We start from the raw sequence: 57,671 nt of genomic DNA, 5'->3' as shown, positions 1-57,671 counted from the left end.
CGGTACTTCGAGCTGGTACGTCAGGGGCTGAAGGGGGCTGCGGCCGCCCGCCAAGTGGGCGTATCCACCAGCTGCGGATCCCAGTGGTTCAGCGAAGCCGGAAGCATGATCATCCCCGATACCCCCGTCTCGCCACGCTTCCTCACCCAGGACGACCGCATCGCCATCGCCGACGGCCTGCGCGCAGGGAAGGCGCCCGCCTCGATTGCCGCCGCGATCGGGAAGAGCACCTCCACCGTCTACCGGGAGATCGGCCGGGGAAAGAAGGACGACGGAAGCTACGACCCGTGGTGGGCGCAGAATCAGGCACTGCTGCGCAGACAGCGTCCGAAAACCGAGAAGATCCGCGACCATGCTCCGTTGCGCATCGTGATCCGCGAGAAGCTCAACGAAAAGTGGTCGCCGCAGCAGATCTCCCGCTACCTGCGGCGGCAGTACCCCGACGAGCCGCAGATGCACGCTTGCGCCGAGACGCGCCCCGCGACCTGCCCCGGGCGCAGTCCGACCCGCGACAGAAGCAGAAGGATCAGCCGGTCCCGGGCGGAGCGGCGCTTCAGGAACATCGCGGCGATCTCCTCGTCGCCGGCCCGGTCGACAGCGGCCTCGGGCTCCTGGGGCCGGTGGCGGGCCCGCATCCGGTACCGCAGTCCGCTGTGCTCTCCGCGAGCCTGCTCGGGCAGGTCGCAGTTGTCGCCGATCTCGTAGATCTGCTCCAACACCCATACAGGCGCCCCCTTGTTCACCACGGCGTATACGAGGAACATCCGCACTGCCGTGAGCACATTGTCGATGCGGCCCTCGCCTCGGATCGGCTTCACGCCCGGTCCTGTCACGACGACGCTTGGTCTGCCGCCGTTCCGTGGGGTCCACTTCAGCCAGAGCATGAACAGGCCCATGTCCCGGGCTGCGGTCCTCCAGTCCCGACCGGTGCTCGCGCACCACGGCAGGAACAGTGCCACGGCCTCGGCGTATGCCTTTGTCGTCGTCTCCGCCCGGCCCCGGGCCAGCCTCAGCTGGCCGACGCCGCCGACCACGGACAGCGCCGAGTCGCGCGTCCGCTGTCCACTTCCCAGGCGGCCGCTCGGGCTCAGATGTGCGGGCGCTGCCGCCTTCGGGGCCCGAGCGGATCGTGGCCCGCGCCAGGGCGAGAACGTCGGGATCGCACCGCCGTCCCGGCCCACAACCTCGTGAAATCGCTCCCTCGGTCCTGGAACAGCCGGGCCGGGCAGCGCACCGTGGTGCGCGGTGTGCTGCCCGGCCCGGCGCCCGAGGGCGGGCGCGGGTCGCGCTATGAGGTGACCGAGCGGAAGTTCCAACGGCCCGAGCCGACTTCGTACACCGTCTCGGTCCCGCCGTCGCGCACCAGCCGTGCTCCGGCCGGTGCCTCGGCGCGTCCGTCGAACAGGGGGACATGTACCTCCGCCGTGCTGCCCGCGGGCACGTCCACGGTGAGACGGAACAGCCCGGCGTCGCGCGTCCAGTCGGTCCGTGCGACGCCGTACGGCGTGCGGTAGGAGCCCGAAGCCGAGGTCATGTCTCCCTCGACGGCCGGGTCCATGAGGAGCTTGACGTAGCCTACGGACTCGGGCCTCTGCCCGATACCGGCGACCCGAGTGGTGAACCAGGAGTCGATGGCGCCGAGCATGAAGTGGTTCTGCGACTGACCGGGTCCGCCGTCCCAGGACTCGCCCAGCGTGGTGTTCCCGGCGCGCACTTGGTAGCCGTAGCTGGGGCTGGTCGTCCGGGTGGCGATCTCGTGGACGATGTCGTCGCGATCCGCGGTGGACAGGACGCGGAAGGCGGCCGGCAGGGAGATCTCGCCCAGCAGCAGGTGGTAGCCGGCATCCTTGACGGCGGTGGTGAAGTGGCTGAGCAGACGGTCCTTCTCCCCCGCCGGGTACGCCCCCATGTCGAGGGCCAGGGCCTCGGCGCCCTGACCACCGCCGCCAAAGGTGCCGGTGGCGGAGTCGTAGTACTTCGTGGCAAGTGCCGTCGCGCTGGCGTCGGCCTTCGCCCGGTACCCGTCGGCCGCCGCCCGGTCGCCCAGGACGGTGGCGATTCGGGCGAGGGCGTCGACGACCCTCCAATAGCCGTAGGTTCCGGCGACCGCTCGCGGGAACGTGCGGTCCGGTGTGAACCAGTCACCGAGCCCGTAGTCGAGGATGCCGCCGGACACCTGCCGCTCGAGGAAGTCGGCGTACTGCCGCATGCGCGGGTAGTAGGTGCGCAGCGTGTCCGTGTCCCCGTAGGTCGTGTAGAGCTGCCAGGGGACGAGGACGAACGCGCCGCCCCAGTTGGCGTCGTTGCGGTAGGCGCCGGGCAGGCTGGTGTACTCCGGCACGGTGCTGGGGATCAGCCCGTCCTGCGTCTGCGCGTCCGCCATGTCACCGACGATTTTGCGGAGGTAGGACTGCATGTCGTAGTTGGCGGCGAGCGCGGGGAAGACGAGCTGGTCCTGCTCCAGCCATCCCAGCTTCTCCCGGCTGGGGCAGTCGGTGAGGACGCTCATCATGTTCCCCTGGATGGCGTGCCGGATCAGCGAGTGGATGTCGTTGAGGAGCGGGTCGGAGCTGCTGAAGTCGCCGGCCGAGGTGTTGTCGGTGCGCATCGCCTTGCCGCGTACGGTGACCCTCGCGTCCTCGGGCAGGCCCTTGAGTTCCAGGTAGCGGAAGCCGTGGTAGCCGAAGCGTGGGTGCCAGGTCTCGCTGCGGGCGCCGCGGGTGGTGTAGCTGTCCCAGAGGGGGGCTCCCACGTTGCTGATGGACTGGAAGGCGTGACCGTCCTTCAGGCTTTCGGCCGGGTAGACACGGATTTCGGTTCCGGCCGCGGCGCTGACGGTGATATCGGGCCAGCCGGCGATGTTGCGGCCCAGGTCGAAGACCCGGCTGTGCTCGGCGCCGTCGACCTCCTTTCCGGTGAGGGTCTCGACGACCTTGATGGGTTCGGTCTCGCGTGCGCTGAGCCGGGCGGGGTTCTGCGCGGTGCCGGGGCCCGGTACCGCGACCGCCCTCCCCCACCGGTGCCGGTCGCCGCTCGGCTCGTCCCAGTGGGGGATCTCCCGGCGTGCGTCGTAGTCCTCGCCGCCGTACCAGTTCGAGGAGGTGGTGGGTCCCAGCGTGGCACGCCAGTCGTCGCCGCTCGTGACGGTGCGGACGCTGCCGTCGGCCAGGGTCACCTCCAGCCGGGCGATCAGCTTGGGGTCGCTCAGGTTGCCGTACAGCTTGCGGTAGCGGTCGGCGGTGCTGACGACGTTGGACATGCCGTTGCCCAGGGCGACACCGATGGTGTTGGCGCCGGTCCGCAGGCGGTCCGTGACGTCGTAGGCGGCGTACTGGACGCGCTGCGCGTAGTTGGTGTTGGCGGGCTCCAGGACGGCGTCACCCACCGGTTCGCCGTTGAGGGTGGCGTCGTAGATGCCGAGGCCGGCCAGGTACAGCCGGGCGCTGCGCACCTTCGCGCGCAGGGTGAAGTCGTCGGTGAGCAAGGGCAGTCCGTCCGGCAGGTAGGGCTGGGGCGGCTGCTGGCCGTCGACCTGGGCGAGCGTGGTGAAGGGGCCGCTCGCGCTGTCGGCGCTCGACAAGGCGTAGTCCGCCGGGAAGTTCGGGACGCGGCCCTCCGCGGTGAGGACGTCGGCGCGCGGGTAGAGCGCCACCTCGTCGAAGATCTTCGCCGTCTTCAGGTCGAGGGTGAGGACCACCGGCGCGGCGGCGACATCCGCACTGGTGTGCGCGGCGCTCGCATACCCGGCGGCGGTCTGCAGGGCGCTGTTGGGCAGGCCGTCGACTGCCAGGGCCGGTTCCCAGGTCTTGCGCAGGGTGTTGGTCTCCGAGGCCATGACCGCGGCGCCCCGGGCGAGGCCGGTGGTGGAGGTGGCGGAGTCGCGGATGTCGATCTCGCCGAGCTGGACTCGCCAGGTGCGGGCGGGAAAGGCCTCCGCCAGGGGCAGACCGAGCTTGGTGACGTCCAGGCGTACGTAACGGGCGTTGGTGCGGGGGACCTTGACGACGACGGGTTCGACGGTGCGCTCGCTCAGTCGCCAGTCCGGATGCGTGATCCAGTGGGCGTCCCAGTCCGACTGACGGGTCAGGCCGGTCTCGAAGACGGCGGTGCCGCTCCATCCCGAGTCGCTCTGCCCGTGCGACGACCAGAGCATGACCCGCCAGTACACGCGGCTGCGGGATGCGAGTTCCTTGCCCGCGTACGTCGTCTCCGGCACCGTGGAGAGGACCTTGCCCGAGTCCCACAGGTCGGGCCGTCCGCGGCGCAGGAGGTCCGGTGAGGTGGCCGCCTGGACGCGGTAGGCGGACTGGAGGGTGTTCGCGGCGCGGGCGGTGGTCTCCCAGCTGAGGTCGGGCGTGGTGTCGTCGATGCCCAGCGCCCGGCTCAGGTGCTGGGTGCGCAGCCGGGTCGGGGTGATGGTGCCCGCGGTGGCGTCGGCGGTGACGGCGCCGGCCAGGACCGTAACGAACGCGGTCAGTCCCGCGAGGAGTACGGGCACGGGCCGTCGCCGTCTGCTGCGGGGACGGGGTCTGAGCATGGGCACTCCCTGGGGTGCGTGCGGTCGGGAAGGATTCGGGGGCTGGTCAGACGCGCGCAAGGTCGGCGGTGACGCGCCGCCGGAATCGCAGGGTCACCGGTCCGAGCAGGCCGGACGGCAGGGGCTTGTTCCGTTCGTTGGAGAGCGTGTTGGCCACTCGGACGGAGAGGGAGTTGCGGCCGGGCTTCACCCGGCCGGTGAGGTCGACAACCCATGGCGCCCACAGCAGGGACGGGAGCTCCGTGCCATTGACGGTGACGGCCGCCACGTCACGGACGTCGCCGAGGTCGAGCAGCACCTGCCGACCGTCGAGCAGGGCGTGCTCGACATCGATGTCGATGGTGTAGATGCCGCTGCCGGAGAAGAGACGGTCGTGGTCGGTCCAGCTGCCCAGGGGTGCCGTGATCGGTGTGGCCCCGGCGCGGTCCAGGGTGAGAGTCCAGTCGCCGGCCACACCGACCGGCTCGAGCGGGTCGGCGGTGCAGGCCGCGCCGCGGTAGGTGTGAGTGCCGTCGGTTCCGGTGAGCTGGTGGCTGCCGGGGGCCGAGGCCTCCACCGTCACGCGCAGGGCGGGACCGTGCCGCTCGACCGCGACGACGGGCAACGCCGAGGACGTCAGGTGCGGGACGGCTCGGGCGTCGTGGCGCACCACGACGATCAGCGTCTGATACGGCTCCAAACTCAGGGGCAGCTGAACGCCGCGCCTGGTAGCCCGGTGCAGCGGTGCGGTGCCCGTCCTGCCCGTCGCGGGGTCCCATAGCTCGGGAACTCCGGTCGCGGGGAGCGTGGCGACGGTCTCGAGGGGAGCGCCGCCTTCGTTGTTGATGAGGAAGGCGGTGTCCGTGCCCCGGTGGACGCGCAGCACGCGCACCGCGTCCTGCGGGGTCTCCAGCACGGCGGCGGCGACCCCGGCCTCGTGCGTCGCGGCGCGCAGTCCGGTGGTGTCAGCGATGCGCATCGCACGCCCTCGGCCCACGGACCGGCTGCCGGGCACAGGCTCGCCGAACAGGTCGGTCAAGGCGCGCGTGAGGGACCGGTCCATGCCGTCCGCCTCGTCGGCGGCGAGAGACCCGACGGCCACGACGATTCCGCCCGCCCGCGCGAACTGCGCCAGCGTGTGCACGCAAGCCACGTCCAGGGTCGGCGTCGCGGGCAGCACCACCATGTCGTAGCGGGCCGCGCCCACGGCCAGCCGGCCGTCACGGACCTCGGCGCGGCACAGCAGGTCCGGGTCACCACAGAGCGCGCCCTCGTGGACGAGGTCGAAGTCGACCTGGGCCCGCTCCAGCGCGTAGGCGACGTCGGCGAGCGCGTCGTCGACCTCGCCCTGCCGGTCGGTGCCTGTCCACTGCTCGGCCGCGCGCTGCGGCTGCAGGATCGCGGTACGGGCCCCGGGCGTCCCGCGGCCGGCCTCCATCACCCGGCCGATCCATTCGGCGAGCGGTCGCATCGCCCACCACCAGGGGGCGCGTGGGCCGAAGGGCGGCGGAAAGTAGACGAGTGTCTCGTCGGTCCACAGCGCGTGCAGGACCGTCAGGTTAATGCCCCGCGTGGCCTGGGCCCCGACGGTCGCGTGGACGAAGCCGGGCGTTACCTGCCAGCCCATGTTGCCGAACATCTCCAGCAGGGCCCGCTCCCGGCCCATCTGGTGGGCAAGCGACGCCGGGTTGCGGGGGATCATGGTGGGCTCGCCGGCCACGTACTCGGCCGTGATGATGTCCCCACCGGGAACATGAGCCCACTGGTTGACCTTGTGCAGGTCTCCGGTGGACGGGATGCGCTTGGCGGGGGCCGTCTCGTCGTAGAGGGGGTTGGTGATCAGGGCGACGTCGCGCTGCTCGTACCAGCGGGCCTGCTTCTGGAAGCAGCGTGCGAAGCGGTTGGACACGGCCCGCCAGTAGCGGCCCCGGGCGATCCTGCCGTCGCGGCCCAGGTCGTCGAAGGCGGCGGCGTAGGCGATGCCGGGGGCGACGTCCACCGCGCGCAGCGCCTTGTCGAGGGTGGGCGACCACGGAAGGCGCCGGAAGTGGGCTTCGGCCGAGGCGAAGAACGGCTCGTCGTCCCAGAAGCCGGGCACTACCGTGCCGAAGTAGCGGCCGAAGCGCCGGTGGTACTCGCCCGGCACGATGTCGAGGAACAGCTCCACGGGCTCGTCGTCGAGCAGATCGACGTAACTGCGGCTGTAGCCCTGGGTGTCGTCGATGAGGGGGACTCCCCCGAACAGGTCGATCTGCCAACGGCCCGCCGGGACCTGCCAGGTGTGATCGCCGCTCAGCCGCCCGGTCAGGTCGACCACGTCGGCGGCGTCGGAAGTGCCGGCCGGCCGGGCAGCGGCGGCGACGGCCGTGGCCTCGTCGCCGAGGCGTGCTCGCTCGGGGAAGTCCCCCACGTCGGCAGGGTCGTCGAAGGCCGCGGTGTGGAGGGTGGTGCCGTCGGCCGCGGCGACGGTGACGCTGTCCCACAGGGAACGCTGGTCGGCCACGGCCCGTACGCCCGCCCCGCCGGCCGCGTACCGGTCGTCGTCGACGCTGCCCTTGGCGTTGGCGTCCAAGGTGACGGACAGCGTGGTGCCGCGGACGGTGACGGCCACGGTGTGGAACTTGGTCTTGTTGAAACCATCGGTCCGGGTGCTGCGCAGCAGTTCGACGGGGTCCGCGCCGCGTGCCAGCCGCAGGACGGTGACGACTCCGGTCTGGTCGAAGGTCACGGCGTAGCCGTCGAGGCCGTCGGGCGAGGCCCGGACGACGAGGCCGGCCGCGGTGTGGTCGGCCTTGGCGCTGCCGGTGACGGTGTAGTCCGTCCACCGTTCGCCGCCGCGCAGGACGGCGACGCCGTCGAGCACCGCCGCGTCGGCGACCAGGTGCCCGGCCTCCACGCCCACTCCGGTGGTGTGGCGCAGGTCGACGGTGGCGGGTCCCCGCACGACGGTGGTCGAGCGCCACAACGCCTTGAGCCGCAGGTCGGGCCGTGGTTGGTACGTACGCGAGCCGACCGTTCCGCCCTTGACGACGTACTCCCCCGCTCTGCCGCTGGGGAAGTGGTCGTCGTTGAACAGCCACACGCGCATGCCGGTCTGTTCCGCGGTGTACAGCACGTGGCCGACGATGTCGAACCACTCCTCGGTGAAGAACACCGGCTGCATCTGGGCGTTGTCGAACGGGAAGAGCACCACTTCGTACATGCCCTTGGACCGCAGATCCGCCATCTGGCGGTCCACCAGGTCGACGGTGACGGGCCCGTTCCAGTACCAGTAGACGGTCGGTCTGCTGTCCTTGCGGGGGTCGGTGAAGTCCCGTGCGAGAAAGCCGGGCTCGCCGCTCATGACAGACCCGGCGGCGCGGGCGGGATCGGGCAGTCCGACTGCGAGCACGGTGCCCGCGGCACCGGCCGCGGCCACGAAGCGGCGTCTGGACAGGTCGTTGTGAGACATGGATGAACTCCTGCGGGGAAGGCGGGCGCCGGGAGGCGTGCCGAACGGAAGCGGGTGTACGGGACCGCGCGATGCGGGCCGGGTCAGCCGGCGACCAGTCGCGCCACCTCGGACGCGCTCAGGGCCCGGTTGTGCAGACGGAAGTCGCGGACGGCGCCGTGCAGGTACGGGTGGGTGGCATTCTGGGAGCGCCCCAGATAGTTGCGGGTGCTCGCGCCGAGCAGGAGGGGGCTCGCCATCATGGCGGAGTTGCGGCCGGCCTGGACGCCGTCGACGTACAGGACGCCGGTGCCGCCGGCGAGGGTGAGGGCCACGTGGGTCCACCGGCCCACGGGCAGCGGGGCGCCGGCGTCGATGAAGTCCTCGGCCTGCATTCCGGCGATCTTCAGGGCGGCCCTGGCCCGCCCGGCGCCGGTGGTGGCCACCAGGAACAGATAGGTCTCCTTGTGGAATCCCAGGTCGAAGACGCGGGCGGAGGCGGCCAGGGTGTCGACGCGTACCCACACGCCGAGGGTCAGCTCGTCCAGCCCGCTCGGCAGGCCGGCGGGAAGCGCGACGTGGCCACCGTGTCCGTCCAGGGACACCGAGCGCACACCGTCACTGTCGTCCCAGGTCGCGCCGACGAGCGTCGCGTCGGCGAAGGTGCCGGTACGGTCGGCCGCCGAGGTGCCGATCCCCTCGTCGAAGGGATAGCGGACGATGTCCCGTTCGCGCGCGGGACGCGGCCGCACGGCCCAGTAGACGTTGTACCGCTGGTGCTGCACTTCGTGGAACGGCCTCAGTGATACGCGCCGGTCGTCGGCGAGTGCGGTGAACGCCGTGGCGCTGCCGGGCGCGGGGCGCAGGGTGTCCGGACGGACCGAGGGGAGGGTGGCGAGCGCGGTGTCGCCGTACTCCCCCGCGAGGACCAGCGGGCCGTACGACAGCGACTTCACCTGCGGGTTGTCGGGCGCGGCCTGCCAGACGGGCTCGCGGGGCAGCACGAGCTCCACCGTGTCCCCGGAGCGCCAGCGCCGTTCCACCGTGGCATATGTTCCCGGCTCCGGCCGGACCGGGACGTGCTGGCCGTTGACCTTCAGCAGGGCCGGTCTGCCGGAGTCCGCCACCCAGCCGGGGACACGGATCCTCAGAGTGAAGCGTGCCTCTCCCCCGGTGACGGTGAGGCGGGTGCGGTCGGCCGTGGGGTATTCCGTCTTCTGACGGATCGCCACTCCCAGCTCCCGCCAGTGCACTTCGGAAGCGATGAACAGGTTGACGTAGAGCGCAGGATCGCGCGTGCCACGGGTGCAGAAGTAGATGCTGTCGGCGAACTTGGTGTGCGTCTCCAGTCCCGAACCGTGGTCGCAGGAGAAGTTGTCGTAGTCCCCGCTGTAACTGCCGGGCGCGGCACCGAGGCCGCCCTTGGGCTGTCGCTCCGAGCCCGCCCACAACCCGGTGTAATACGTCACGAACCCGTGCTCGGAGTCGGGATCCTGTTCGCCGAGCATCTGGTTGTAGAGCGTCCACTCGTAGTGGTCCATGCGGTCGGCGCGGGAGGGCTGATGGAGGAACAACTGCCGCCCGAGCTTGAGCATGTTGTAGCTGTTGCAGTTCTCGCAGGTCACCTCGGAAAGCCGGCTGACGATCTCACCCGGCGGCCCGAACAGTTCCTGGTTGGAGTTGCCCCCGATGGCATACGAGTGATCCTGTACGACCGTCGTCCAGAAGTGGTCGGCGATGTCCAGGTAGCGGCGCTCTCCCGTGGCCTCGTAGCTTGGCACCGCTCCCACGATCTTGGCGATTTCGGTGTTGGCATGGTGCCCCGCGAGTTCGTCCCGGCCGGCAGCCAGCGGGGCGTACACCGACTCGTGGTCGAAGCGTCGGGCGGTCCGAAGGTGCGCCGCGTCGCCGGTCACCAGATGGAGGCGGGCGAGCACGTCGTTCATGCCGCCGAATTCCACGTTCAGCACCGTCTGCATCCGCTCGTAGGAGAGCGGTGAGGTGCGGGCGTTGACCCAGGCCGCCATCTCCAGCAGTACGGCCAGCGCCTGCTCGTTGCCGCTGAGTTCGTACTGGTCGAGCAGGCCCGCCATGATCTTGTGGAGGGTGTAGTACGGCGCCCACGGCTTGCCGCCGGCTTCGAGCTGGTCGAAGACGGACTCGGGAAAGGCCGACAGATAGCCGCGGTGATAGCCGGCGGCCGGGGCGGACTGCTGGCACTGGGCCAACACAGACACGATGGACCGGGCCTTGGCCGCGTAGGCTTCGTCGCCGGTATGGGCGTGTGCCTGGGCCAGCGCGCTAAGCAGATGCCCGGTGGTGTGGCCGCGCAGCTGGATCCCTGGGGCCTCCCATCCTCCACAGGGTTCGGCCGAGGAGGGCAGTCCCACGTTCAGGCGGAAGGTGTGCAGCAGCCTGTCGGCGTCGACGAAGAGCAGATACGCGCAGGTGCGCCGCATGTTGGCGAGGAACGGGCTCTCCAGCAGCCGGACATCGGCCGGCGGGAAGGCGGTGAGAGCGGGTCGCGGTCCCGCCGTGGCGGCGCCGGCAGGCTGAGGGGGCAGGGCGACGGCGGCGGCCACGACGGATGTGGCGAGGAGGATCTGGCGGCGGGACGGGCGGGGCATGTCGCGTGGTGCGGACAAGGCGCCGTGCTCCTTCCGGACAGGGGAGAGTGCCTCCGCGCACCGCTGCGATCGCAGGCGCGACGGCGGAGGGTTGCGGGCTCAACTGACGCCAGAGGTCTGGCACTTCACCGACTTGAATCGTTTTACTTCGTCCGCCGGAGACGGTAAGTGTGCACATCACAACCGTCAAGGGTTCGCGCAAGGGCGGCCGTTGCCGGAATAATTGCCTGCAAAAGCGCTTTTCTCCGGGGACGGCCTCAGTACGTTTAGGCCACGGCCACACGGGTGGAGCCCGCGGCGCGTCCCGGAACCCGACCCGCCGAACAGCATCCCGAGGAAGAATTTTGAATCGTTCAAAGGAGTGGGCGCACTACACCATGTGCACTATTGCAAGTGGCGGAGAATGCACTCCCGTGCCTCGAAAACGATGTCCGACCCGGGATGTGCCGTCTCGGTGCGCATCACCCGTTGCTGTCGGGAACATCGGACACACCGCCCGGCCAAGATGATCCGAACAGAAACGGCGGGCATGACGTGCGTCTGCACGGCGAGCGTGTCTCATGGTGCCGCCCTGGAGGTCGGCGATGGCGCCGCGCAGGTCTTCCTGCCAGTACGTCCGAGCCTCGGCGCGCCGGGCCCGAGCCCGGACCCAACCGTGAGCCCGGCCGCTGAGGGTGGAACCGTGGCTGACGCGGTGAAGGTAGTGGTCGACGGCGCGCCGCCAGATGCCGTTGCCGAGCGGCCCGAACGGCCGCGTGCACCCCCGTCGCGTTGACGCCACCCAAGCGCAGCTGACGCACAGATCGCACACGGTTTTGACCGGTTTCAGCCATGGGAGGGCAATATTTTGCATTGGCGGCTAATGTCAGACAGCCGGGCCGGATCCCCGCGCGCTGCGCTCGTCGCCGGACGGAGTTCCACCCGTGACGACGCGCCGCGCGGCGAGAGCCCAGCACCGCTCAACACGCGGGTACAGGGGAGGGGCAGAGGAGGCGGTAACGGCCTTGGCGCCGTTGCCGTTGCTGGGGGTACGCGTTACCGCGCACCCCCAGGAAGGCGAGTTTGTGACCGTTGCTGGAGGACTGCCACCGCCGACCATGACGAGCAGTACAAAGCGGGTTTCCCCCTGGGCCGTACCGATGGGCCACTTCCTGGCATGACGCGCATGGGCCGACCTGCTCCAGCGCGTAGTTCAGGCGCGCCGCGGCACATCACCCCGCGCGGCCGCTCCGGCTGCCGACGTCAGGCCGTCGGCAGCCGGTGGGTTTCTCGTCCGAGGCCTGGACCGGGTTGTGCACGACGCCGTACTCGCGACCGAAGTGAGGTTCCCGACTTGTATTGGCTGTAGCGGTGCGCGGTCGGGTTGGCCGCTCGTAGCGTGCCGTAGGACGCTGGGTTGGATGGCTCGTGAGGTTCCTGCCGCCCCGTGGGGCTGGCCCGCTCGGGGTGTGCCGCCGGCCCGGTGTCCGGCCACGGTCTGACTCAACAGAGGCGTGTCCCGACCAGCGGTTCCGGAAGTCGGCGTGTCGGCCGTGGACGTCCCCTCTTCCGGCCGTGAGGAACGAACTACCGTGATACTGCTCGGTGTTGACCCGCACAAGTCCACTCACACTGCTACCGCCGTTGACCCTGTCTCGAATCAGCAGGCGGGTTCGCTGAGGATCGAAGCGAGCCTGGCGGAGTACCGGCGGCTCCTGATCTGGGCCCGCAGCTGGCCGCAGCGCACGTGGGTGGTGGAGAACGCCAACGGGCTCGGCCGCCACCTGGCTCAGTGGCTCGTCGCCCGCGGGGAGAGCGTCGCCGACGTTCCGCCCTCGGCGACCAGCCGCATCCGCCGGCTCACACGCGGCGGTGGCCGCAAGAACGACCGGATCGACGCCGCCGCCGCGGCTACGGCCTACGTGCACGGGGACGGCCGCGAAGTGGAGGCAGAAGGCCACACCACGGCCCTGGCCCTGCTCGACGAGCGACGTGTCAACCTCGCCCAGGCCCGGGTCCGCACCGTCAACCAGCTGCACGCAGTGCTGCGTGATCTGCTGCCCGGCGGCGCTCCGCCTCAGCTGTCAGCGGACCAGGCCGCCGCACTGCTGCGCGCGGTTCGCCCTGCAGGCGACGTCGAGCAGGTCCGCAAGCACCTTGCCCGCGACCTCGTCGCGGAGATCCGCGCACTGGACAAACGATTGGCCGCGAATGCCGCACGCATGGAGGAACTCGTCGGCTCCTCGGGCAGCACGCTGACGAACACACCCGGCGTCGGGCCGGTGCTGGCGGCGCGGCTCGTCGGCCGTGTCGGACGCGCCAGCCGGTTCCCCACCGCCGCGGCGTTCGCGAATTACACCGGCGCCGCCCCGATCGAGATCGCCAGCGCGGACAAGGCATGCCACCGACTCTCACGCTCCGGTGACCGTCAGCTCAACTCCGTCCTCCACACCATCGCCGTCGTCCAGATCCGAATGCCGAACTCCCCTGGGCATGCCTACTACCAGCGGAAACTCTCGGAAGGAAAGACGCCCAGGGAAGCCAAACGCTGTCTGAAGCGCCGTCTCGCCGACCACGTGTGGCGCGTCGTGATCGCCGACGAGCGCAGGTCCAAACACCAACCATCTCCGGCGACTTGACAAGACACAGAGGCACCCCGAGATGCGGAGTGTGCTGACAGAGGGTCAGATGGGACTCATGAGAGGAACATCGACCATGGCCGCCCCCAGAAAGTACTCGCTGGAGTTGCGTGAGCGTGCGGTGCGGATGTACCGCACCCCCGATCCGAAGCCCCAGATCAAGAAGCTCGCGGTCGATCTCGGAGTGCATCCGGAGGCCCTGCGCGGCTGGATCCGTCAGGCCGAGGCGGATGCCGGCGAGCGGGATGACCGGCTGACCACCGACGAGCGAGCGGAGCTCGCCGCGCTGCGCAAAGAGAACGTGCAGCTCAAGCGGGCGAACGAGGTCCTGCGGACGGCTTCGGCGTTTTTCGCGGCGCAGCTCGACCCGACCCGGCCCAGGTGACGGCGCTCGTTGACGAGCACCCGCACCTGGGGGTCGAGTGCGTACTCCGGGAACTTTCCATCGCCTCCTCGACGTACTACCGCTGGCGTCGTGCCGAGCGCGAGCCGTGCGAACGCCGGCGCCGGGACATAGAGCTCACCGAGCAGATCAAGGAGATCCACGCCGACTCGGGCGGGATCTTCGGCTCGCCGCGCGTGCACTCCGTGCTCAGGCGCGAAGGCGTCCACGTGGGCCGCAAACGGGTCGAGCGCCTGATGCGCGAGGCCGACATCGCGGGCATCAGCCCACGCCGAAGCGGCTTCACGCGCCGCGATCCCAAGGCCACACTCGCCCCGGACCTGGTCGAGCGGGACTTCACCGCACTCGCGCCGAACCGGCTGTGGGTCACCGACCTCACCGTGATCACCACCGGTGAGGGGCCCTTGTGGCTCTCTGCGATCCGGGACGCGTTCTCCCGACGGGTGGTCGCCTGGGAGACCTCCGCCCGCGCGGACGCCGACCTGGTCCTGACCACCCTCGAGTACGCCCTCGCGAGCCGGGAAGTCGAACCGGGCAAGCTGATCCACCATGCGGATCACGGCTGTCAATACACGTCCGTGAAGCTCACAACTCGACTGCTGCAAGCGGGAATTGAAGCATCCATGGGCTCGGTCGGGGACAGTTACGACTGTCAGTCTCTTGGCACCGGATCCCGCAAGGATCGGGGAGCCCCGGCCGTGACGGTCTGACTCTTGCTACGACCGACCCCACGGGTGTCCTGGCGTTGATCTGTCGACCGTCCGGCCGGGCACGCAGCAAGCGCTGCCGCCCACCGCCTCGTCCACGACATGCCTCACATATAGCGAATGCACCCAGCCCGACGGCTGCCCGCACCCCGGACACGCCGCCAGCGTGTCATCCCTGGTCCGGGCCGTGATCCGCAGCAGGTCCCCGCTGGCCTCGACGCGCTCGACCTGCACCGCGGCCAGCTGCGGCAGCAGGTCCCTCACCACAACACACACAGTCAGCGTGCCACCGCCAACCGGCCGACACCACAAGCAAGTTAAAACGGGCTCCACCTACGAAAATCTTGTAAGAGCCAAGAAAAAGACACTCCCAGCCGCTGCCCTACCGCACACATGCCAAGCCCGGTGAGGACGAACTCGGTCGGCCCGGCGGTGTTCGCTAGCGGCCGGGGACGGGTGGCAGCCCGGGCAGGTCCTCCGCCAGCAGGGTCTGGAGTTCCGCCATGCCCGGGGCGTCCATCGCGGCCAGCCGCCGGGCCTGCCGGGTGGCCATCCGTTCGACGGTCTGCCGGGCCAGCCGCGCGTTGCCGAAGGACCGGTCGCGGGGCTGGGCCTTGAAGAACGTCAGCAGCGCCTGCGACACATCGGGGGCGCACGTGAAACCGGAGGCGGCGGCGTGCTGTCCGACGATGGTGACGAGCTCCTCCGAACTGTAGTCGGGGAACTCGACGTGTCGTGAGAAGCGGGAGGCGAGGCCCGGGTTGGAGGCCAGGAACCGGTTCATCTCGTCGGTGTAGCCGGCGACGATCACCACGACGTCCTCCCGGTGGTCCTCCATCAGCTTCAGCAGCGTGTCCACCGCCTCCCGCCCGAAGTCCGAGGGCGATCCGGGCGGGGTGAGGGTGTACGCCTCGTCGACGAACAGCACGCCGCCCAGCGCCTTTTCGAACACCTCCTGGGTGATCTGGGCGGTGTGCCCGACGTAGCGTCCGACGAGGTCGGCGCGGGCGACCTCGACGAGTTGTCCGCGCGGCAGCACGCCCAGTGAGCGCAGCAGTTTCCCGTACAGCCGGGCCACTGTCGTCTTGCCGGTGCCGGGTGGTCCGACGAAGACCAGGTGCTGGTTGATACGGGAGGCGGGCAGGCCGGCGGCCGCACGGCGCTGGGACGCCGACAACAGGTTGATCATATCGGTGACCTCGTGCTTGACGCTCTGGAGGCCGACCATCGCGTTGAGTTCCTCCAGCGGCGAGGCGGCCCGCAGGCCCGACGAGGCGGCCTTGACGGCGGCAGCCGCGGCCTCGCCGACGTCCTCCGGCAGCAGCAGCGTCAGATCATGCTCCCCGGCCTCCGGGAGAGTGGCCAGCCGGGACGCCTGCCGGTCCACCATCTCCTCGAACACCTGCCGGGCCACTCGGCCGTTGCCGAAGCTGACGCCCCGGTGCATGTCCGCGAAGTGCGCGGCGAGCGTGTCCTTGGTGTCGGGGGCGAGTTCGTAGCGGTGCCGCTCGCACATGCTCTCCACGATGGTGACCAGTTCGTCGGCGGTGTAGTTGACGAACTCGACCGTGCGGGCGAAGCGGGACGCCAGACCTGGGTTGACGGCGAGGAAGGACTCCATCTCCTTGGAGTAGCCGGCCACGATCACCACCACGTCGTCGCGGTGGTCCTCCATGAGCTTGACCAGGGTGTCGACGGCTTCGCGGCCGAAGTCGGCCCCGGAGTTCTTGCTGTCGGAGGCGAGTGTGTAGGCCTCGTCGACGAACAGCACGCCGCCGAGCGCCCGGTTGAAGGTCTCGGTGGTCTTGATCGCCGTACCGCCGACGACCTGGGCGACCAGGTCGGCCCGGGACACCTCGATGAGGTGGCCGGAGCGAAGGCTGCCGAGCTCGGCCAGAATGGAGCCGTAGAGGCGGGCGACCGTGGTCTTGCCGGTGCCGGGCGCGCCCGCGAAGATCAGGTGCCGGCTCATCGGCGGGGCCGGCATGCCGAGGCTGGCCCGGCGCTGGGCCAGCCGGGTCAGGTTGACCAGTCCCTTGACCTGGTGCTTGACCGCGTCCAGTCCGACCAGGGCCTCCAGCTCCCCGACAGGGCCCTGCGGCTCGGCGTGTTCGGGCCGGTCCGTCGCCGGGGACGCCGGATCACCCGGGTCCGTCGGGGCGGGCGGCGGCGCTCCGGCCCAGGCGTCCCTGGACCCGTTCGCCACGCTGGACAGCCGCTCCACCGTGAGCGCGCCGTCCCGGGCGGTGTGCCGCAGTCCGGCGCCCCGGTTGTCGCTGACCGTGCAGTCGAGGACGGAGACCTGCTCGGCGGTGTCGACGCGGATGCCGTCGGCCCGTCCGCTGGAGACCTCGCAGCCGCTCAGCGCGGCCCGTGCCCCGGCGGCGAGCAGCACGCCGTGCGAGCCGGAGGCGGTGATCCGGTTGCGGAGGGCGGATGCCTCACCGCCCTCCTCGACCCGGATGCCCTCCGCCGTGCTGCCGTCGACGACGGTGTCCCGGATGTCCACCAGGCCGCCCGCCGCGACGAGGACGCCGGGGCCGGCGGCGTCGGCCAGGGTGCTGTTGCCGATGTGCGGGCGGCCGTCGTCGGCGACCCGCAGGGCCGCGCCGCCCGCCTTCTGGATCTCGCAGTGCTCCAGCCGTCCGCGCCCGCCCTGGAGGACCTCCACGCCGTGTCCGCCGGCCGACGTCACCCGGGCCCGGCGCAGCAGCGGGTTGGCGCCGGAGCGTATGGAGATGCCCGTACCGGTGGCCGCCGTCACCTCCAGCCGGTCGAACTCGGCCGCCGACTCGCCGGTCAGCAGGACGGCGGTCGTCGCCGAGCAGTCCCGTACGGCGGTCCGGGTCAGCATCGGTGCCGCGCTCTCGGTGGCCAGCACGGCGGGTCCCGAGCAGTGCTCGAACTCACAGTCCTCGTACGTGCCCCGGGCCCGTCCGGTGACGGCCAGGCCGCTGCCCCTGGTCCGTCGGACCCGGCAGCGGCGCACTACGGGCTCGGCTCCGGAGGAGATCAGAATGCCGTGCTCGGCGGTGGCCAGGATGTCGAGTTCGGTCAGTTCCGGGCGGGACGCGCTGGTGACCAGGACGCCGACGGCCAGGTCGTGCAGGTGGGTGCGGAGCACCCGGGTGCCGCTGTTCTGCTCCAGCGCGATACCGGGCTTGTCGGTGGCGGAGATGTCGCAGTCCTCGACCGAGCCGCGGGTCTGTCCGTTGGCCAGGACGCCGTTGCCGCGGGAGTCGCGCATCGTGCAGCCCCGCACGGCGGTCCGGGCCCGTTCGCTGATCACGATCGCCGAACTGCCGAGGTTTTCGAGCACGCTGTCCGCGACGACGCTTTCCTCCGGCGAGGTGTCGACGACGCCCGCGCCCGCCGGGTTGGTGATCCGGCAGCCGCGCATGGCCAGTGAGCCCGCGTTGCGGCTGAGTACCGCGGTCCAGCCGGTGCCCGCGATGTCGCAGCCTTCGAGGGCGGCCTGCCCCTGGAAGGCGTCCACGACCGGTACGTCGTCGTCCTCGGGGCCGCCCAGCACCAGGTCGGTGAGCATCACGGCGTCGGCCACCAGGGTCACGGCGGAGCCGGTGCGGGGCGCGATCTCCACGCTGCCGCGGGCGCCCTCGGCGACGAGGGTCACCCGCCTGGAGATCCGCAGGTTCTCCTCGTAGCGTCCCGGCAGGATGCTGATCACCGCGCCCGTACGGGCTTTAGCCAGAGCTTCACCTATCGTCCGGAAGCTGTCCGGCCCATCGGGCCTTTCGGGACCCACCGTGAGCAGCTGGCGTGCCACGCTTCGAATCTCCTCTTCGTCAGCGACGTCATGCCGAGAGTAGTAGACAGCAGAAGGCGGCGGTAAACAGCAGGAGGCGGCGGCGCAGCTCCTCTCCGGTCCGTTCTGTCGACGCGAACTCCCGTGCGGACAAGGCGGGATGGCCCTCTACGATGCGCATCATGAGGCAACTCCGGTCTCTCAGGCCTCTCCGGTCCACCTGGCTTCTCCAACCTCCCCATTCCAAACCCTTCTTCCGCTCCGTCCGTTCCGTGCGCCCTGTTCTCCGTGCCGGTTCCGCCGGACTCGCCCGGCGGTCCAGGGTGCTGGGCGCCCTGGCGGTGGCGGTGGTCTGCGCCGCGTCGGTCCCGGCGCCCGCCGTGGCCGCCTCTTCCCCCTTGTCTCCGTCTCCCTCGTCGTCGACGGGCGGCGACCGTACGAGCCTGCCGCCGATCCCGTTCGTCCTGGGGGACGACGCCCCGTGCACGGCCGGGTCGGACCGCACCGCGCGGTACGCGACCTGGGCCCAGCAGAGCCTGTCGCTGCCCCACGCGTGGCAGCTGTCCCGGGGCGAGGGCGTCACCGTCGCGGTGGTGGACACCGGGGTGGCCACCGACGCTCCGGCGCTGTCCGGCCGGGTCACGGCCGTCGGAGACGCCGGCGAGGACTGTGTGGGCCACGGCACCTTCATCGCCGGCCTCGTCGCCGCCGCGCAGACCAGCGGCACCGCCTTCCGGGGAGTGGCCCCGGCCAGCCGGGTGCTCGCCGTGCGCGGCACCGACCGCCGGGGCGCCGCCACCGCCGGCCTGGTCGCCGACGGCATCCGGGCCGCCGTCGGCCACGGTGCCGAAGTCATCGCGGTGACCCCGGCGTTGACCACCGGAAAGGACGAACTCACCGCCGCCGTCCGCTACGCCACCGACCACGACGCCCTGGTCGTGGCCGCCGCCGCGCCGGACTCCCGGCCCACGTCCACGGCCACCGCCGAGGCCACCAGGGCGTACTGGCCGGCGTCCGCGCCCGGTGCCCTGTCGGTGGTCGGGGTGCTGGCCGACGGGAGCGTGCTGGACAGCGCGGCCGGCGCCGCGGGGGCGGCTCTGGCGGCCCCCGGCGGCCCGGTGGTCGGTATCGGGCCGCGCGGTTCGGGGCACTACATCTCCGCCGGGTCCTCCGCCGCCGTCGCGTTCGCCGCCGGGACGGCGGCCCTGGTGCGCGCCTACCACCCGGAGCTGACCGCCGCCGAGACGGCCGAGCGGCTGACCGCCTCCGCCGCGCCCACCGGAGACGCGCCCCGGCTGGACCCGTACGCGGCGCTCTCCCTGGTCCCTGCGGGCCCCGGCTCATCCGCTGCCGTCCCGTCGCGCGCCGCCCCGCTCCACCTGCCCGCGGTGTCCGTCACCCCCCGGCGCCGCGCGCTGCTGGCCGCCGGTGTCATGGCGGGCCTGGTACTGGTGGTGGCCGCCGCGGTGGTGGTGATCCCGCGCGGACGGGCGCGGCGGTGGCGGCCACCGTCGTGAGGCAGTCCGCGGCCACCTGGCACAGGCTCGGTCAGGCACGGCGGAGCCCGTCCGTGGCCGCCCGGCGCAAGCTCGGGCGAAGGCAGCGGCCACCATCCCGAGACCGTCCGCAGCCTCCCCGGTACAGGCTCGGGCGGGGATGGCGGCGCCCTGCCTGAGGCCCGTCCGCGGTGACCCCCGCGCGGACGGGCGCGGCGGTGGCGGCCACCGTCTCCCGGGTCTGCCCGCGGGGGCGGTCCGCCGTCGTCATCCGCGCACCTCAGGGCGCTTCCGGCGGGTCCAGCCGTGCCGTCTGGACCAGGGTCGTGGCCCGCCGGGCGATGCGCATCGCCCGGCCGGGCGGCAGGATGCGCGGCTTGACGTTGCCGAAGAGGTATCCCTCGGTGGGCGGGCAGGACAGCAGCAGACCGGGGGAGTTGACCTCCTGGAGGCGACGCAGCAGAGCCTCCTGCAGACCGCGTCCGGCGCCGGACGCGGAGCGGGCGACGACCATGTGCAGGCCGACCTCGTAGCCGAGGGCGAGGTGGTCCAGGAGGGGCATGAAGGGGTTGTTGCCGGGGCCGGCGCCGATCATGTCGTAGTCGTCGACGAGGACGAACAGCCGTGGACCCGTCCACCAGTCGGCCAGCCGCATCCGGGCCGGGGTGATGTCCTGTCCCGGCACCCGGAGCTGGATCGCCCGAGCCGCGCCGCTGACCAGCTCACGCAGCGGGTCGATGGAGACGGCGTGCCCGAGCCGGTACTCCTGCGGCACCGCCTCCGCCAGGTCACGGCGGTAGTCCACGAGCAGGACGCGCGCCTCCTCGGGCGTGTAGCGCTCGGTGATGGCACGGGCGACCAGCCGCAGCAGGTTGGTCTTGCCGCTCTCGGTGTCGCCGACGACGAGCAGGTGTGGGGTGACGGCGAAGTCGTGCCAGGCGGGGGCGAGTTTGTCCTCCTCCAGGCCCAGCGCCACCCGCAGCCCGCCCTCGGGCGTGGTCTGCGGCTCCGGCAACTCGGTGCTGGACAGTGACTTGGGCAGCAGCCGCACCTCGGGCGCCCTCGGGCCCGTCCAGTGCTCCTTGATGTCCAGGATCAGGGCGGCCGCCCCGGCCTCCAGGTCCGCGGCGCTCTCGACGCTGTCGATCCGGGGCAGCGCCGCCTGGAAGTGCAGCTTGCTGTCGACGGTCAGGCCGCGGCCCGGGGCGGCCGGCACGCTCCTGGCCCGGCGGGTGTCCGCCATGGACTCGATGGGGTCGCCCATCCGCAGCTCGATCCGGGTGCCCGACTGATCGCGCACGGCGGCGGCCAGTTCCACCCAGCGGGCGGTGGTGACGATCAGGTGGATGCCGTAGTTGAGGCCGCGGGCGGCGATCCTGGTGAACGTCTGGACCAGGTCCTGGTGGTCCTGGCGCACGGTCGACCAGCCGTCGACGACCACGAAGACGTCACCGTGCGGCTGGTCGCCGAATTCACCGGCCGCCCGGCGGTCGCGGTAGTCGCGCATCGAGGCGATGCCGTGCTGGAGGAAGAGCCGTTCGCGGTCCTCCAGGATGGCGGTGACCTCGGCGACGGTTCGTCCGATCCGCTCGGTGTCCACCCGGGCGGCGACCGAGCCGACATGCGGCAGCCCGGCCAGTCCGGCCAGTGAGCCGCCGCCGAAGTCGAGGCAGTAGAACTGCACTTCGCGCGGGGTGTGGGTGAGGGCCAGGGCGCATATCAGGGTGCGTACGACGGTGCTCTTGCCACTCTGCGGGCCGCCCGCGATGGCCACGTGGCCGCCGGCGCCGGACAGGTCGACCGTCAGCAGGTCCCGTACCTGGTCGAAGGGGCGGTCGACGACGCCGACCGGCACCGACAGCCGGCCGCGGCCCGCCCAGCCGACCGTGGTCAGGCCGTACTCGGGGTGCGGCGCCAGCCGGGGGAGGATCTGGTCCAGCGACGGCGACGCGTCCAGCGGCGGCAGCCACACCTGGTGGGCGGGCGGTCCTGAGCCGCGCAGCCGCTCAAGGGCGGCGGCCAACAGCGTCTGCGCGGCGCCGGGCTGCTCCTCCTCGCCCGGCGTGGGCACCGAACCGTCCGGTCCGTCCGGTCCGTCCGGTCCATCCGGTCCGTCCGGCTCGTCGGGGGCGTCCGGCGCCGGACGGGGCGTGACCCACTCCGTGGTCCAGGGCACGACCTGGCCGGCCGCCCGCGCCTGCGCCACCGGCCCGCTGCGCTGCCGGTAGGGTCCCGAGACGTACGCGGCACGGAACCGGGTCAGCTCCTCCACCCCGCTCTTGAGGTAGCCGCTGCCCGGCTGCGGCGGCAGATGGTAGGCGTCCACCACGCCGAGCACGCCCCGGCTCTCCATGGCCGAGAAGGTGCGCAGACCTATGCGGTAGGACAGATGGCTCTCCAGCTGGTGCATGCGGCCCTCGTCCAGCCGCTGGGAGGCGAGCAGCAGATGCACGCCGAGGCTGCGTCCGAGCCGGCCGATCATCACGAACAGCTCCATGAACTCCCGGTGCGCGGCAAGCAGTTCACTGAACTCGTCGACGATGACGAACAGGCTCGGCAGCGGCTGGAGCGGAGTGCCCGCCGCGCGGGCCCGCTCGTACTCCAGGGCCGAGGTGTAGTTGCCGGCCGCACGCAGCAGCTCCTGACGGCGGATCAGCTCGCCGTGCAGAGCGTCCTGCATCCGGGAGACCAGCGCCACTTCGTCGGCCAGGTTGGTGATCACCGCGGAGGTGTGCGGGAGTTCGTCCAGGCCGAGGAAGGTGGCGCCGCCCTTGAAGTCCACCAGGACGAAGTTGAGGGTGTCCGAGGAGTGGGTGAGCGCCAGCGCGAGCACCAGGGTGCGCAGTGTCTCGCTCTTGCCGGAGCCGGTGGCGCCGATCAGCATGCCGTGCGGGCCCATGCCGCCCTGCGCCGACTCCTTGATGTCCAGTTCGACGGGGGCGCCTTCGGCGCTGATGCCGATGGGCACCCGCAGTCGCTCCGACGCGCCACGGCGCTCCCACAGCTCCGCCGGGTCGAGGCGGTGCAGGTCCGTGACGCCCAGCAGGGACGTCAACTCGATGTCCGCGGACATCGGTTCGGCCGTGTCGCCGCCGAACGCCATGCGGTACGGGGACAGCCGCATGGCCACCGCCCGCGCCACGGCCGGACCGAGGTGGTCGGGACGGCCCAGCGGCGTCGCCTGCTCCTGGCGGTTGCGGTCGGTGCGCACCAGGCTGACGGTGCCTCCGCCCCGGCCCGCGCCCATGCGTGAACCTGAGCCCTCACCCTCGCTGAACTCCAGGCGCAGGGTGGAGCGTCCGGGCCGCCAGGTGAGTTCGCCGGACAGGTCGAGCACGACGGCGTTGCGGAAACCCGAGCCGTCGAACCGATGGCCGCTGGGCACACTCCCGTGGTCCACCACGATCACCGTGAACGGCTCCTCCTGGCCCGGGACGGCCTCCGGGTCGTGCGTCGGCCGCTCCTGGAACTCCGCGCCCAGCAGGTCCTCGAGTCCCGTCATTCCGGAGGAGACCAGCCGCACCGGTCCGGCGCCGTCCTGCTCCTCGGCGTGCAGGCTGTGCGGCAGCCACTTCACCCAGTCCCAGTCCGCGCGCCGCTCCTCGGACACACAGAAGGCCAGCCACAGGTCGTCGGGCGAGTGGAAGACGGCGAGCTGCGCCACCAGGGCGCGTACGGCGCCGCGGATACGGTCCTCGTCGCCCCGGAACAGCACCCGCGACCAGGCCCGCAGGGACAGCGCGATGGGCTGGTCGGGGACAGTGGCGTAGGCCCGGATGAAGCTGCGCAGCGCGTGCGCGGACAGCGGTTCCAGGTCCTCGACGGGCTTGGTGGACATCGGTGCCAGACGCAGCCCGAGTCGCTGCCCGCCCACCGCGAGCCGGGCCTCGCCGAAGTCGTCGTGTCCTGGCCTGCGTTCCCACAGCCGGGTGGTGCGGGCCAGCGACGACAGCGCGCCGGGTTCGGGGTGCCGCCAGGAGAGCGCGTACTGCTGCTGCACGAACGCCCCGCGGACCTGGAAGCGGGTCTGCCGGAGGTAGCGCAGGTAGTCACGGCGCTCGCCCTTGAGCCGGCGTTTGCGGTCGCCGGACTTGCGCATCACCTGGCCCAGGATCATCAGCCCGGAGGCTGTCACCATCAGCACCAGGGCTGTGTAGCCGATCCCCGAACTGCCGTTGCCCATACGGACGAACATCAGCATCATCGAGGCCGACATCATGCCCATGGGCAGGTAGTTCCACACCGCCGAGGTGTCGGGAACGATCTCCGGCAGGGTGGGCGGCTCCTGGAGACTCAGCTCTCCCTCGGGCATGTCCGGGGCCCGGCGGCGGGCCGGACGACGGAAGAGAACCACACTCAAGGGACAGCCTCCTCGGTGGCGAAACAGCAGTCGGACGGTCAGGACTGACGGCGTCGGGAGCGGCGGCAGGGGCGAGGAAGGGGGAAGTCGGCGGGGGAAGTCGACGAAGGGAAGACGGCGCGCAGACCGAACGACCGAGCCGACCACCGAACTGTAGAACCACCCGGCCCCCGAACTCGTCGGCGGGGTAGGGCACTTCAGAGGGCGCCGGAAAGATTTTGTAGGGTACAGCCGTCCGATTCCAGACGCCGCTCCCGCGTGTCGGTACCGGCACCCCACTGCCACAGGGTTTCTTCAGTCCGCGCTGCCCGACGGCCCCCTGCCCGACTCCTGGAGAGACGAGCGAGCCTTGACCGACTCCACGATGGCGCAGCTGTGCCGGATCACGGTACGAGCACCCGAGAAGTCCATGGACCTGGCCGTACCCGGTGACATTCCGGTGGCCGACCTGTTGCCCGCGCTGCTCGACTACGCCGGCGAGGAGACCCAGGAGTCCGGCGTCGAACACGGCGGCTGGCTGCTCCAACGGCTGGGCGGCGTGCCCCTGGACGAGGAGGCCACGCTGGACGTGGCCGGGGTGCGCGACGGAGAGACCCTCCACCTGAGGCCGCGCGCCGACGCGCTGCCCGAACCGCACTTCGACGACCTGGTCGACGGCATCGCCACCACGATGGACCGCCGCCCGTTCGTCTGGACCCCGACGGTCGGCCGACGGGTGCTGCTCGGCCTCGCGGTGACCGCGCTGGCCGTCGGCTCGGTGCTGCTCGCCCTGCCTGGCCCGGACTCCTCGCTGCGCGCCGGCGTGCTGTTCGCCGGCGGCCTGCTGACGCTCGCCGGCGCGGCCTCGGCGAGCCGGGCCGTCGGCGACGCCGGGGCCGGGGCCGCGCTGGGCGTGATGGCCACCGTGTACTGGGCGCAGGCGGGCTGGCTGCTGCCCGGCGGTGCTTTCGAGGGCGACCAGGCGAACCAGGTGCTCGGCGCCCGGCTGCTTGCCGCGTCCACCGCCGCGGCGGGCGGCGCGGTGCTCGCGCTCGCGCTGGTGGCGGCCTTCACCCCGCTGTTCCTGGCCACGGCCGCGGTCGCGGTGGGCGGTGCGCTGGGCGGCCTGCTGCTGGTCCTGCTCGACCGGTCGCCGCAGGAGGCGGCGGCCGTGATCACCGTGGCGGCCGTGCTGTTCGGGGCGTTCGTGCCCGCGCTGTCCTTCCGGCTCTCCGGGTTTCGCACCCCGTCGCTGCCGACCAACGCCCAGCAGCTCCAGCAGGGCATCGACCCGCACCCCAGCGGCGACGTGGCCGCCCGTGCCGGGGTCACCGACGTGTGGATGACCGCGCTGTTCGTGGCGGCCGGACTGCTCTGCACGGCCTGTCTGGCCGCCCTGGTCCACCCGTTCGGCCGGCCCGGCGGATGCATGACCGCGGCGCTCTCCCTGCTCCTGCTGCTGCACGGCCGCGGCATGGGCAGCCTCTGGCAGCGGCTCGCGCTGATCGCCCCCGGAGCGCTCGGCGTGGTCGGTCTGGTGGTGTCCGCGGCCCTGGTGGTCTCGCCGGACACCCGGCTCTTCCTGCTCGTGGGGCTGTTCGCGACGGCGGCGGCGTGCGCGATCGCGTCCTGGACGGTGCCGGGGCGGCGACTGGTGCCGTACTGGGGCCGGGCCGCCGAACTGCTGCACTCCGCCGCGGCGATCAGCCTGCTGCCGCTGATGCTGTGGGTCCTCGGCGTGTACGGGTTCCTGCGGGCGCTGAACCTGTGATCCCGGCGCCCGACCCGATCCCGGTCCTGGGCCCCATCCCAGTCCCAGCCTCGGGTCCGATCCCGGTGAACTCTTCGACCCCGTAGGGAGCGAGACGTGCAGAACAGACGCGACCAGGTACAGGCGCACATGTTCGTCATGGGGCGGTTGACCTCGGGGCTGCTGCGCACCGACCTGGACGCGCCGGAGAGCCCCGTCGGCCGCACCAACCGGGGCCTGGCGATCGGCATCGTCGTCGCGCTGCTGGTGTCGGCCGGGGCCTTCGTCTTCGGCCTCATCTCCCCGTCCACCACCGACTCCTGGCGGACCTCGGGGACTTTGATCGTGGACAAGGACACCGGCGCCCGCTACCTCTACGCGGGCGGCGAGCTGCGACCCGTGCTGAACTACGCCTCCGCGCTGCTCCTCGTGGGTTCGACCGGCGCCGAGATGACCACCACGGCGGTCGGCACCGACTCCCTGCGGGACACCCCCCGGGGCACCGCCGCCGGGATCAGCGGCGCCCCGGACGTGCTGCCGGACGCCGACGCACTCGCCGACTCCCGCCCCTGGCTGGTGTGTTCGGCCTCCGCCGACGGCGCGGGCGGCGACGCCACCGTACTCGCCGTGGCCTCCTCGGCCGCCAGACGGCCGCTGCCCACCGGGAGCGCCCTGCTGGTGGCCGACCCGGACGGCGTCCGCTACCTGGTGTGGCAGGGCATGAGGCTGCGGATCGACACCGGCCGCAGCGTCCTGGAGGGCCTCGGCTACGGGTCTGCCGCACCCCGCGAGGTCTCCGCGGCGTTCCTCGACGCCCTGCCGGCCGGACCGGACCTGTCCCCCGCCGACGTACCCGGCCGGGGCGATACCGGGCCGACGATCGGCGGGCTCGCCACCAGGATCGGGCAGGTCTTCCGCACCACCGTGCCAGGGTCCGCGCAGTCCCAGCACTACCTGCTGCGCCGTGACGGCCTGGTGCCGCTGACGAACACCGGGGCGGCGCTGCAGCTCGGCGACCCGGCCACCGCCGAGAAGGCGTACGACGGCGGACCGGCGAGCGCGCGGCAGCTGGAAGCAGGCGCCCTCAAGGGTCACCTGGCCGCCAAAGACGCCGGTACCGGCTCGTCCGCCGGCTCCGTGGCCGGGCAGCCCGAGTCGCCGCCCGCCCTCGCCGACACCGAGGAGGACCAGGCGATGTGCGCCTCTGTGACGCCCGGTTCGGCGTCCGGATCCGGCGTGCGCGTGGGCATCGCGCTCCTGGCGCGAAGCGCGCTGACCCCCGTCGCCCAGTCGGCGACCACCGCGACCACACGGGCCTGCCTGCCCGTCGACGGCGTCGTGGTCGCCCCCGGCGGCGGCGCGCTGGTGCGGGCGGGCAACGCGGCGGGCGGCGCCGTCGGCGGCAGCCGGTACCTGGTCACGGACACCGGCGTGAAGTACCGGGTGCCCACGGCCGGCGACGAGAAGGCCCTCGGCTACTCCGACGGCCAGGAGGTGACCGTGCCCTCGCTGCTGCTGTCGATGCTGCCGACCGGGCCGGACCTCGACGCGTCCGCCGCCTCCGCCCCTGGGGGCGCTGGTACGGCACCGGCCGGCACGGGCTGCGGCGGCGCCGCGCCGCCGCCGAGTCGGGGTGAGGCCGCGCGGCCGTGAGGCCAACACCCTTACACGGCCTTCGAGTTCGCCCTTCAGGTGTTCGCGGTGATGCCGGGAGGTGACCAGAAGGTGAAAGAAAGGCGAGTTGGCAGGAGTGCTCGTGTGTCGGGGGTCAGGAACTGTTGCACGGTCAACTCGCTGTTCTTTACAATCAGTTGAGGAATGAAATGGTCGGGAACTGCGTCACGCGCTACTCCGGTTTCCCGCGCCGGCACCTGAAACCGGCGATCGCCGTCACCGCCCTCCAGGTACGCCCCTCCGGCCGGCCGGAAAGCCGACAGCGACGCTGCCGTGGAGAGGGAAGAGGCAACATGAGCGAGAGCGGCGTACAGCAGTCAAACGAATCGTCAACCCGCAACGGGATCAGCGCTCTTGAGACGGCGTACAGCGCCGTTCAGCGCTCCCTTCAGGACGTGGAGAGCACCAAGAACAACCTGTCGAGGGCCTACCAGGGTTCGGACGGCGGCGCCTACGGCAAGCTGCTCGACCTCTGGGACGACCAGGTGGTCATCATCCTGAAGAACCTCGAAGACATGATCGACAAGCTCAACACGAGCCTGGTGCAGCACAATCTGGCCCAGGGGTCCGGCCGCGAGTCCATCGACCAGGCGTTCAGCGCCAGCGAGGCCGCCTTCAACGCCCTGTCCGGTTCCGGGGCCACCACTCCCGCCGGCTGAACAGGGCCGCCGCGGTCGCTGACCGCCGCCCCTGCCCCCGCCCGGGCCTCAGCCCCGGGGACACGACTCCAGTGGCACCGCACCTGCGCCGAAGAGATGAGGATTCCGAATGTCCGACCAGAACGACGGCTTCATCCACGTCGAGTACAGCCCCGTCAGCAACGCCGCCGAGGACATGATCCAGCAGACCAGGGCCATCGAAGGCACCCTGAGCAACCTGGAGATGGAGCTCAGCGAGCTCAAGCAGACCTGGTGGGGCGGTGACGCGGAGGTCTACGAGCAGAAGCAGGCGGCCTGGGACGGTGCTGTCGTCACCATGCAGCAGCTGCTGAACTCGCACGCGAGCCTGCTCGCCGACGTCGCGGACAACTACAAGATCACGGAGCAGAACCTGGGCCAGCTCTGGTCCGAGGTGTCCATCGGTCTGTGACCCCGTCCGTGTGCCGTGACGACACCGCTCCGGCGGCAGCGGCAGCCGCCGTCGGCCGGGGCGGTACCAGGACGGCACACGGCATGCCGCCGTGCCGTCCGCAGACCCGCGGTTCCGGGGAGACATCCGTAGTGAGGGGAAGCGTCCATGGCGGACTTCAGCCACCTGGACAAGCAGTCCGTCCAGGCGTTCATCGACGGGGACCTGGCGACGTTCATCGGTGACCTCAAGCACATCGTCGAGAAGGGCGACCCGTCCATACGGGACCTCGCCGATGGCGTCACCACCAGCGACACCGTGCTCGGGATCCACCCGGGCCAGCCGCTCATGATGGGTCTGATCGGCGACGACGACCTGGTGGGCGGCGCCCTCTTCGTCAAATCCCTGGCGACCAACCTCCAGACGACCCTCAACGTCCTGGAGGCACAGCAGGACACGTTCGACGAGATCAACGAGGGCCTGGTCACGACCCTCAAGGAACTGTTCAAGACCCAGGACGACAACCTCGGCACCATCGGGGCGGACGAGTTCAGCGGCGTCCTGACCGACACCGGATTCTCGGACGGTTCGTCGGGCGGTTCCTCGGACAGCGGCTCCGGATCGGACAGTTCGTCGGACAGTGGCTCCGGAAGCGACGGTGCCGAAGGCGACAGCGGCGACAACGCCTGACGCGCCCGCCCACCGTCCCCTGACTCCTCGTCCCTGACCCTGTCTCTGCCCCTCCGCCCCTGTTTTCCTCCGTCCCCTCCCCCACCGGTTCCTCACCCGGGAGTCCCCCTTGGCCGACGAAGCCGACTCAACTGATCACTGGGCCAGAGCGGTCGAGTCGTTCACCGGCTACACGATGCCCAACCGCGCGGGCATGTTCGATGACCTGACGGCCGACGATCCTGGCGGCAACGCGCCGCTGCTCACGGTCGCGATCGAGGACCGCGACTTCATGGAGATGACGGAGGCCGCCTACGAGCTCTACTCGGGCCCGAACATCGACGGCCACGACTTCGTGATCCACTTCTTCATGCCGCCGCTGGACGACCCGGCCGACGTGGACCTCGACGACTACTCCGAAGACGAACTCAAGGAGAGGATCTACCCGAGGCTCCGCAAGGTCGTCATCGACTTCGTCGGTCCGAACGGCGAGGACGTCAAGCTGAACACCATGAATCCCTTCGGCTGGGGCACGGGGGCCGACAACAGCACGTTGAGCGGCATGAACCACCCCATGGGCCGGTACATCGAGGGCGCGGGCGCTGTGCTGTACGAGCTCGGCTACGGGGGCGTCACCACCCACAACGACATCGACTTCAAGTCGAACGGGACGACGGTGGACGTGTCCCGGGCCATTGACTTCGCCACCTTCACCAGCACGGCCCAGGCGTACGACCGGGTCGCCAAGTTCTTCGTGGGACACGCCGAGACACTGAAGCAGTGGAAGGAGTCCCTGGGGGAGGACACCGCGGCCTGGAAGGGCAAGGCGGCCGAGGTCTTCCACGATCTCATCGACGGACTGCACAAGAACTACGCCGGGTTCGCCGACCAGATGCACCCCAAGGGGTTCTCCCCCAAGCACCAGTCGAAGTGGGACTACTACGCGTCGTCGAGCAGGCAGGGCGACGCGATCCTGGGCGCCGGCAACACCGTCCACACCGCCATCCGCGACCTGTACCAGGCGTGGAGCGACTGGGAGAGCGGAACCAACGTCGACTGGGCCAACCTGTCCATGGGCAAGGATGCCGTGGAGTACCTGCCGGGCCTCGCCAGCCCCTACGGCATCCTCTACTCGATGCTCCAGTCGGCCAGTCTCTGGGCCTACAACCACAACGCCAGGTTCGTCGTCAAAGCCCATCACATCGGCAGCAAGTCGACGCATACGTCGGGTAACAGCTACGGCACCGACACGTGGCGGGACACACAGACGTCAGTGCGCTACTACGTCATGCTGTACGACGCCGAGCGGTTCATCCCCGGGCTCGGCTGGCTCCACGACGTCTCCACTTGGGCCGGTCTGGGCGACAAAGCGGTCACGTCCTGGAACAAGGGCGTGGAGGAGTACCTGTATCCCGCGGCCGAATCGGCGCTGTCCAACGTCAACAACGCCTTCGTCGAAGCCCGGCGGGTCATCGACGAGGTGCTGAAGCCCGAGGTCACCAGCTACTTCGGCGGGACGGGCGGGAGCGGCGGCTACGGCGGCACCGGCGACGATGGCGGCGCCCAGGACGCGATCGACGCCGCCGAGAAGGCGGCACAGGACGCGATCGACAAGGCCAACCAGGCCATCGACGACGCGAACGCGGCGGCACAGGCGGCGATCGACAAGGCCAACCAGGCCGTCGACGACGCGAACGCGGCGGCACAGGCGGCGATCGACGAGGCCAACCAGGCCGTCGACGATGCCAACGCCGAGGCCGACGCCGCGATCGACAAGGCGAACGCCGCGGCGGACGAGGCGATCAAAAACGCCAACGACCAGGCGAACGACGCGAACGACGCGGCGAACAAGGCGATCAACGAGGCCAACAACCAGAACCAGGCGATTCAGGACGATGCCAACTCGCAGATAGGGGACGCCAACAACCAGGCGAACGAGAAGGCCGACCAGGCCAACGCGGACGCCGAGGCGGCCATCGACAAGGCGAACGCCGCGGCGAACCAGGCCATCGAGGACGCCAACAACCAGGCGAACGGGTCGAACCACACCGACGGGGCCAACAACGCGATCGACGCGGGCCACTCCCAGCCCGGCTTCCCGATCGGCTTCCCCATCGGTAGCCCCCCGCCGGAGTCGGACAGCACCGGGAATTCACGTCGGCGCACCGACGGTGTCACCACCCAGAACCCCGACGGCAGCGTCACGACCACCTACTCCGACGGCACCAAGGTGACCACGGACCCGAACGGCAAGGTCACCCAGAAAGACCCCGACGGCACCGTGACCGTCTCCCACCCGGACGGCTCCGTGACCGTCACCTCCCCCGACGGCAAGGTGCGGTCGACGGGTCCGGGCGGCAACGGCTCGATCACCACCACCCCGCACGACCAGACGGTCGTCTCCGGCCCGAGCGGCAAGATCACTGTCGACCCGGACGGCCACACGACCGTCACCGGCCCGAGCGGCAGGATCACTACCAAGCCGGACGGTTCCACGAGCATCGACGGCCCGCACGGCAGTACGACGACCTCCTCCGACGGCAGGGTCACGGTGACGGGCCCCGACGGCAGCAAGACCGTGACCTCCCCGGACGGCAGTGTGCAGGTGACGTCCCCGGACGGCTCGGTCACCACGACCTACCCCGACGGCACCACCAGCGTGATCGCCCCGGACGGCACGACGACGGTGACGACTCCGGACGGCAGCGTGCAGGTGACGTCGCCGGACGGCTCGGTGAAGGTGACGTACCCGGACGGCTCCACCGTCGTCAGGACTGCGGACGGCACGACGACCGTGACCTCCCCGGACGGCAGCACGACGGTGACCTCGCCGAACGGGTCGATCACCACCGACAACCCCCACAGGCCCAGCGACGGGACCGGCAACGGCACCGGTAACGGGTCCGGCCATGGGACCGGCAACGGCACCGGCAATGAGTCCGGCAACGGCACCGGCAACGGCTCGGGCAACGGCACCGGCAATGGGTCCGGCAACAATTCCAGCAACGGCACGGGCAACGGGATCGGCATCGGCAATGGCTCCGGCATCGAAGTCGACTACCCGAACGGCGACTCCGGGCACCTGTCGGACCTCGGTTCGAACGGATCCTCGTACGGATATGGAGGAGAGTCGCGCTCCGACGGCTACGCGTACGACGACGCGGCCGCCGCGGCTTCCTCCGGATCGGGCACGGGCTTGGACGGGAGCACGTCCGGAAACCCGTTCGTGCAGGGCGACCAGAGCGGTTCCACCGCCGGCGCGCTGGGCAATTCCCAGTCCAACTCCAACTCCAACTCCGCGAGCGGAAACGGGAGTGGGGGTGGGAGCCCGATGATGCCGCCGATGGGCGGCATGCGCGGTGGCGGCGGCGAGTCGCCGACGGAGCGCGAGCGGTCCGGTCCGGGCCCCCGCATCAGCAGGACGGCCATGCGGCGCGGCTCTGCGTCCTCGCAGGCCGCCGAGCGCCGCCGAGCGGCGGTGACGCCCGACGAGGAGCTGGAGGAGGACGTGATCACCACGCGTTCCGGCACTCCGTTCGGGCCCCCGATGCCCCCGCCCGCACAGCGGGACCAGGCCACCCAGAGCGCCGGCGACCGCGAGCGGACGGCCTGGGTCGCCGAGGACGAGGACGTCTGGGGCACCGACGAGGGCACGACACCGGCGGTGATCGGGCGATGACCGTGGTCGGGTGTCGGAAGCCGGATGTCGGGAGTGGGGAGTCGGGAGTAAACGATGAGTGACCACGTCGAGCGGTTGGAAAAGAAGATCGCGCAGGCGAACGCGGAGCTGGCGTCGGTACAGGCCGCCGTGTCGGCGGCCGAGCTGCAGATGAGCACCTTCGCGTCCACCGTGATGTCCAAGGACGGCTCGGTGGAGGCGACCGTGGGCGCCCAGGGCGAGCTGACGGGCCTACGGTTCCTGGACGGCAAGTACCGTTCCATGTCCCCGTCGCAGCTGGCCGACGCCGTGCTCGACACGGTCCAGGAGGCCCGCTCGCACCACGCACGCGCGGTACGGGATCTCTTCGAGCCGCTCACCCGGCCGAGCGCGACGATGCCGGAGCTGCCCGGCCTGGAGATCGACTGGGACCGGATCGTCGGGCCCGCGGCTGACGAGCTGCCCGAGGGGCCGGGAGCGCGGTCGGCGAACGACCGGCTGCGGGACGAGATCAACGAGGACGACGACATGGCCGACAGGGCATCGCGCCGCCGGTGAGCGGCGTCATCGCGGCATTCCGAGCGACGGAGACAGACATGGCAGACGGCACTTCCTTCGAGGTGGACCCCGAGCGCGTCACCTCGGGCAGCTCCCTCATCACCGAGTTGGGCTCGTTCGCCTGGGGCATCCTGAGCCAGTTCAACACCGTGATGGCCGACACCAGTTGGACCGGCAACGACAACAACGGACACAAGATCCGCGACAACTTCGTGCAGAACCGGGACTCCACCACGAATACGCTGACGTCTCTCGCCCAGGCTCTCGAACGGACCGGTGAGGCGACCATCATGAACCTGAAGACCACGCAGGGCACCCAGGACGACATCATCGACGGGATCAACGACCAAGCGGGCGAGTACGGCGGTCGGCGAGGTTAACCCATGGCTATTATGCCGACTTCATGGCAAAATGTCATGACCTTCATTCTCACGGGCGAGTTCTTCCCCAAAACGAACGAGGACGAAGCGAATCAGAAGAGCCTCGACTTTCAGGCGACCAAGATCAGTGTCGTTTCCCTGAAAGGAAAGATACGCGAGGCCATCGCCTACGTCGGCGATTCGCTGCCCGGGGAAGTCGGGACGAAGTTCATCGATTCGATGAACGTCATGCTGCCGTATCTCGACCAGCTCACCGACGGCATGGACGACGTGTCCGCCGGGCTGCGGAAGACGGCCATGGACATCCGCGAGGCCAAGTGGCAGCTCATCGCCGAACTGATCAGGCTGGCGTTGGAGATCGCCATCCTTACGGCGCTGTCGTACGTCACCGGCGGGGCCTCGCTCGGCGCGATCGCCGCCCGCAAGCTGATCGCCAGGGCCCGGATGCTGGTGATCCTGCTCGAACTCAGCATGCGTTTCCATCTGCTTCCGACCATCACGGAGGCGATCGAGGAGGCGTTCCAGACCCTGATAGTCCGGCTGTCCCTGATGAAGTGGGGCCCGGACGGACAGCGGCCCGACGGCATCGACGGTGGGGCCGTCGTGTTCAGTTTGTTCTTCGGCGCGATGGGCGGCGGGTTCGGGTCGATTTTCGGCGACATAGCGAAGAAGATCAACAACGGTATCGACGACATTTTCAACAACACCCTGAAGGACCCGCCGAACAAGTGGGGCAACAATTTCGACGGCACCTACCTCAACGGCCCCAACAATCACAGGGGCGGCGGCAACGACATCCCGAACGGTTCAGGCGGCAACAGGAACGGTGACGAATACGGCAATAACTACGGCAACGGCAACGGCGACAAGTACGGCAACGGCAACGGAAATAGCAACAGGTACGGCAAGGGCGACTTCGACGATCACGACGAATTCGACATCAAGGATCAACCCTTGGAGTTCGTCGCCGACGGCGGAGCCGAGGCACTGGCCGAAGTCATCGCCATGGGCGTCTTCTACGGGAACTTCAGCTCAAGCTGGATGACCTTCGTGGGCGCCGGGCTCAGTGAGCGGGTCGAGGCGGGTCTGGACGCGAGCATCACGAACGGCATGGGCTCGCTGGGCAGGCGCGCCGGGCACAACTACCTGAACGACAACAAATTCAGGTCCAACGAATTCCAGAGCGGCAACTCCGTGGGCACGAACACCTGGAACGGGAGGGGGAACGGAGGCGGGGCAGGGGGCGGCAACCGCTCCGGCGGCTCGGGAAACAGGACCGGCCACTCCGAGACGTCGGGCAGTTCAGGGAACGGCGACGGCCTTTCGTCCACGCCCGACCTGTCGAGCCTGGAGACGAACTTCGACACCGGAAACGCCAACGGCGTCAACGGTGACGGCCCCGGCTTCAACGGGAGCTCGAGTGGCCTGAACAGCAACGTCGACTCCGGCGGCTTCAACCGGAACTCCGTAGAGCTGAACGGCAACTCCGAGGGCCTGAACTCGAATTCCAGGAACCTGAACGGGAACCTCGACGTGGACGCCCCCCTCGGCGACGCCAGGAGCGGCACCCCGATCACGCCGATCACGCGGATCACCTCGTCCTCGGCCATCCCGGACGTCAACGGCTATTCCGACCAAGGGCAGGGGCAAGGTTTCGACACAGCGACGGACAACCTCGCCGACCGTCCGTCCACGATCGACAGCGACACGCCGCGCACCTCGGTTCCGACGTCCTCCAACGGGTCGTCCCAGGGCCTGTCCACAAACACCAGCACCAACACCAACACCAACACTGGTGGCCGGAACGCGCACGGCGAAAGTGATGTCGACGCCGACGTACCGATGCACCAGGGCCAGAACAAGGGCCACGACCTGAACACGGCCCCGGTCCCGGTGAGCCCGTCCTCCAACGTCACTTCTCCGTCGGACGGGACCGGTCATCGCGCCCCGAACTCGCCCACGACCACCCCCGACGGCAACGCCAAGGGCAAGACCGGTGAACCGGAGTTCCACGAGGACGTCGACGTCGTGCGTGACGAACACTCCGACGCGGTACGCACGTTCACGGACCCCGTCGACCCCGTCGACCCCGTCGACCCCGTCGACCCCGTCACGGAGCTTCGGCACCCAACGGAGACGGACGTGGGGAGCAGCCACGACGTCGCGGCTCTGGAGGAGGCCACCACCGACGCGGAGCATGCCCCGGGGCAACTGACTCAAGTCGAGGACCACTTGCGGGACGTGGGCGTGGAACCGTACGGCCAGGCGCCGGACGCCCGGTCCGACATCGTTCCGGTCGTTCCCCGTGATGGCGGCCAGCGTCAGTGGATCGCCCAGCGGGTGTCGCCCGGGGATCTGCCCACCGGCATGCCGGATCTCGTCGACGACGGCACCGTCGGTCTCGACGACCTGACCACGGCCGGGGTCACGATCACTCCCGCTCTTCAGGCGCAGGCAGGACTCGGGCGCGGCGCTCAACTTCCCCTGTACGGCAGCGGGTTGTCTTCGGTCGATCAGGCCCGGCTGCTGATGCTGCGGCCCGGACCGTGGCCGCAGGCGCTCGACGTCACCGCCGCGAACGCGACACGGCGGATGTGGCAGGAGTCGTACACGGACTTCACGAACTCCCTGCCGGCGGACGCTGACGCGGACGCGGACCCGGCCGAGGACGCTCTCCGTGCGTGGAACACCGCCGTCGGTCTGGTTCTGCCGGTGGCGCCGCACCCCGTGCTCGCCGATTCCCGGTATGCCGGCGAGGAGTTCCGGGACGGCGTACGAGAGGTCGCCGAGCTGCTCGTGACGGGCGGCGACTCGCGGGCGGCCACGGATCTCGCCGACCGCCTACGGCACGGATTGGACCTGCCGGTCCGGGTCCGCGGCGGTGGCCCCGACGGGGCCGATGCCGCACAGGCCGTCCGGACGTCCAGTCTTCCGGTGCCCGCGCCCGGCTCCCCGGCGCCCCCGGCCACCGGAAGTCCCGTGTCCGACGCCGCGCCCGCCCCGGTCCCCCGCCCCACGTCCTCCCCAGTCCCCCCTGCCACGTCCTCCCCCACCCCGGTCCCACTCACCACCTCGTCTCCCGTGCCGGATTCCGCGGTGGGCGCCGATGTGCGGACGTCCGAGGAGGCGAGCTCACCGCACCAGGCCGCCACGCTCTCGGTGGCCGCCCTCGTGCCGGTCCGGGCGCTGCCGCGGCCGTACGTCGACTTCGACGAGGGCGGCAAGCAGCTCGACGAGGACCGGCTCCGCCAGATCGACGAGCTGGCGAAGGAGGTCGTGGCCGATGGGCTGCGCGACCTGAGTGCCGGACTCCGCGTTCCCCGGATCACCGTCACCGGCTTCGGCAACGGCTCCCGGTTCGCCATCGGGTCCGGTGCCGCCACCATGGCGCGATGGACCGGGAAGCGCCGGGCGGACGCGGTGGCCGACGCGCTGCGGATCGCGATCCGCCGCGAACTGGCCACGTCGGGCCCGGCGTTGGTCGCGGTACGCAAGCGCTGGGGCAGGGAGGTGGACATCGCCGACTTCCCGATCGTCACGCGCGGCGGGGGACGTACCGACCCTGTGACCGGCACGACCGGCCCGACCGACACGCCGGCCGCGCGGCGCCGGGCCGTCATCGACGTCGAGCGCTCGCCCCTGTGGCCCGTGGTCGCCAGGCTGACACAGCTGTACCCGGAACTGGGCTCCGGCTCCCTCAGCCTCGACCAGGTCGCCGAACTCGCCCTGCGCCGCCCCGGCGCCGACGTGGACGACATCCGGGGGTTCGCGCGGCCGACGCCGACCGCCGCGGTCGATCCCCGGTCCTCGTTCGCCACCGACGCCGTGCCGGGCCGCCTGAGCGCCCTGTACGACCTGGTGGCCGCCGCGACGGCCGCCGGGCGGGCCACCAGCGCGGCAGCCCTGACCGCCTTCCACCTGAGCCGTCAGGGCGTGTTCGCGGCGGAAACCCTCCTCACCGCGCCGGACGGCACCCCCCGGGGCCGCAACTGGACAGGCCGTCCGGGCCAGGAAGCCGACACCTCCGCGTATCACGTGGTGGTGGAGGCCGATGGCACCACCACGCGCCATCCGTGGCCCTGGGCGGGAGCTACGGGCGCGCCCGAACCATACGTGCTCAGTACCGAGGACGGCGGCCACACGTCCACCAGGCTGGCGCTGGCCGACGGCAGGCGGTGGCGGCTCTCCTCGGAGGAGTTCGCCGAACTCCTCGCCATGGACCCCGCCCTGACGGGAGCCGACCCCGACGTACGGGTGGTGCTGGCCTGGACGGAGGCAGGCGACATGGGCCTGGATCTGCCTCGTATGGCCGCGTTCCGCTCCGGTCGGCAGGTGTGGGCGCACCCCGGCACGGTCACGTCGGACACGGACCCGAAGACCTCCCGCCTCCGCGTCAAGGTGTCCGACAACCGTGACGTCAAACAACCGCTGGGCGCCTGGATCAGGAGCGAGCCGGACGACTGGGACGACACCGACCAGTCCAACCTGGCCGAAGACCCGTTCCTGAGAGCCGACGGAATGGCCTTCCGGTACAGCCGGATCAAGAGCGTCACCCTCGCCCTCGACGGGCGTTCGACCGGTCGGATGCTGATGGGCCAAGAGGACCAGTGGGCGCGCGAGCAGGTCTCCGCGCACCTGGTCACGACCTCCGAGTGGTACGACGTCGATCCGGTCACCGCCAAGCCGGTCGGCGCCCCCCGTAAGGTGCCGTGGCAGGGGCGCAGGGCCTACTTCCTTCAGGTACACGGCCTGCCGGGCAGGACGGCGGTCAGCACCGGGCGCGACACCGTCACGGCGCCGGGCCGGGACGTCGCCCGCGTCGTCCGCCGCCGGCCCAGCCTGCGCCGACTCCCTCCGGACGTCCCGATCGTGCTCGTGTCGTGCTGGGGCGGCGCTTTGGCCGGCCGGAACGAGGGCGGCTTCGGGGGCCCCGGCCCCTTCGTCGCCGACCGCCTAGCGGCGCCGTCCGCCGCCACGCAGTTCGCCAACGAGATGCGGCGCACTGTCTTCTCCCCCACCCGGGTGGCCGTTTCCCTGCCCGACGCGGTGCATCCCAAGGTGGGGGTGTTCATGTTGGCCTCGGGGGAAGCGGCCTACTGGCAGGAGGCACGCCCCGAACCCGAGGGGAGCGCTCTGGACGACCTCGCCCGGATCGCCGGCCTCGACGACCCGCGGATCGGCGAGCCGGAGCGACGGGACACCGCCCTGCGGCTGGTGCGCGCGTTGCGCGAGACCTTCGGCGCCTCCGTGGAGGACGACCGGGACGACCCGGACGGCACCTACCGGAAACTGCTGAGCGGCCTGGGCGCCCTGGAGTCGATGCGGCGGCGGGATCCGGACCTCGCGGGCAGCGGTCCGTTCACCCTCGAACTGCTGGAGCGGATCACCTGGGCGCACAACGGACAGCGGGCCGCCCCCGGTACCCCGCGGCCCCCGGCCCTGGACCCGGCCGAGGTGCGCGTCACGCTCGACGCGGCGCTCGCCGCCCTGGACGCCGACAGCGGGACCGCCCTGTCCGCCTTCGTCGCCCTGCCCAGCATGGACCGGGCCCGGGAACTGCTGGCCATGGGCGACCCGGACGCGCGGGCCCGGCAGGTGCTGGACATCCCGCCCGGCCGGAGCGTCGAACCGGCCGACCGCCAACGGCTGCTGTGGGCCACCGTCCGGGCCGTCGAAGCGGTGGACAACCACCCCGACGCGGATGCCCTCACCAGGCGGGTGCTGCACCTGCCGGCGGCGGCGGACCCCGGCACCCCGGCGCACCGGGAAGCGCTGCTGTGGACCGCGGCCGGGGCGGCGGCGGTCGGACGCGACGTCCACCGCCCGACCGCGCTCGCCGCCTACGGCCTGCAACGGCACGGCGCCTTCGACCCCGCCAACCGCATCTTCTCGACGGGCGGCCAACCCGTGGGACGGAACTGGTCGCCGCGCGCGTACACCGGTCGGCTCGGCACCGACACCTACGCCGTCGTCGACCCCACCGGGGGCGGCACGCAGCCGGACTACCCGACGCCCTGGACCAACGGCCCCGACCGCGGCACGCCGCACGTCGTGGTCCTGAGCCCGGGTACCGAACCGGACACCGTCCTCATGCCGGGGCCCGGCGGGACCTCACGGGACGTGCCGTACGAGGAGATCGCCGAACTGCTCCGCCACGACCCCCAGGTGAACGCGATCGACAGCTGGGGCACGCGCATCGTCCCCGTGGGTCTCGGACCGGACACGCGAGGACTCGGCCGGGTCCTCGCGAACCGTGACGCCCTCGGCCACCTGGTGGTCGCGACCCAACGCCCCCTGGATCTCCGGCGGAACGCGTCGACGAACGAACTCGGCCTCGTGATGACCACCACCGCGTACAACAGGAACGGGGACTGGTCCTTCGTCCGCCCCAGGAAACTCCGGCAGTCGGCTCCGGCTTCGGCCTCGGCCTCGCCCCCGGTCATCACCTCCGTCAACACCCCGCCGGTCACCGACGTGTCCACCGACTCCGGTGTGTCGACCTCCGCTCCGGCCGACCCGCCGGCGACGACGGACAGCGCGCCCCCCGCCGTCCGTTCGCGATCCACCGTGCCCCCTGCCACCCGCTCCCTCGCCCCCCGGCTGAGCACCATCCCGGAGGACGCCCCCGCACCCGTCCCCGTCCCGCCGCCGACACGCACACCGCCAGCCCCACCCACACCCGTCCCGCCACCCACACGCACACCGCCAGCCCCACCCGCACCCGTCCCGCCCGTACCCGCACCGCGCCCGCCGGCCGTTCCCGCGCCGCCGCCCGCATGGGTCGGCCAGGACATCGACAGGCGGCGGCCGCCGCGTATCGACCGCAGTCTGCCTGCCGCCCCCGTGGACGGCGGCGGGCCGGTGCAGTTCACCGACAGGACCCGGCTGCCCGCCTACATGGGCGGCATCGCCTCCCGGCTCCCCGGGATCTCCCCGGACATCGTGCGCCGTTCCTACGCCTTCGGCCAGAGCGACCCCGTGCTGCGCGGCGTCGACCAGGTCACGGCGGAGGTCGTCGGGCGACTGCGAGGGCGGCTGGCCCCGGCCGCGCCCACGAAGCACGAGAAGCGGTGGGGCATCGTCCGGCGGAGCCTTCAGGACGACGTGCGGCAGCGGCTGACGCGGAATCCGCGCGGCTTCTCCGGCGACGGACAGCAGTTCACCTACCGCACCACCGGCGGCCGTACCCGCGTGGTCACGGTGACCGCCCGCCCGTACGGGAACTGGAGCCGGTTCGCGTTCGGCTACGCCAACCCGGTCAAGGTGGACACCATGGGGCGGAAGACCATCACGACCGGCCGGACCGCCGTCAACAGCACGTCCACCTCACTGGTGCCCGGCGTCCCGCTCGGGCCCGCGAAACACCTGTGGAACGCCTGGGGCCGGGCCGCCTTCCGCAAGTCCTGGGGCAAGCGGGCGCAGTACGGACTGCAGAACCAGACGATCAACCAGACCGAGACCCGCACCACCGACGGATCCCACCCCCACCTGGGGGACGTCTGGTACGACATCACGGTCACCGACCGGCTCGGCCGCCCCGTCGACAACGACGGCAAGGCCGTCCCGGAGGGCAGCGCGGGGGCGGTGGGCTTCGGCTTCGCCGTCCGGGACGGACTGGTGGTCCGGCTGGCCGACAGCATCACCGACCGCAAGCCGCTCCCCGACCCGCCGCCCGACCGGCTGAACCTCACCGGCAGACCCCCCTACCGCCTGGTCAACACCGAGTCGTACGGCCCCGTGGCGCACATCCGCGACTGGGCGTTGCGCCAGGCCGGGGTCAAGTCGGACAGCTTCGCCGGCTCGCAGCTCAGCGACTTCTTCTCCACCGACGGCTTCCACCGTATGAGCGGCGTGCTGAACGCCGGCCGGACCACCACACCGTCGCTCTTCCGTGACGCGACGGCCCTCTCGCCGCTCGGCGTCTTCTCGGTGGACGTCCGCTCGGGCGACGCGGTCCTCATCAGCGACACCACGGCCGCCGAACTGCGCGACATCGCACAGTCCACGATCAGCAACGAACGGACGGTGGGCCGGTCGAAGAACAACGAGGTCAACGGCGCGGCCGGGCCGTCCCTCCAGCTCTTCGGCCTGGAACACGGCAAGTTCGACCTGCGTCTGCTGTTCGGGATCAACGCCCGTTACGCCGCCACCCGCAGCCGTACCTCGACGACCGGCGGCAGCGGCGCCGTCAAAGTCGCGGGACAGGCCAAGGGCGACCGCACCGGGCTCTACATCGTCCAGAAGACGGTCACCGTCACCGCGCCGCCCGACACCAAGGCCCCGCTGCCCGACCAACGCGGCGACGGGGAACAGCGGCGGGGCAAGCTGCGCAAGAACCGGCCGCAGGAGTGGAGTCTGCCGCCGCGCAGCGAGACCTTCCAGACCTGGGCCGTGGAACGGATGACCCATACGGAGGCCCGGCGGCTGGCCGGTACGGACCGCGGCCTGCCGCGCGGCCCCGAGCCCACCCCGCCGCCGTACCTCACCGGGGACGACCCGACGACCCTGGGCATGGCCCGCCCGGAGGAGTTCACCTTCGAAGACGGCGCCTTCACCCGCACCGTCGACGGCCGGGAGCTCACCTTTCCCGAGTACCTCGCGGAGCGGATGGTCGAAGAGGTCGCCCGGGTCCACCCGGACCTGGTCGCCCCGCTCGCCGAACTCAACGCGGACAACCCGCGCTGGCGCGACGCCGACCACTTCCAGATCGTGGCGGCCAACACCCAGGAGGTGCTGAACACACTCACCCGCCATGGCATGGCGACCAACCTGGAGACGATGAAGACCACCGGGCTGCGCATCACCCTGGTCGACTCCGGTCGCCTCACCCGGGGGCTGCGGTACGTGTGGCTCGACGCCAGACTGACCGGGCGGCGTTTCGAGGGGACCCAGAAGGACCTGAAACTGCGGTTCAGCGCGCCCGGAATGGAGAACCTCGGCGGACAGCAGAGCGGCGGGCGCGGCCTGCACCTCGGCGCCGAGGGCCTGCTCTCGCTGCGCGACACCGCCACCGACAACGTCGGCAGGCCGCTGCGCGCGGGCACGGCGTCGTTCGGCGGGCGATACGGCGTCCGGCACGACTCCGACAGCGGCTACGGCCCGAGCGTCACCCACGAGGCCATGTCCATCGGCACCAAGGGCTCGCACCTCTACAGTTATCTACTCACCATCACCGCCAGACGGGGCGGCTTCCAGCGGTTCCGCGGCCTGCTGCGCGGCATCCTCTTCCTGAACCTGCTGGGCACGCAGCCCTTCGTCTTCTCGGAGCCGGAGACCGACCTGCTCGGGACGGCCCCGCACGTCGCCGGGCCGGTGCTCGGAGCGGTACTGCTGAGCATCCCGGTGGAGCACGTCCCCAGCCACCGGGCCACCACCCGTGCCCCGGAGCCCGGGCACGGCCTGCCGTTTGGTGTTTCGCACCGGGTCGCCCGCGATCTGACGCTGGCCACCCCCGCCCTGTTCGAACAGGCCGCGCACCACCCCGCCCGGAACCAGGCCGAGCGCCACCCCGCCCAGCAGTACCGCAACCACCCCTTCCTCACCCTGACCGTCACCACCCATCCCGGGCTCGCCCGGGCCGTCCAGGAGACGCTGGAGGAGGCGTCCGGCGGTTCATGGCTGCTGTCGCAGGAGGGCGCCCCCTCGCACGACGCCGCGATGCGGGCCTTCCAGAGCCAGTACCTCACGGCCAACTTCGACCAGACCTCCAGTCCTCTCGGCTGGCGGGTCTCCGGGCTGTGGGACAGGGCGCCCTACCTGAACCGTTCCTCGGTCCTCGCGCACCGCACCAGGATCGCGCCCCACACCCTCACCGCGCTGACGGGTCCCGTCACGGTGGACACCGAGACCACGATCGGCGGCATCACCCAGGCCACCGGCCGCAACGCCCGTACCAGCACCGTGTTCTTCGGCGGCCAGCTCGGCTACCTGAACTCCCACGACACCGGGCCCGGAGTGACCGGCACCTACGGTGTCGTCGCCAGCCCGTACCGGCTCGACCGCTCCCGGGTGGTCGCCGTCTCCCGGGTCGCCGTCGCCGAGATCAACCGCAAGGACTTCAACCGCCACGTCCTGGTGACCGGTGACGTCCAGCACGAGATCGCGGCGGCCTCCTCCACAGTCGGCCGGACGGCGCTCGGCTGGAGCGGCATGCCGCGTCTGCTGGCCGGGACCGCGGGACGGCGCGTGCTGGTCCAGGACGGCTGGACGGGGCACATCCCGGAGAAGAGCGCCCACCGGCTGGGCCTGCTCACCGACCCCTGGGGCACCGTGCCCCTCTACACCCGCCGCTCCTGGTCGCCTCAGCCGTGGCTGCCGGCGAACCCCTTCGGCAGTTTCCAGGTGAACTCCCTCGACGCGGCGTCCGTCCTGCTCGACTTCGACCGCAAGCTGCGTCCGCTCGGAATGTCCAAGGCGGACCGGGACACCATCCACCGACTGGTGTCGGACCGGGTGGTTCGGGCACTCGGCAAGGAGATGATCGGCGCCGGTTCCTCGGTGGCCGCGGGAATCGGCCGCTGGGGCTCAGGGACCGTGCAGTGGTGGATCGGCGAGCGGCAGGTCAGGGCACGTGCGGAACTGATCCCGGTCAGGGTGCCCCGCACCTCGGTCACCACCGACGGAGACGGCCCGGGGTTCGCGGGCCTGGGCCACAGCGTGGAGCTGGAGGAGCACCGGCAGGCGGTGGAGACGGTCCAGGAAGGACGCGGCCGGGTGTCGGGCGCCAGTGTCGGCACCGTCGTCACCGAGGGCGTGGCCACCGGCGACAGCACGGTGAAGTCGGCGGGTCCCACCTACTCCGAGGTCGGCTCCACCCAGCAGAACGCGGCCGAGAACCGCTCCACCGGCGGCGTACGCATCGCCACAGCGACGACCACCCAGGCCCACGGCGAGTACGTCACCCGCTACCGGCTCCGCCTCAGCCTGGAGATCACGGACACGGGGCACGCGAACGACGACGGCGACGGCACCGACAACGCCGTCACCACAGCCACCACCACCGGTGCCGGCCTCAGGAGACGGGCGGGGCGGTGGGGTCGGAAGGTCACGGGCCGACGGCGGTTGTCCGTCGTCTCCGAGGGGGAGGTGGGAGACCTGATCGAGCACTACCCCCTCAGTCTGATGCGTCCCGATCCAGACGTCCGGGACCCGGCCGACGGCGGTGCCCCGGAACCCGACCCGCTCGCCCCGCCGGTTCTCGACCCGCCCGGCGCACCCCGCAAGGTGGACGTGCCGGGCGACATGAAGACGAGCGGCTGGCACGACGTGCTGCACCCGCGCGACCGCACCACGAAACCGTTCACCCTGCCCGAGGACGGTTTCAAGGTCCGCCGGGTCGTCGGCCTGGACCAGCTGCACCACGCCAACACCCTGGCGCTGGCGGCCGCGTACGACGCTTCCATCGACGTGCCGGAAGCCGGCGGCCCGAGTGACGAGCTGCTCGCCGAGGCGCTGGACACTCCGCTGACCCGGGCCGGCACCGGTTCCGCGCAGAACATGGAGGACGGCACCTCCAACGGGGCGCTGACCGGCTTCTACGACCGCACACTGACCGCGGAGGGGTACCAGGTACCGGGCCTGACCGACCGCGGCTTCTTCGGCGGCGCGGACGGCGACCTGACGCTGTACTCCAAGCCCGACTTCGGCAGGGCCCGGCTGCTCACCGTCACGGACGGGATGAAGCACGAGGCGCCCAGACGGGACACGCACGCCGGTGGCACGTCCGCCGCCCGCGTCGGCAACACCGAATCCTCGCTGGGCGGCGGCCCCGTCACGTCCTCGCAGAGCACCGGCTCCAACCAGATGGGCGCCTCCGGCCCCGGCGACTCCTCCACCGACTCCGAGGGTTTCACCACCCGTGGTGACCGGCTCGCCTCGGTCAACGTCAAGCCGAACGCGACGCGTTCGTTCCTCTTCGCCATCCCCACCACCTGGCTGAGCGTGGCCGCCGTCCACCACCACGTCAAGGACAGCGGGGCGATACGGACGCTGCGCAGCCCGTTCGGCGACACCACCCGTGCGCCGCAGGCGGTGGAGACCGACACCACCGTCCTGGCCTGGGTGCGTGAGGACATCGCCCGCGACCTCGGCCTCATCGACGACACCGGCTTCCCGCCGAAGGCAGCCAGGGCGTGGGACGCGGTCACCGAGGCCGACAAGGCGTGGACGGCCGCCGACAAGGAGTACTGGCGCCTGCGCCGCGACACGGGACCGCAGCGGGTGGCGGAGCTGGAGCAGGCCGAGCGGAACCTGGCCACGCTCACCGCCCGCTCCCCCGAGGCCCGGGCGCAGGTCTTGGCTGCGCGGGAGGCCCTGCGGCTCATCGAGGACGAGACACAGTCCGCGGAACCCGACCACGACGGCTGGGCCGACCTGCTGGCCGCTGAGCAGGACGGGCAGCGGGAACGGGCCGAGGCGCGGCTGCAGGACGCGCTGCGGGCGGCGGAGGAGGTGACCGCCGCCGCGACGGCCCGGGACGCCGCACAGACCCGGCTGGACGAGTTCACCGTCCGGTTGCAGACCGCGCGCACCACCGCCGAGGCACTGGCCGACGAGTACGCCCGGGTACGCGAGGACGCCGACCGGCTGACCCGCTGGCACCAGTTGAACGCCACCGACGCCGGCCGCCTGCGCCCCGGCGACATTCGCGAACCCGGCGAGGTCACCTTCACTCCGCCGCCGGCCGGGAGCGACAGCGCGCCCCCGAACCCCCCGAAGGGCGAGACCAGGAAAGACGATGGGAAGAACGGGACCGAGAACGGCGGGACCGAGAACGACGACGTCATCGACGAGCGCGCCCGGCCGGCATACGCACGGCCGCCCTGGCAGCCGGACCCGGAGCGGCCCGGCGTACGCTTCGACGCCGCCACTGACCACCGCACCCTGACCACCACCGACCCCGACGGCCGGACCCGGCGCTACGACCTGCACCGGCCGGACGTGGACGGCAACGGTTTCTTCGCCGCCGTCACCCACGGCCTCGGCGACCTGCCCGTGCCCGTCGATCTGCTGCCCGAATGGGTCGCCCACAGCCGGGAACTGCCCGCCGACGCGGCCCTCGACCCGGACGCCGTGTTCCACACCCGGGAGCTGGACGACAGGATCGGCGGCGGTTTCGCCGGCGACGCGGACCTGCGCGCCGGCGTCGAGGCCAACGGGGGACGCCTGACCGACGCCGTACGCGACGGGCTCACCCCCTTCCAACGGCGGCTCCTGGTCCGGCTCCATGTGCGGCTGGCCCGCCGCTGGGACGACACCACGGCCGACCTGGCCGCGTCCCTGACCGCGCGCAGGCTCGGCGTCCACCTGACGGTGGTCGAGGAGGACGGCTTCGCGCGGCAATACTCCGGCGCCGAGCCGGGGGCCACCGGACCGCTCCACGAGGCGACCGTGTACCGCCGGGGGGACTCCTACCTGGCCGCCCTGCCGCGCCCTCTCGACCCCACGGGCCCGCCCCCCGCCGTCACGGACGCCGACACCGCCCCTGCGCGGCACACCACGGCAACCGTCGACGGGCAGACGACCACGACCACTTCGCCGCCCCCCGCACCGCCCGTACCGACCACCCCGCCTCCGCCCCCACCCGTACCCACGACCCCGCCTCCACCTCCGCCCGTACCGACGACCCCGCCCCCACCCCCACCCGAGCCGACGACTCCCCCGCCACCCGTACCGGTGGTGACGGCGACGGCGACGAACGAGCCGCCCGTCGAGGGAGGCCGTACCGATGGTGAAGGGCGTTCCGTCGGCAACCCGAGGGGCGACGGACGGGACAGGGACTCGGGACTGGACACGGATCTGGACTCGCCCCCGCTCGACCTCCCGGTCGTGGACCGTGACGAGGTGCAACGCCGGTGGATCGCCCAGCGGGTGACGGAGGGCGACCTCCCGGCCGATCGTTCGGGCCTCGGCATCTCCGACCCTGACGGCATCTACGACGTCGAGGATCCCGAGGACCAGGTCCGGGCGCTGATGGTCAGGCCCGGTACCTGGCCCGAGGCGCTTCAGGCCGTCGCGGCCCGGGCGACCCGGCGGATCTGGAACGAGGAGTTCGCGAACTTCGCGGACACGGTGCCCGACGCCGACCCGGAAGCCACCCAGCAGGCCTGGGACCAGGCCGTCGGTCTGGTCATGCCGGTGGAGTCGCACCCCGTGCTCGCAGACTCCCGGCATGCCGGGGACGGGTTCCGGGATGCCGTACGGCAGGTCGCCGGTCTGCTGGCGGCGGGCGGGACGCGGGCAGAGGCGCGGGCGCTCGCCGACCGGCTCCGGCACGGCCTCGGCCTGCGGCCCGGGGGACGCGACGGCGCCCCCCACGCGGCCGGTGTTCCGGCACCGTTGCCGGACTTCCCGGCGCCCCGGACCGCCGGAACGTCGGAAGCCGACCCTTCCGCCACCCCGGCCACCCCGGCATGGATGCCCGACGACGCGAACGTGACGGGCCCCCTCGACTTCAACGCGCTGATACCGTCGGCAGAACCACACGGCACCGGTCCGGGCACCCCGGCAGGCTCCCTCGGTTCGGCGGACATGGACCTGGACACTCCCGAGCCCGAGGGATCACCGGCTCCCGTGCCGTCCGCCACCGATGCCCTGTACCACCAGACACTCGTCGGCATCTTCGGCACCGGCATCACCAAGAACCAGCGTCTGTACCGGCAACTGCACAACGCCGTCGGGCGGCTGGACAGGCTGCGGCAGGCCGCGGAGGACTCCGGGCTCCGCGACGGGCAGTTCGACCTGGACGCCGTGGCCCGCGAGGTGCTGTTCCTGGACCAGGGAACTCCGGTGACCGACGCGCATCGCTCGGACCTGTTGCGGATCGCCGTCGATCCGGGCATGGAACAGGCGCCCCATCTGGTGAAGCTGGCCGCCTTCGGCCTCACCCTCCGGGGCGCCCTGTCCCGGGCGACCGCGCTCACCGGCTCCGACGGCACCTCGTACGGACGCAACTGGATCGACGACCCAGGCGCCGGCAACCTCCTGGACCTGAACCTGGACACCACGGCGGTGCTCGTCGAAGGCGACGACGGAACGACCAAGGACACCGATCACCGCGCGGCACCGTGGCGGCAGCGACCGGGGCAACCACGGCCGTTCGTCATCCTCGCGGGCGGAAACGCCGAAGTGCTCACCGTGCGGCTGCGCGACGGCACGGAGGTCACGGTGGGGCACGACGTGTTCATCGAACTTCTGACCATGGACCCGGTGCTGGCGGGACTGCCCGCGGACGTCCCCGTGGTACTGGTCGTCCCGTACGCCGGAAGCCGGCGGCCTCGGATGCCCCGCAAGCTCGCCGACCGGCTGGGCCAGGAGGTGTGGTCCACCAGTGGCAAGCCCGCCCTGCACACGGACGACAACGGGACGTCCGCCTCGATCGCCCTGGAGCAGCAAAAGGGCGTGCCGCGCGGCGACTGGATCCGCAGCAGACCCGGCGAGGTGCTGCCGGACGACGGCAGGGACGTCCCCGAGTGGGAACGCAGGGCGGTCAGCTACACCCTCGTCGCCGACGCGGAGGGAAACCCGCAGCTCGGCAGGGCGTACTTCAGGCCGAGCGAGCTGGCCGGGAGCCGGGAGCACACGTACCGCAACCTCCACCGGATCACGTCCGAAATACGGTTGCACCCTGGTTCCAAGATCACCATCGAGACCATCCAGCCGCGCGTCGGCGCCGGTCACGGCGAGCAGGTGTACCACCTCGTCCTGCACGGCCTGCCGGGGACCGTCGCCATACCGCAGGAGGACGGCTCCACCTACCACGCGTCCGGCGAGGAGTTCACGGGCTCGCTCAGGCGGAGCCCGAGTCTGCGCCGGCTCCGCGACGAGGACTGGATCTACCTGGAGGCGTGTTGGGCCGGTCGAAGCACCGACGGCAGGGGCGTGCGTGCGGCCACGAACCCGGCCGTGTCCCTGCCGCCGTCCGCAGACCCGCTCGCGGACATATCGGTGGCCCAGACCGTGGCCAACGGCATGCGGAAACGGGTACGGGCGCCGGACCGCGTCGGCGGTCACGCAAGCCCGCCCGGCTCGAACTCAAGCTTGCAGACGGCGGTCATGGCCGACGCGCAGGGGCGGGGCGGCCAGATCCTGGAGTTCTGGCCCGAGCCGCTCGACGCGGAACTGGACGACCGCGCCCGCACCGCGGGCCTGCACACCGGACCGGCGCCGGCGCCGGGGGAGATCCGGGACCGGACCCTGCGGCTGGTGCGCGCGCTGCGGCTGGCCCTCGGCCCGCGCATCGACAAGGACCCCTCCTACGACGACCTGCTCCGGGGCATCGGCGCGCTGGAGTCGATGTGGTACCAGGATCCCGGGCTGACCGGGATGGGCCCCTTCACCATGGGGCTGTTCCAGCGGGCGGCCCACGCCGACCGGCGGGATCACGGTGGTCGCGGAGGCCTGCTGGACGCCACCGCCTACCGCGCTCTGCTCGCGCGAGCGGCGGCCGCGCCCCGGGGCGGCGCGCTGACCGACTTCGTCCGTGTGCCGCAGCTCGTCGCGGCCGCCCAGCAGACGCGGTCCGACAGGAACCTCCCCGCGACCGCTGTCAGCGTGCTGCGCCTGGACCCGTCGGCCACGGTCGGCGAGAGGGAGACGACACGCCTGTTCTGGACCCGGGTCACCGCCCTCGAATGGCTCAGCGGGGTGACCGACCTGGGCGCCACCGCCGCCACGGTGCTGCACCTGAACGCGCCCGACAGCTCGAAGAGCGCCCAGCTGGCCGATCTGGCCGGCATGGCGATCGCCTCCGGACGGAACCCGTACAACCTGGTCGAGCTGGCCACCTTCCACCTGGAGACGATGGGAGCCTTCGTCCCGCAGACCGGGATGCGCGACGCCGTCGGCCGTCCGGTCGGCCGCAACTGGGGGCAACCGCTGTCGGCGGGCGCGCACCTGGACGGGTCCGTCCTCACCATCGTGACGCCAGGGCCCGACGGCCGGCCGCGCCGCACCGGCCAGGACCCGTCGCCCTGGCTCGCCCCGGGCAAGACCCCCGCGTACGTCGTCTCGGCGGTCGGCGCCGGTTCCGGCCGGACCTGGCTCAACCTGCCGGGTGGCCGGTTCGCCGTGCCCGACGCGGAGCTCGCCGATCTGATCGCCCGCGACCCCGCTCTCCTCACCCGAGACCTGTATGACACCGACATCGTGCTGGCCGGCGTGGCGGCCGACGCCTCGGTGCCCCGGCCCGGCGCCCCTCTCCCACTGCGGTACGAGGTCGTCCGGACCACGGCCAGGTCCGTCTGGACCTCACGGGTGACCGCGCCCCTGGGAAGCAGGACCTCCGGGCCGGTCTCGGTGGGCGGATCCTCCGCCGCCGACTGGGGCGTCACAAGGCCCGCCGACGTGCCGCGGCCGCGGCAACCCGGGGACTCCGCCCAGCCCCAGCCCACGCCACCGGCCGGCGGGCCGTCGCAGGTCACCACCACCGCGACTTCGGCGACCGGATTCACCCCCCTCAGCGCCGCCTCCGCCCCGCCCCCGGAACCAGGACCAGGACCAGCACGAGCCCCGCAACCGGAACCGGCGGCCGGCCCGGACACCGACACCGACACTGATCCCGGCGAGCCCTCCCGTACGGCCCCGGACACGGACCCGGATCCGGAAGCCACAGAGCTGACATTGCATCAGGCAGGCGGCGACGGCGCCTGGTTGCCAGGAGCTCTGGCGGACGCGCTGAAGGTCCTGGCCCCCGGCCGCCTGCACCGGCCGGGCCTGGGTGTGTCGCTTTCGGGGCCGGCCCCCGCCGACGCGCTGCACCGCTGGGTCGAGTCCCGGCTCGCCGAACCCGACGCCAAGGAGCGTGCCCCACGCCTCGCCGCTGACGACTGGGCCGGTGCCCGTCCCATGCTGACCGTTGATGAACTGAGGGCTCATGGCGTAGAACTGATGAGAGATCAACTTGCTTACGCCACTCTCACGGGAGGGCTGATGCCCGGGGAGGTCACCCTCTCTCTCGCCCAGCGGTACCGCTTGCTGCGGCGGTGGGGCGAGGCCGGCGCCACCGTCACGGAGACCGTCGCCGCCCTGGCCGCGGCCGATCTGGGCATCCGCATCACCGTCGTCGAACCGGGCGGCGCCGTACGGCACTTCGACCCCGCCCCGGCCGGCGAACCATCGGCGGCCCGACCGTGATCCCCTGGTCACCCTCCCACCATCTGGACGACCTCATGCCACCTCAGCCCACGGCGGCCTCGCCCGTGCCCACCGCATCGCATGACACCGGCGCCGACACCAGCACCGGACCGCCGCCCCTCCGCGACGCCCCGCCCGAGCCGCCCGAGGAGGTCGTGAAGGCCGCCCGGCTCGCCCCGGACCACTGGATCAGCGCGGTCGATCCGGGCTGGCGGGGTGAGGGCGTGCCGCCGGACTTCGCCGTGGCCGGCCGTTGGCGTTCCGGAGTCGGCGGGGAGATCGAGGAGTGGGAGGACAACGACGCCTACCGCCCCTCCCCGGAGACCCTCGGCTGGCCGGAGCCCACGGACGCCGTCGACGCCGCCCTCCAACTCGCCGTCACCGGTTACGGACCGCCCGAGGACGTGGCCGACGCTCTGGCCGCCGCGGAAGTCTCGGTGCTCACGCTGCCCGACGGATCGCCGGTGACCGCCACGGCGATGGACGGCACCCCCGTGGTTCCCGTCTTCACCTCCACCGTCCACCTCGACCTCGTCGGCGGCTTCGCCTTCGCGCGCCGGACCACGGCCGAGCTGTTGCCCCAACTGCCGCCCGGACACCGGCTGTACGTCAATCCGTCCAGTCCCGCGGGCGCGGTCCTGGAGCCCGGAACGCTGGAGGGGCCCGAGGCGGAGCCCGAGTAGGAGCCCGAGCGAGTCCGCGTCGCCCGGCGTTTACCGACGAGAGGTTTGGAAGCAACCAGGAGTAACCCAAAGTTGGTTGAGTAATGAGCTGAGGTTCGAGCACTGGAAAGAGCTTGTGACTAATGGGACTGGCATGAAGGCCATGTGTGTCGGGAGAGGGCCTACGGGTGGGTGAAGTGAGTACGCCGACGGAGGAGGCCGGATGAGCCGCTGGAACGGCCCTCTGGCCCGACGCCGTGCCGTCGCCGCGTCGTCGCGCACCGAACGGGACGAGGACCGGGAGCGGTCCGCCCGCACCGGGCCGGGACGGGGGCCAGGGCAGAGACCGGCGCCCGGAGCCGCGCAAGGGCCTCGGGTACTGGTCGAGGACCACGACGGACTGCTCCTGATCCGCCCGTCCACGGACGACACCCTGCGCCCGGCCGACCTCGCCGACCTCGCCCGCGTGCTGCGCGCCGAGGACGGCGGCACCGTCACGATCGTCGCCGTCGCCGAGGGCTACGCGACGGCACTCTGGCCCCGGCTGAGCGAGTCGCTCGACTCGCTGCGGGAGGCCGGCACCCGGTCCGTACGGCTGGTGATGTCCGGCGCCGGACGCGACCACCCGGACCGGCCCGCCCTCGCCCGCCGGATCTCCGAGGCATGGGACCTGACGGTCGAGGCCCCCGACGGGCCGGCGCTCGTGGTGCCGGGCGGCTCGGTGTTCGTGGCTCCCGCGGACGGCGGCTGGTGGCGGTTCGCCCCGGAGCGGAAGCCCGAGAAGCTCGGGCCGCGCGTCCCCTCGCCCGACTGGGAGTCCGCGATACGCCGGGCGCCGGTCCGCACTGCGGACGGCTGCGTGGTGGACCAGATCCCGGCGGGCCTGCTGATCCGCCCGGTCGAGGCGGCCGCGCCCCGGCCCGGCGACCTGTTCCACGCCATACCGGTCGACCCCAGGCGTCCCGCCGTGGTCGTCGGTGTGCCATGGGGCGAGGACGTCGTCGCGACCGACGTCGCCGAACTCCTCGGCGCCCTGCCGGCTGCCGTCCGCCCCGGCGTCCGGCTCGTCCCCGGCGGACGGCGGGACGTGCTGCCGCTGGGCCAGTCGGTGGCCGGTCTGCTGAACTCCGAGGTCGAAGTCACCACCGGGCTTCCGCTCTTCGCCGCCGACGGCCCGCTGGGAACGTACGGGGTACGGTCCGTGGTGGTCGGCCCGGACGGCGATCCGCGCTGGCTGCCCTACGTGGACGCCGTGATGTGCCTGCCGCCGACCAGGCCCGGGCCGGATTCGCAGCCGGTTCCCGAGCCGGACAACTCCTCCGCTCCCGGCCGCGTCCCCGCCCCCCGGCTGCTGCGCTGGTCCTCGCCGGTGCCGGACCCCGGCGGTGCGGACAACGGCGTGGTCCGCCTCTCCGACGAGTGGCAGGCCACGGTCACCAGGGCCGGGCTGTGGGTGGGCCCCCGTGACGGCACTCCGCTGCCGAGGAGCCTGCACCCCGTGAGCATCGAGGGCCCGATCGTCGAGGTCGGCCGCACCGGCGACCGCCTGGACGCCTCCCTCTGGCCCGTCCTCTCCCGCCTCCTCGACCGCCTCGCCCCCGACGTCCGCGCCCGCACCGCTCTCCACGTGCACGCCGTCCCGCCCGACGGCGGCCATGCGCTGCGCACCCTGACGGCCGACCACGCCCTCCGCGTCATCCGCTTCGCGCCGCCCTCGCGGACGCCACGTCCGCTGCCTCGGGGCGGGGCGGTCGTACGGGCGAGCGGTGCGGTGGGCGGGACGGCCACCGTGGCTGTCCCGCACCCGATGGCGGTGGTCGGCGCCGCCGAACAGACCGCGGCAGCCGTCTCCGCACCGCCGGCGGGGACCACTCCGGCCGCTCCGGCTCTCCCCGATCCGCCGGCGCCACGTCGGACGCGGATCACGGCAAGCGGCGCAGCCCGGCCGGGTCCGGCGACCCCGGCTGCCGGGTCCGGGCCCGCCCCGGCCGGAGGACCTGGACCGTCGGAGCCACTGTCGTCACCTGCCGCGTCACTCGCCGAGCCGACCGCCGAGCCCGTCACCGGCTTGGTCTCAGTGCCGCCCGTCACCGGCTTGGTCTCGGGGCCGCTCTCGGGGGCGCTCTCCGGGCCGCTCTCCCCGGCGGAGGCTACTGAGCCGGCGGCATCCGGGCCGGCGGTTTCCGAGTCGGCCTCCGGACCCGCCTCCGCGCCGGAGGCGCCCCGTCCCGACCCGGTCGCCACCGGCGCACCTGCCGCCCCGGTCACTCCCGCTGTCCCCGCTGCCCTCGTCGCCCCCGTCGCCCCCGCCCGCCGGGTGCCGACCGCCGGGGGCGCTGCGCCGCAGCCGTCATCCCCGGCAGGCGAGGAGGCCCCGCGGACGCGGGCCGACGGCCCTGCCGTGCCCGACACCGCCCCCGACACAATCCGCGCCCCCGGAGCCCGGCCCCTGGCAGAGGTACCGGGCGAGTCCGGCGGCAGTCGGCCGCTGCCCGTCGTGCCGGTGTCGCCTTCGCACCGCAGTACGGCCCCGGAGCGGAACTCCTTCCGGACCCTCGCGGAGCCGGTGTGGGAGCGGCACAGCGCGGCGGTGAACCGGGCACTGGCCGGAATGCCCGCGCTGCGCGGGGAGGAGCAGGAGGCGGCCCGGATCGACCTGATCGCGTTGCGGATGTATCTCCGGAACGGCGAAGGCCCGCTGAGCCACGAGGAGTTGACGAGTTCGCTGCGGGCCGGCGAGCAGCGTCTCGTGCCGTACGCCGGATGCCTGGCGTCGGGGCTCGGGCGGCTGCCGTCGTATCGCGGAGCGGTCCTGCGCGGCTGGGGCGGCGCAGACGGCCACGGCAAGCTTCGGCCCGGGGCGGTGCTGCGGGATCCGGCACCGTTGAGCGGGCTGCCGCTCGACCCGGCGAGAAAGGCCCGGGTCGCCGGCGTGGGCTTCGCGATCTGGTCCATCACCGGCTGCCGGGTACGGCAGCTGCTGGACGGTGACGACGAGATCGTATTCGCCCCGGGCACCACCTTCAGGGTCCTCGACGTGCGTACCAACGGCGCGGTCCCCCTCGTTCTGCTGCGCCAGCTGCCCGAGTCGCACGCGGCATCCAACGTCCTGGAGGGCGCGGACGAGAGCGCGCTCGCACGGCTGGACCATGCCCTGATCGACCGTATGGCGCCCGGCACGGGCGACTGGCCGGGCCGCTGCGCCGGCCCCATCGGCGACCGCTGATACCGCACCCCCCGCCCCCACACCGTCCGCTCCCGGACCCCGCCCATCGACAAGGAGCAGTGCTCATGCCACGTCAGCACGAACCCCCGGCCCACGGACCGGCGTCATCCGTCGCCGTCCGCCGTACGGTGGCCGTGCCGGCGCCGGACGGAGACCCCGGTGCCGACCTCGGCCCGCGCGTCCCCGGCCCCGCCGCCCCGGTGCCGATACCGTTACCCCCCGCGCCGGACCCCGGGCGGCTCCGGGGGCACGCCCGGTCCACCGCCGCGGAGCAGCAGGAGCCGGCATCCGCAGAGCAGGAGCGGCAACAGGCGCGACGGCAGCGGGAGACGGCGTCCGCCGAGCCGGAACCCGAGGCCGGCGTCGGCACACTCCTCGCCGGGAACGACGACGGCACGAACGGCGCGAACGGCGCGGACGAGGCCGGGCCTGCCGAGGCACCGCCGGGACGGCCGCGCGGCCCCGTGCTGGCCGCGGCCGGCATCGCGGGGGCGGTGCTGATCGCCATACCGTTCCTGATCCTCGGCCTGAGCGGAGAGGACAGGGACCGCACGGTCAGCACGGCACCCATCGGCGGTACGACGCTCGACCCCGGCATGTCCGACAACGACCTGCGCGCCGACTACTCAGCCGAGTCCCCGTCACCCTCGGCATCACCGAGCACGTCCAAGTCCGCGCCCGCCACCAAGTCCGCGGCGCCCACCACGGCCAAGGTCACGCCCCAGCCCGTCGCCAAGGAGACGCCCGCCCCGAAAGCAACGAAGGCCGCGCAGGACGCGAAGGCGACGAAGGCCCCCGCGCCCACCCCCCGGCAACGGGCCAACGCCGCCTCGAACCGGTCGAACGTCCTGCTGAAGAACGCCGCGACCGGCCAGTGCGCGGACATCCCCGGCGGCGGACAGGGCAAGGTCGACGGCGCGGTGAACCAGCACCCCGCCTGCTCCCGCACAGACAACATGCTCTGGGACCTGGTGGTGGCCGACAAGGACGGCGGGCCGGCGGGAGCGAGCCTGTTCGTCATCAGGAGCACCACGGACGGGCTGTGCGTGAACCTGCCCTACAACGGCACTGTCGCGCCCGGGACGTTGGTCCGCGAGGGCCTCTGCAACAACACGACCGCGGACAACCAGCTCTGGTATCTGGACCCGCGGCCGAACAGCACCTACTGGGTCCGCAACCTCATGAGCAACCTGTGCCTGAGCGTGAGAGGCGGCTCGTCCGCCGGAAAGAACGCCTCGATCCGGGTGACGACCTGCGGCGACACAGCGACCTCCGCGGAGCGCTGGATCGTCTCCTGATTCCTCTCCTGGTCAAGCAGGCAGCCGGCCCCTGCTCGCAGCGGCCGGCCACGCCAGGCTCTCCGCTCGTTCAGATCATCGACGGCCTGCAGAGCGTCGACAGTGACGTGCTGGAGGCGCGGACCCACGCGACGCTCGGCCTTGGCACCCGAGAGACCTCCGTGCCGCCGGCCATCGCCGCCCACAGCGCCTCGGCAGCCCGCGAACCGGGCGCGCGGGCCATCGGCCATCGGCCGGAAGATCGCCTCCTGCGCGTCCGCGGCCCTCAACCGGCCGCTCACACGCCGGATACCGCTGCCCGCAGACCCTGCGACGGCCATCTGCTCACCCACCTGGCGGCCGACCTGCTCCTCGGCCGGCGTGGCGGACCCGCTATCTCCTCGTGCAAGACGAGCTCGCGCCCCTGATCCCAGGTGAGCTTTCTGTGGGCCGCGGGAGGCAGGTCGGCGGTCTGTCCGGTCAGTGCATCGCGCATCTGCTGGGCTTTCCACCCGTCCGGCAGGTGCATCAGGCGGACGAAGCGCGTCGCGCGGTCGACCAGCGTTGCCCTTGCCGAATACCTCATCCGCGCAGATGGGAGGCGCTATCAGGCTGTCACAGCGTCAACTGCCGTACGGACGCGCGGATGCGCTCATGGGAGCGCGGCCGTCGCGGCACGATGGTGGGGCGTGCTGCTGAGACTGGCTTACCTGGG

22 protein-coding genes and 2 pseudogenes (1 of these 24 running past the window's edge) are annotated in these 57,671 nt (G+C 71.7%); 17 read left to right on the top strand and 7 right to left on the bottom strand.

The annotated features are described in order from the left end of the window. Positions 1–246: pseudogene (locus tag ACIRA5_RS46325) on the top strand (helix-turn-helix domain-containing protein); its annotated part reaches 45 nt to the left of the window's first position; the annotation flags it as partial. A 173-nt stretch (positions 247–419) separates the two neighbouring features. Here ACIRA5_RS46325 and ACIRA5_RS46320 read toward each other — a convergent pair. The 5 genes and pseudogenes from ACIRA5_RS46320 to ACIRA5_RS46300 form a co-directional block, all read right to left on the bottom strand. Beyond that, positions 420–818, bottom strand: coding sequence for a hypothetical protein (locus ACIRA5_RS46320; RefSeq protein ID WP_403702628.1), 399 nt, complete (start codon positions 816–818; stop codon positions 420–422). Between the two features lie 470 nt (positions 819–1,288). Continuing rightward, positions 1,289–4,537, bottom strand: coding sequence for a family 78 glycoside hydrolase catalytic domain (locus tag ACIRA5_RS46315; protein WP_403702440.1), 3,249 nt, complete (start codon positions 4,535–4,537; stop codon positions 1,289–1,291). A 46-nt stretch (positions 4,538–4,583) separates the two neighbouring features. Continuing rightward, complete coding sequence (locus ACIRA5_RS46310; protein ID WP_403702438.1) at positions 4,584–7,967, bottom strand: glycosylhydrolase-like jelly roll fold domain-containing protein; 3,384 nt, start codon at positions 7,965–7,967, stop codon at positions 4,584–4,586. A gap of 83 nt (positions 7,968–8,050) precedes the next feature. Next, complete coding sequence (locus ACIRA5_RS46305) at positions 8,051–10,573, bottom strand: beta-L-arabinofuranosidase domain-containing protein (RefSeq protein WP_403702612.1); 2,523 nt, start codon at positions 10,571–10,573, stop codon at positions 8,051–8,053. A 562-nt stretch (positions 10,574–11,135) separates the two neighbouring features. After that, a pseudogene (locus ACIRA5_RS46300) lies at positions 11,136–11,297 on the bottom strand (hypothetical protein); the annotation flags it as partial. 847 nt (positions 11,298–12,144) lie between these two features. Between ACIRA5_RS46300 and ACIRA5_RS46295 the strand changes: the two are divergent. The 3 genes from ACIRA5_RS46295 to ACIRA5_RS46285 all read left to right on the top strand — a co-directional run bounded on the left by ACIRA5_RS46295 (position 12,145) and on the right by ACIRA5_RS46285 (position 14,304). Next, on the top strand, positions 12,145–13,191 hold the full coding sequence (locus tag ACIRA5_RS46295) for an IS110 family transposase (RefSeq protein WP_403702435.1): 1,047 nt from the start codon (positions 12,145–12,147) through the stop codon (positions 13,189–13,191). Positions 13,192–13,267: 76 nt separating this feature from the next. Beyond that, complete coding sequence (locus ACIRA5_RS46290; RefSeq protein ID WP_403702432.1) at positions 13,268–13,576, top strand: transposase; 309 nt, start codon at positions 13,268–13,270, stop codon at positions 13,574–13,576. After that, positions 13,573–14,304, top strand: coding sequence for an IS3 family transposase (locus tag ACIRA5_RS46285; RefSeq protein WP_403702429.1), 732 nt, complete (start codon positions 13,573–13,575; stop codon positions 14,302–14,304). The genes ACIRA5_RS46290 and ACIRA5_RS46285 overlap by 4 nt, the downstream gene beginning before the upstream one ends. A gap of 436 nt (positions 14,305–14,740) precedes the next feature. Here ACIRA5_RS46285 and ACIRA5_RS46280 read toward each other — a convergent pair whose 3' ends face one another. Next, complete coding sequence (locus ACIRA5_RS46280; protein ID WP_403702426.1) at positions 14,741–18,088, bottom strand: right-handed parallel beta-helix repeat-containing protein; 3,348 nt, start codon at positions 18,086–18,088, stop codon at positions 14,741–14,743. A gap of 251 nt (positions 18,089–18,339) precedes the next feature. Between ACIRA5_RS46280 and ACIRA5_RS46275 the strand changes: the two genes are divergently transcribed. Then, complete coding sequence (locus ACIRA5_RS46275) at positions 18,340–19,584, top strand: S8 family serine peptidase (protein ID WP_403702423.1); 1,245 nt, start codon at positions 18,340–18,342, stop codon at positions 19,582–19,584. Positions 19,585–19,843: 259 nt separating this feature from the next. Here ACIRA5_RS46275 and eccCa read toward each other — a convergent pair whose 3' ends face one another. After that, positions 19,844–23,917 carry a type VII secretion protein EccCa gene (eccCa, locus tag ACIRA5_RS46270; RefSeq protein ID WP_403702610.1) on the bottom strand — a complete coding sequence of 1,358 codons (4,074 nt, stop codon included), beginning with the start codon at positions 23,915–23,917 and terminating at the stop codon, positions 19,844–19,846. Positions 23,918–24,272: 355 nt separating this feature from the next. On the opposite strand from eccCa, the gene eccD reads away from it, so the two are divergent. The 12 genes from eccD (at position 24,273) to ACIRA5_RS46210 (ending at position 56,977) form a co-directional block, all read left to right on the top strand. Beyond that, the gene (gene eccD, locus ACIRA5_RS46265) at positions 24,273–25,673 is read left to right on the top strand and encodes a type VII secretion integral membrane protein EccD (protein ID WP_403702421.1); all 1,401 of its coding nucleotides are present in this window, start codon (positions 24,273–24,275) and stop codon (positions 25,671–25,673) included. A gap of 96 nt (positions 25,674–25,769) precedes the next feature. Beyond that, a complete protein-coding gene (gene eccB, locus ACIRA5_RS46260) occupies positions 25,770–27,305 on the top strand; it encodes a type VII secretion protein EccB (RefSeq protein ID WP_403702419.1) in 1,536 nt (511 codons plus the stop codon). Between the two features lie 314 nt (positions 27,306–27,619). Beyond that, positions 27,620–27,985 (top strand): hypothetical protein, encoded by a 366-nt coding sequence (locus ACIRA5_RS46255; RefSeq protein WP_403702416.1) that lies wholly within the window; start codon positions 27,620–27,622, stop codon positions 27,983–27,985. Positions 27,986–28,094: 109 nt separating this feature from the next. Then, positions 28,095–28,415: a WXG100 family type VII secretion target gene (locus ACIRA5_RS46250; RefSeq protein WP_403702413.1), complete on the top strand. Its 321-nt coding sequence runs from the start codon at positions 28,095–28,097 to the stop codon at positions 28,413–28,415. A gap of 147 nt (positions 28,416–28,562) precedes the next feature. Then, positions 28,563–29,084 carry a type VII secretion system-associated protein gene (locus tag ACIRA5_RS46245; protein WP_403702410.1) on the top strand — a complete coding sequence of 174 codons (522 nt, stop codon included), beginning with the start codon at positions 28,563–28,565 and terminating at the stop codon, positions 29,082–29,084. A gap of 109 nt (positions 29,085–29,193) precedes the next feature. Next, complete coding sequence (locus ACIRA5_RS46240) at positions 29,194–32,742, top strand: AAWKG family protein (protein WP_403702407.1); 3,549 nt, start codon at positions 29,194–29,196, stop codon at positions 32,740–32,742. 54 nt (positions 32,743–32,796) lie between these two features. Then, on the top strand, positions 32,797–33,279 hold the full coding sequence (locus tag ACIRA5_RS46235; protein WP_403702405.1) for a YbaB/EbfC family nucleoid-associated protein: 483 nt from the start codon (positions 32,797–32,799) through the stop codon (positions 33,277–33,279). A gap of 38 nt (positions 33,280–33,317) precedes the next feature. After that, positions 33,318–33,659 carry a hypothetical protein gene (locus ACIRA5_RS46230; RefSeq protein ID WP_403702402.1) on the top strand — a complete coding sequence of 114 codons (342 nt, stop codon included), beginning with the start codon at positions 33,318–33,320 and terminating at the stop codon, positions 33,657–33,659. A gap of 36 nt (positions 33,660–33,695) precedes the next feature. Beyond that, positions 33,696–51,791: a lonely Cys domain-containing protein gene (locus ACIRA5_RS46225; RefSeq protein WP_403702399.1), complete on the top strand. Its 18,096-nt coding sequence runs from the start codon at positions 33,696–33,698 to the stop codon at positions 51,789–51,791. Positions 51,792–51,826: 35 nt separating this feature from the next. Continuing rightward, positions 51,827–52,474, top strand: a complete 648-nt coding sequence (locus tag ACIRA5_RS46220) for a type VII secretion system-associated protein (protein ID WP_403702397.1) — start codon at positions 51,827–51,829, stop codon at positions 52,472–52,474. Between the two features lie 202 nt (positions 52,475–52,676). Then, entirely contained in the window at positions 52,677–55,679 is a 3,003-nt protein-coding gene (locus ACIRA5_RS46215) for a hypothetical protein (RefSeq protein ID WP_403702394.1), read from the top strand. 65 nt (positions 55,680–55,744) lie between these two features. Continuing rightward, positions 55,745–56,977 (top strand): RICIN domain-containing protein, encoded by a 1,233-nt coding sequence (locus tag ACIRA5_RS46210; protein ID WP_403702391.1) that lies wholly within the window; start codon positions 55,745–55,747, stop codon positions 56,975–56,977. The last annotated feature ends 694 nt before the right edge of the window (positions 56,978–57,671 follow it).

Source organism: Streptomyces sp. NPDC096311, assembly GCF_044763085.1.
Classification (GTDB): domain Bacteria; phylum Actinomycetota; class Actinomycetes; order Streptomycetales; family Streptomycetaceae; genus Streptomyces.
Note: the sequence above shows the minus strand (reverse complement) of the source record. Positions and strands in the feature narration are given on the sequence as shown.

Coding starts and splice junctions, on each gene's coding strand:
- ACIRA5_RS46315 (WP_403702440.1), bottom strand. CDS start 4,537: ATGCTCAGACCCCGTCCCCGCAGCAGACGGCGACGGCCCGTGCCCGTA.
- ACIRA5_RS46310 (WP_403702438.1), bottom strand. CDS start 7,967: ATGTCTCACAACGACCTGTCCAGACGCCGCTTCGTGGCCGCGGCCGGT.
- ACIRA5_RS46305 (WP_403702612.1), bottom strand. CDS start 10,573: ATGCCCCGCCCGTCCCGCCGCCAGATCCTCCTCGCCACATCCGTCGTG.
- ACIRA5_RS46290 (WP_403702432.1), top strand. CDS start 13,268: ATGGCCGCCCCCAGAAAGTACTCGCTGGAGTTGCGTGAGCGTGCGGTG.
- ACIRA5_RS46255 (WP_403702416.1), top strand. CDS start 27,620: ATGAGCGAGAGCGGCGTACAGCAGTCAAACGAATCGTCAACCCGCAAC.
- ACIRA5_RS46250 (WP_403702413.1), top strand. CDS start 28,095: ATGTCCGACCAGAACGACGGCTTCATCCACGTCGAGTACAGCCCCGTC.
- ACIRA5_RS46245 (WP_403702410.1), top strand. CDS start 28,563: ATGGCGGACTTCAGCCACCTGGACAAGCAGTCCGTCCAGGCGTTCATC.
- ACIRA5_RS46235 (WP_403702405.1), top strand. CDS start 32,797: ATGAGTGACCACGTCGAGCGGTTGGAAAAGAAGATCGCGCAGGCGAAC.
- ACIRA5_RS46230 (WP_403702402.1), top strand. CDS start 33,318: ATGGCAGACGGCACTTCCTTCGAGGTGGACCCCGAGCGCGTCACCTCG.
- ACIRA5_RS46225 (WP_403702399.1), top strand. CDS start 33,696: ATGACCTTCATTCTCACGGGCGAGTTCTTCCCCAAAACGAACGAGGAC.
- ACIRA5_RS46220 (WP_403702397.1), top strand. CDS start 51,827: ATGCCACCTCAGCCCACGGCGGCCTCGCCCGTGCCCACCGCATCGCAT.
- ACIRA5_RS46215 (WP_403702394.1), top strand. CDS start 52,677: ATGAGCCGCTGGAACGGCCCTCTGGCCCGACGCCGTGCCGTCGCCGCG.
- ACIRA5_RS46210 (WP_403702391.1), top strand. CDS start 55,745: ATGCCACGTCAGCACGAACCCCCGGCCCACGGACCGGCGTCATCCGTC.